The 57,260-nt window shown below is 56.3% G+C and carries 58 protein-coding genes and 1 pseudogene (1 of these 59 running past the window's edge); 33 read left to right on the top strand and 26 right to left on the bottom strand.

From position 1 onward, the window contains the following. On the top strand, positions 1-297 hold the final stretch of the coding sequence (locus OCK01_RS21190) for an urea carboxylase-associated family protein (RefSeq protein WP_263825684.1). Its footprint begins 564 nt before the window's first position; 297 of the gene's 861 nt are visible here — the last part of the coding sequence; its start codon lies beyond the left edge, outside the window; it ends in the stop codon at positions 295-297. Between the two features lie 7 nt (positions 298-304). Here the strand turns inward: OCK01_RS21190 and OCK01_RS21185 are convergent, their stop codons facing one another. Further along, positions 305-1,210: a LysR family transcriptional regulator gene (locus tag OCK01_RS21185; RefSeq protein ID WP_263825683.1), complete on the bottom strand. Its 906-nt coding sequence runs from the start codon at positions 1,208-1,210 to the stop codon at positions 305-307. A gap of 203 nt (positions 1,211-1,413) precedes the next feature. Here OCK01_RS21185 and OCK01_RS21180 point away from each other — a divergent pair, with 203 nt between their 5' ends. Genes OCK01_RS21180 through OCK01_RS21170 form a run of 3 tightly spaced genes read left to right on the top strand, consistent with a single transcriptional unit; the run spans position 1,414 to position 3,968 of the window. Continuing rightward, the gene (locus OCK01_RS21180) at positions 1,414-2,238 is read left to right on the top strand and encodes an aldo/keto reductase (RefSeq protein ID WP_263825682.1); all 825 of its coding nucleotides are present in this window, start codon (positions 1,414-1,416) and stop codon (positions 2,236-2,238) included. A gap of 56 nt (positions 2,239-2,294) precedes the next feature. Next, complete coding sequence (locus OCK01_RS21175) at positions 2,295-3,167, top strand: cyclase family protein (protein WP_263825681.1); 873 nt, start codon at positions 2,295-2,297, stop codon at positions 3,165-3,167. Positions 3,168-3,188: 21 nt separating this feature from the next. Beyond that, on the top strand, positions 3,189-3,968 hold the full coding sequence (locus tag OCK01_RS21170) for an SDR family NAD(P)-dependent oxidoreductase (protein WP_263825680.1): 780 nt from the start codon (positions 3,189-3,191) through the stop codon (positions 3,966-3,968). A 56-nt stretch (positions 3,969-4,024) separates the two neighbouring features. On the opposite strand, the pseudogene OCK01_RS21165 reads toward OCK01_RS21170, so the two are convergent. Then, positions 4,025-4,981: pseudogene (locus OCK01_RS21165) on the bottom strand (dicarboxylate transporter/tellurite-resistance protein TehA). A gap of 106 nt (positions 4,982-5,087) precedes the next feature. Continuing rightward, positions 5,088-6,059 (bottom strand): alpha/beta fold hydrolase, encoded by a 972-nt coding sequence (locus OCK01_RS21160; protein WP_263825679.1) that lies wholly within the window; start codon positions 6,057-6,059, stop codon positions 5,088-5,090. Between the two features lie 422 nt (positions 6,060-6,481). On the opposite strand from OCK01_RS21160, the gene OCK01_RS21155 reads away from it, so the two are divergent. Genes OCK01_RS21155 through OCK01_RS21130 form a run of 6 tightly spaced genes read left to right on the top strand, consistent with a single transcriptional unit; the run spans position 6,482 to position 9,466 of the window. Further along, a complete protein-coding gene (locus tag OCK01_RS21155; protein WP_112153343.1) occupies positions 6,482-6,817 on the top strand; it encodes an SH3-like domain-containing protein in 336 nt (111 codons plus the stop codon). Position 6,818: 1 nt separating this feature from the next. After that, positions 6,819-7,490, top strand: coding sequence for a nitrile hydratase subunit alpha (locus OCK01_RS21150; protein ID WP_263825678.1), 672 nt, complete (start codon positions 6,819-6,821; stop codon positions 7,488-7,490). Next, entirely contained in the window at positions 7,487-7,831 is a 345-nt protein-coding gene (locus tag OCK01_RS21145; protein ID WP_263825677.1) for a nitrile hydratase subunit beta, read from the top strand. Before OCK01_RS21150 ends, OCK01_RS21145 begins: the two co-directional genes overlap by 4 nt. Continuing rightward, complete coding sequence (locus OCK01_RS21140; RefSeq protein ID WP_263825676.1) at positions 7,824-8,534, top strand: aquaporin; 711 nt, start codon at positions 7,824-7,826, stop codon at positions 8,532-8,534. Before OCK01_RS21145 ends, OCK01_RS21140 begins: the two co-directional genes overlap by 8 nt. A gap of 42 nt (positions 8,535-8,576) precedes the next feature. Further along, complete coding sequence (locus OCK01_RS21135; RefSeq protein WP_076845987.1) at positions 8,577-8,762, top strand: CbtB domain-containing protein; 186 nt, start codon at positions 8,577-8,579, stop codon at positions 8,760-8,762. A gap of 11 nt (positions 8,763-8,773) precedes the next feature. Then, complete coding sequence (locus tag OCK01_RS21130) at positions 8,774-9,466, top strand: CbtA family protein (RefSeq protein WP_263825675.1); 693 nt, start codon at positions 8,774-8,776, stop codon at positions 9,464-9,466. On the opposite strand, the gene OCK01_RS26605 is transcribed toward OCK01_RS21130, so the two are convergent. Both OCK01_RS26605 and OCK01_RS26600 read right to left on the bottom strand, forming a co-directional pair. After that, complete coding sequence (locus tag OCK01_RS26605) at positions 9,446-10,420, bottom strand: LysR substrate-binding domain-containing protein (protein ID WP_412179055.1); 975 nt, start codon at positions 10,418-10,420, stop codon at positions 9,446-9,448. The two genes, OCK01_RS21130 and OCK01_RS26605, sit on opposite strands and share 21 nt — an antisense overlap. 349 nt (positions 10,421-10,769) lie before the next feature. Next, positions 10,770-10,982 carry a helix-turn-helix transcriptional regulator gene (locus OCK01_RS26600; protein ID WP_371836072.1) on the bottom strand — a complete coding sequence of 71 codons (213 nt, stop codon included), beginning with the start codon at positions 10,980-10,982 and terminating at the stop codon, positions 10,770-10,772. A 45-nt stretch (positions 10,983-11,027) separates the two neighbouring features. On the opposite strand from OCK01_RS26600, the gene OCK01_RS21125 reads away from it, so the two are divergent. The 11 genes from OCK01_RS21125 to OCK01_RS21075 all read left to right on the top strand — a co-directional run bounded on the left by OCK01_RS21125 (position 11,028) and on the right by OCK01_RS21075 (position 22,836). Beyond that, entirely contained in the window at positions 11,028-11,438 is a 411-nt protein-coding gene (locus OCK01_RS21125; RefSeq protein ID WP_263825674.1) for a cyclic nucleotide-binding domain-containing protein, read from the top strand. 122 nt (positions 11,439-11,560) lie between these two features. Next, positions 11,561-12,619 carry a LacI family DNA-binding transcriptional regulator gene (locus OCK01_RS21120; protein WP_263825673.1) on the top strand — a complete coding sequence of 353 codons (1,059 nt, stop codon included), beginning with the start codon at positions 11,561-11,563 and terminating at the stop codon, positions 12,617-12,619. Further along, positions 12,616-13,920: an ABC transporter substrate-binding protein gene (locus OCK01_RS21115; RefSeq protein ID WP_263825672.1), complete on the top strand. Its 1,305-nt coding sequence runs from the start codon at positions 12,616-12,618 to the stop codon at positions 13,918-13,920. Before OCK01_RS21120 ends, OCK01_RS21115 begins: the two co-directional genes overlap by 4 nt. A 93-nt stretch (positions 13,921-14,013) precedes the next feature. Continuing rightward, positions 14,014-14,859, top strand: coding sequence for a carbohydrate ABC transporter permease (locus OCK01_RS21110; protein WP_076845981.1), 846 nt, complete (start codon positions 14,014-14,016; stop codon positions 14,857-14,859). Then, positions 14,856-15,689: a carbohydrate ABC transporter permease gene (locus OCK01_RS21105; protein WP_263825671.1), complete on the top strand. Its 834-nt coding sequence runs from the start codon at positions 14,856-14,858 to the stop codon at positions 15,687-15,689. The genes OCK01_RS21110 and OCK01_RS21105 overlap by 4 nt, the downstream gene beginning before the upstream one ends. Before the next feature lie 13 nt (positions 15,690-15,702). Beyond that, positions 15,703-17,793 (top strand): ADP-ribosylglycohydrolase family protein, encoded by a 2,091-nt coding sequence (locus OCK01_RS21100; RefSeq protein WP_263825670.1) that lies wholly within the window; start codon positions 15,703-15,705, stop codon positions 17,791-17,793. Between the two features lie 10 nt (positions 17,794-17,803). Continuing rightward, positions 17,804-18,868, top strand: coding sequence for an ABC transporter ATP-binding protein (locus tag OCK01_RS21095; RefSeq protein WP_263825669.1), 1,065 nt, complete (start codon positions 17,804-17,806; stop codon positions 18,866-18,868). 666 nt (positions 18,869-19,534) lie between these two features. Next, the gene (locus tag OCK01_RS21090; RefSeq protein ID WP_263825668.1) at positions 19,535-20,521 is read left to right on the top strand and encodes an alpha/beta fold hydrolase; all 987 of its coding nucleotides are present in this window, start codon (positions 19,535-19,537) and stop codon (positions 20,519-20,521) included. A gap of 343 nt (positions 20,522-20,864) precedes the next feature. Further along, on the top strand, positions 20,865-21,497 hold the full coding sequence (locus tag OCK01_RS21085; protein ID WP_263825667.1) for a pyridoxamine 5'-phosphate oxidase family protein: 633 nt from the start codon (positions 20,865-20,867) through the stop codon (positions 21,495-21,497). Positions 21,498-21,752: 255 nt separating this feature from the next. After that, positions 21,753-22,316 carry an NADPH-dependent FMN reductase gene (locus OCK01_RS21080; protein WP_263825666.1) on the top strand — a complete coding sequence of 188 codons (564 nt, stop codon included), beginning with the start codon at positions 21,753-21,755 and terminating at the stop codon, positions 22,314-22,316. 136 nt (positions 22,317-22,452) lie between these two features. After that, a complete protein-coding gene (locus OCK01_RS21075) occupies positions 22,453-22,836 on the top strand; it encodes a DUF983 domain-containing protein (RefSeq protein WP_263825665.1) in 384 nt (127 codons plus the stop codon). A gap of 426 nt (positions 22,837-23,262) precedes the next feature. Here OCK01_RS21075 and OCK01_RS21070 read toward each other — a convergent pair. Continuing rightward, positions 23,263-24,431 (bottom strand): IS3 family transposase gene (locus OCK01_RS21070; protein WP_263825664.1). Its coding sequence is split into 2 segments (ribosomal slippage): positions 23,263-24,167 and positions 24,167-24,431, totalling 1,170 coding nucleotides; the frame shifts between segments, so codons are not numbered across the junction. 77 nt (positions 24,432-24,508) lie between these two features. On the opposite strand from OCK01_RS21070, the gene OCK01_RS21065 reads away from it, so the two are divergent. The 3 genes from OCK01_RS21065 to istB all read left to right on the top strand — a co-directional run bounded on the left by OCK01_RS21065 (position 24,509) and on the right by istB (position 27,398). Beyond that, positions 24,509-24,937: an SRPBCC family protein gene (locus tag OCK01_RS21065; RefSeq protein WP_263825818.1), complete on the top strand. Its 429-nt coding sequence runs from the start codon at positions 24,509-24,511 to the stop codon at positions 24,935-24,937. A 156-nt stretch (positions 24,938-25,093) separates the two neighbouring features. Further along, positions 25,094-26,614 (top strand): IS21 family transposase, encoded by a 1,521-nt coding sequence (istA, locus tag OCK01_RS21060; RefSeq protein WP_263825663.1) that lies wholly within the window; start codon positions 25,094-25,096, stop codon positions 26,612-26,614. Further along, on the top strand, positions 26,604-27,398 hold the full coding sequence (gene istB / locus OCK01_RS21055) for an IS21-like element helper ATPase IstB (RefSeq protein ID WP_263825662.1): 795 nt from the start codon (positions 26,604-26,606) through the stop codon (positions 27,396-27,398). Before istA ends, istB begins: the two co-directional genes overlap by 11 nt. Positions 27,399-28,384: 986 nt before the next feature. On the opposite strand, the gene OCK01_RS21050 is transcribed toward istB, so the two are convergent. Continuing rightward, positions 28,385-30,685 carry an FdhF/YdeP family oxidoreductase gene (locus tag OCK01_RS21050; RefSeq protein ID WP_263825661.1) on the bottom strand — a complete coding sequence of 767 codons (2,301 nt, stop codon included), beginning with the start codon at positions 30,683-30,685 and terminating at the stop codon, positions 28,385-28,387. A gap of 286 nt (positions 30,686-30,971) precedes the next feature. Here OCK01_RS21050 and OCK01_RS21045 point away from each other — a divergent pair, with 286 nt between their 5' ends. The 4 genes from OCK01_RS21045 to OCK01_RS21030 all read left to right on the top strand — a co-directional run bounded on the left by OCK01_RS21045 (position 30,972) and on the right by OCK01_RS21030 (position 34,774). Beyond that, on the top strand, positions 30,972-31,592 hold the full coding sequence (locus OCK01_RS21045) for an isochorismatase family protein (protein WP_263825660.1): 621 nt from the start codon (positions 30,972-30,974) through the stop codon (positions 31,590-31,592). A gap of 163 nt (positions 31,593-31,755) precedes the next feature. Beyond that, entirely contained in the window at positions 31,756-32,778 is a 1,023-nt protein-coding gene (locus OCK01_RS21040) for a CE1758 family FMN-dependent luciferase-like monooxygenase (RefSeq protein WP_263825659.1), read from the top strand. Positions 32,779-33,464: 686 nt separating this feature from the next. Then, positions 33,465-33,770 carry a hypothetical protein gene (locus tag OCK01_RS21035; protein WP_263825658.1) on the top strand — a complete coding sequence of 102 codons (306 nt, stop codon included), beginning with the start codon at positions 33,465-33,467 and terminating at the stop codon, positions 33,768-33,770. A 107-nt stretch (positions 33,771-33,877) separates the two neighbouring features. Then, positions 33,878-34,774 (top strand): LysR family transcriptional regulator, encoded by an 897-nt coding sequence (locus tag OCK01_RS21030; protein ID WP_263825657.1) that lies wholly within the window; start codon positions 33,878-33,880, stop codon positions 34,772-34,774. 62 nt (positions 34,775-34,836) lie between these two features. Here the strand turns inward: OCK01_RS21030 and OCK01_RS21025 are convergent, their stop codons facing one another. From OCK01_RS21025 to OCK01_RS21015, 3 genes are all read right to left on the bottom strand, one after another. Beyond that, entirely contained in the window at positions 34,837-35,610 is a 774-nt protein-coding gene (locus OCK01_RS21025) for an alpha/beta fold hydrolase (protein ID WP_263825656.1), read from the bottom strand. 92 nt (positions 35,611-35,702) lie between these two features. Further along, positions 35,703-37,784 (bottom strand): pyridoxamine 5'-phosphate oxidase family protein, encoded by a 2,082-nt coding sequence (locus OCK01_RS21020; RefSeq protein ID WP_263825655.1) that lies wholly within the window; start codon positions 37,782-37,784, stop codon positions 35,703-35,705. A gap of 20 nt (positions 37,785-37,804) precedes the next feature. Continuing rightward, positions 37,805-38,416: a glutathione S-transferase family protein gene (locus tag OCK01_RS21015; RefSeq protein WP_263825654.1), complete on the bottom strand. Its 612-nt coding sequence runs from the start codon at positions 38,414-38,416 to the stop codon at positions 37,805-37,807. 471 nt (positions 38,417-38,887) lie between these two features. Between OCK01_RS21015 and OCK01_RS21010 the strand changes: the two genes are divergently transcribed. Continuing rightward, entirely contained in the window at positions 38,888-39,679 is a 792-nt protein-coding gene (locus tag OCK01_RS21010) for an SDR family NAD(P)-dependent oxidoreductase (protein WP_263825653.1), read from the top strand. Between the two features lie 28 nt (positions 39,680-39,707). Beyond that, entirely contained in the window at positions 39,708-40,919 is a 1,212-nt protein-coding gene (locus tag OCK01_RS21005; protein ID WP_263825652.1) for an FAD-dependent monooxygenase, read from the top strand. Positions 40,920-41,319: 400 nt separating this feature from the next. Here the strand turns inward: OCK01_RS21005 and OCK01_RS21000 are convergent, their stop codons facing one another. After that, the gene (locus tag OCK01_RS21000) at positions 41,320-42,525 is read right to left on the bottom strand and encodes an IS256 family transposase (protein WP_263825651.1); all 1,206 of its coding nucleotides are present in this window, start codon (positions 42,523-42,525) and stop codon (positions 41,320-41,322) included. A gap of 41 nt (positions 42,526-42,566) precedes the next feature. On the opposite strand from OCK01_RS21000, the gene OCK01_RS20995 reads away from it, so the two are divergent. Beyond that, positions 42,567-43,265, top strand: coding sequence for a glutathione S-transferase family protein (locus OCK01_RS20995; RefSeq protein ID WP_263825817.1), 699 nt, complete (start codon positions 42,567-42,569; stop codon positions 43,263-43,265). Here OCK01_RS20995 and OCK01_RS20990 read toward each other — a convergent pair. From OCK01_RS20990 to OCK01_RS20920, 15 genes are all read right to left on the bottom strand, one after another. Continuing rightward, positions 43,256-43,696: a hypothetical protein gene (locus OCK01_RS20990; RefSeq protein ID WP_263825650.1), complete on the bottom strand. Its 441-nt coding sequence runs from the start codon at positions 43,694-43,696 to the stop codon at positions 43,256-43,258. The two genes, OCK01_RS20995 and OCK01_RS20990, sit on opposite strands and share 10 nt — an antisense overlap. A gap of 157 nt (positions 43,697-43,853) precedes the next feature. Further along, positions 43,854-44,738: a VOC family protein gene (locus OCK01_RS20985; RefSeq protein WP_263825649.1), complete on the bottom strand. Its 885-nt coding sequence runs from the start codon at positions 44,736-44,738 to the stop codon at positions 43,854-43,856. Between the two features lie 75 nt (positions 44,739-44,813). Next, the gene (locus OCK01_RS20980; protein WP_263825648.1) at positions 44,814-45,512 is read right to left on the bottom strand and encodes an ABC transporter ATP-binding protein; all 699 of its coding nucleotides are present in this window, start codon (positions 45,510-45,512) and stop codon (positions 44,814-44,816) included. Further along, the gene (locus OCK01_RS20975) at positions 45,505-46,284 is read right to left on the bottom strand and encodes an ABC transporter ATP-binding protein (RefSeq protein WP_263825647.1); all 780 of its coding nucleotides are present in this window, start codon (positions 46,282-46,284) and stop codon (positions 45,505-45,507) included. Before OCK01_RS20975 ends, OCK01_RS20980 begins: the two co-directional genes overlap by 8 nt. Then, entirely contained in the window at positions 46,281-47,303 is a 1,023-nt protein-coding gene (locus OCK01_RS20970) for a branched-chain amino acid ABC transporter permease (protein ID WP_263825646.1), read from the bottom strand. The genes OCK01_RS20975 and OCK01_RS20970 overlap by 4 nt, the downstream gene beginning before the upstream one ends. Continuing rightward, complete coding sequence (locus OCK01_RS20965; protein ID WP_263825645.1) at positions 47,300-48,178, bottom strand: branched-chain amino acid ABC transporter permease; 879 nt, start codon at positions 48,176-48,178, stop codon at positions 47,300-47,302. Before OCK01_RS20965 ends, OCK01_RS20970 begins: the two co-directional genes overlap by 4 nt. 48 nt (positions 48,179-48,226) lie before the next feature. Beyond that, positions 48,227-49,375, bottom strand: a complete 1,149-nt coding sequence (locus OCK01_RS20960; protein ID WP_263825644.1) for an ABC transporter substrate-binding protein — start codon at positions 49,373-49,375, stop codon at positions 48,227-48,229. A gap of 105 nt (positions 49,376-49,480) precedes the next feature. Then, positions 49,481-50,170, bottom strand: a complete 690-nt coding sequence (locus tag OCK01_RS20955) for a DUF1330 domain-containing protein (RefSeq protein WP_263825643.1) — start codon at positions 50,168-50,170, stop codon at positions 49,481-49,483. Positions 50,171-50,228: 58 nt separating this feature from the next. Beyond that, complete coding sequence (locus tag OCK01_RS20950) at positions 50,229-50,948, bottom strand: GntR family transcriptional regulator (RefSeq protein WP_210190063.1); 720 nt, start codon at positions 50,946-50,948, stop codon at positions 50,229-50,231. Positions 50,949-50,991: 43 nt separating this feature from the next. Further along, entirely contained in the window at positions 50,992-52,011 is a 1,020-nt protein-coding gene (locus OCK01_RS20945; RefSeq protein ID WP_263825642.1) for a quinone oxidoreductase family protein, read from the bottom strand. 25 nt (positions 52,012-52,036) lie between these two features. Next, positions 52,037-52,984: a fumarylacetoacetate hydrolase family protein gene (locus OCK01_RS20940; RefSeq protein ID WP_263825641.1), complete on the bottom strand. Its 948-nt coding sequence runs from the start codon at positions 52,982-52,984 to the stop codon at positions 52,037-52,039. A 2-nt stretch (positions 52,985-52,986) separates the two neighbouring features. Then, entirely contained in the window at positions 52,987-53,469 is a 483-nt protein-coding gene (locus tag OCK01_RS20935) for an SRPBCC family protein (protein WP_263825640.1), read from the bottom strand. 84 nt (positions 53,470-53,553) lie between these two features. Further along, complete coding sequence (locus OCK01_RS20930; RefSeq protein WP_263825639.1) at positions 53,554-54,312, bottom strand: SDR family NAD(P)-dependent oxidoreductase; 759 nt, start codon at positions 54,310-54,312, stop codon at positions 53,554-53,556. Further along, positions 54,309-54,554: a tautomerase family protein gene (locus tag OCK01_RS20925; RefSeq protein ID WP_263825638.1), complete on the bottom strand. Its 246-nt coding sequence runs from the start codon at positions 54,552-54,554 to the stop codon at positions 54,309-54,311. The genes OCK01_RS20930 and OCK01_RS20925 overlap by 4 nt, the downstream gene beginning before the upstream one ends. Positions 54,555-54,563: 9 nt before the next feature. Beyond that, a complete protein-coding gene (locus tag OCK01_RS20920; RefSeq protein WP_263825637.1) occupies positions 54,564-55,361 on the bottom strand; it encodes an SDR family NAD(P)-dependent oxidoreductase in 798 nt (265 codons plus the stop codon). 139 nt (positions 55,362-55,500) lie between these two features. Here OCK01_RS20920 and OCK01_RS20915 point away from each other — a divergent pair, with 139 nt between their 5' ends. Together OCK01_RS20915 and OCK01_RS20910 are read left to right on the top strand one after the other, a co-directional pair. Next, positions 55,501-56,595 (top strand): cupin domain-containing protein, encoded by a 1,095-nt coding sequence (locus OCK01_RS20915; RefSeq protein WP_263825636.1) that lies wholly within the window; start codon positions 55,501-55,503, stop codon positions 56,593-56,595. Further along, positions 56,561-57,260, top strand: a 700-nt coding sequence (locus OCK01_RS20910) for a maleylpyruvate isomerase family mycothiol-dependent enzyme (protein WP_263825635.1), incomplete at its 3' end; no start/stop codon positions are given. The genes OCK01_RS20915 and OCK01_RS20910, both read left to right, overlap by 35 nt.

Raw genomic sequence — 57,260 nt, 5'->3', positions numbered from 1 at the left:
GAGCCCTTCATTCATGATGTCCTCAACGTCTTCATGTGCACGGGGTTCACGCGGGATACGGGGCAATACTTCATGAAAGCCAGCCCTGTTCGACCTGGTGATTACCTTGAGTTCTTTGCAGAGATCGATCTTCTTGGCGCTCTCTCAGCGTGTCCGGGTGGCGACTGCGGTGCAGAACATTCGTCCGACAACGTCGCCTGTTTCCCTCTCGTGGTGGAGATCTATAAACCTGCGAGCTTACCAGCTGGCTGGGTGCCGCCGCGGGTAAACGGCTACGATCGGTCACATGGCGCCTGAGCAGCACTCATGGACCGGTCAGGAATTCTGCCAGTCGTGGGCAGACAAAGTCTAAGAAAATCCTCACGCGGTGTGGCAATCTAGGGCCGCCTAGATAGAGAGCGTGTATCTCTTCTTCATCACCATCGACCGCGTGGGAAAGAACCTCGACGAGCCGCCCGCCTCGGATGTCGTCCCGGACATGATAATCTCCAAGCCGGGCAAGGCCCACACCGGCAAGTGCCATTCGCCGCACTGTCTCGCCATTGTTGGCAAGCAATGGTCCAGCAACCGCGCTGTCGACAATTCTACCGCTCTCTTTTAGAGGCCACACAGGCGCCGCCCTTCGGAAGTTGAACCCCAGGCAGTTGTGTCGATTGAGGTCATCGACAGTTTTTGGCTCCCCGTGACGATCCAGGTAGGTTTGCGATGCGACTATTTTGCGTCTGGCAACACCTATGCGACGGGCAATTGCCGTGGAGTCTTGTAAAGATCCTACGCGGAATGCGACGTCCGTACGGTCACGGTAGAGATCTGTCATCTCATCGGACAAAGACAAATCGACGATGATGTTGGGGTGTGACTCCCAAAGCGCCGGAAGGACTGGCTCGACGCCCAGGACTCCGAAGGCGACTGACGCATTAACACGTATAGTTCCGCTCGCACTTGCTGCGCCGCGTGTAAGTTCGCGCTCAATTTCTTCGAAGCCCGCTAGAAGCTCCGCGCTTTTTTCGTAGTAGATCTGACCTTCTTCAGTCAGAACGAGCTGGCGCGTCGAGCGCTCAAGTAGCCGCACGCCGAGGCGGGTTTCGATCCGGCTGATGAGTTTGCTCACGGTGGAAGGCGTCATCAGCAGCGAGCGGGCGGCCTGCGAAAAACTTCCCGCCTCGACGACGCGCTGAAATACCAACATCTCGCCAGCCCTGTTATCCATCACGCGTCCCTTCGATGAAATCGTTTCACAGATAAAGTGGAGCGACGCCGTATTATCAAGGCCTGAGATTGCACTTATCTTCCCGATTATGAAACTTCGCTTACGCAATTGGCGCCACAGGCAGAGGCCGTTCGTGCGAGTTGCCGGCATTTTACCCCAAGCCATGTCGAAGTGCGACGTGATCAATCTAAGGAGACTTCGAAATGGAAACCATTCGTGCTCATGGAGCCGTGATCCCAAAGCTTGGATTCGGCGTATTCCGAATGTCCGACGCGGAGGTGGAACGGGTTGTTCCAGCGGCGCTGGACGCGGGCTTTCGTCACTTCGACACTGCCCAAATTTATCAAAATGAGGCCGCACTCGGACGGGCTCTGGAAGCGGCCGGCGCCAAGCGTGCGGAACTTTTCCTCACCACCAAGGTCTGGGTGGACAACTACAGCCGGGACAAGTTCGCTGCGTCGGTAAACGAGAGTCTCGAGAAGCTGAGAACTGATCGTGTCGACCTCCTTCTCCTGCACTGGCCGGGCGACAAAGTGTCAATTTCGGAGCAGATAGAGATGCTGAACGGTGTGCAGGCCGCGGGTAAAACTCGCTTCATCGGTGTCAGCAACCAGAATGTTTCGCAACTCAAAGAGTCGATCGCTGTGAGCAAGACCCCGATCGTAACAAACCAAGTCGAAGCACATCCGTACCTCGACCAGGCTCGGCTTATTAGCGCAGCGAGAGACGCAGGTGTGGCGCTCACAGCGTATTATGGCATGGCTGATGGAGCGGTCCCCCGTGATCCTATTCTTCAGGAAATTGGCGCCCGCTATGGCAAGTCTGCCGCGCAGGTCGGGTTGCGCTGGCTTCTTCAAATGGGCTTAGTCGCTTTGACGAAGACCGCCAAGCCGGAGCGCGTCAAGGAGAACATCGAAGTCTTCGACTTCGAGCTCTCGGCCGATGATCTGGCGACGATCAGCAAGCTCGCGCCCCCCGGTGGTCGCCTCGTCAGCCCTCCGGGCCTGGCGCCAGCTTGGGACGCATGAGCCAACTGCTCTTTCGATACCTCTAATTATTTTGAACCGCGAAAGGAGAAATGGACATGGTAGACTGGGCACCCTCCGCTTACGGACCAGATGACGAAATTGGCGCGGCTAACCTTTTGACGCCGGACGTAACCTTGGCAGCGGTCCAGCTGGTCAAGTCCGGGCGCAGTTATCCGCTGGCCGTGCCGATTGATAAGAACCTGCCGGCGTTTCGTCACAGGAGCTTCAATCTCTACAACGTCCAGCCGGACGAAGCAGGCGGTACCAGCAAAGCGGCTAACAAGTTCACCTTCAATGATGAACTCGTCAACGGCTGGACCGGCGTCGGGACGCAGCTCAACGGGATTGGCCACATCGGCATCGATTACGTCTACTACAATGGACACAAAGCCGCTGACTTCGTAACTGTCGAAGGCGTCACAAAGCTTGGCATCGAAAAGGTCCCGCCGATGGTCACACGCGGCGTCGTGCTCGACATGGTCGCTCATTATGGTCAGCCGATCGTCCCTGAAGCAACCGAGTTCACCGCGATGGACATCCAGGCGGTACTGAAAAAGCAAGGCATCAGCCTTCGCACCGGTGACGTCGTCCTATTCAATACCGGCTGGCTCGAACTTATCGGCGAGGACGACAAGAAGTTCCTGGAAGTCGAGCCCGGAATTGGAATGGAAGCGGCTGAATGGCTGGCGGACCAAGGCATCGTGGCCTTCGGTGGGGACACCTGGGCCTCGGAGATTTACCCTGCGAAGGACGGCCAGGAATTTCCAGTCAACCAGTTTATGCTCGCAAAGAAGGGCATCTATAATCTTGAGTTGATCGATAGCCGTCCTCTCGTGCGGGACCAGGTTTTCGAATTTTTGTTCGTACTTGGGCAGCCGCTCTACAAGGGTTCGACCCAAGTCAACATCAATCCCGTCGCCATTTGCTAGGCCGAACCGGAGAATGTCATAATGGATTTACAACTATCAAACAAGAAAGCACTCGTAACAGGTGCGACGGCCGGGATCGGCCTTGAAATCGCCCGTCGGCTTGCCGCAGAGGGTGCGGATGTCATCATATGCGGGCGCTCGCAAAAGAAGCTCGACGACGCGGTTTCCGAACTTGGGCAAGGTGTCAAAGCTGTCCTTGCTGATCCGGCGACAGCAGAAGGCGCGGCTGCCCTGACAGCCGTCGTCCCGGAGGTAGACATCCTCGTCAATAATCTCGGCATATACGAGTCCAAAGCCTTTGCCGACATCTCTGACAGTGATTGGCTGCGCTTCTTCGAGGTCAACGTTTTGAGCGGTGCGCGTCTCTCCCGTCACTACTTCCCTGGCATGTTGTCGCGTGACTGGGGCCGGGTAATCTTTATCGCCAGCGAGTCGGGGCTCATGGTCCCACCGGACATGATCCATTACGGTATGACCAAGACGGCACAGCTGGCGATCTCGAGGGGCATGGCGGGATTGACGAAGGGCACGCGTGTGACCGTGAACACGGTGCTCCCGGGCACGACCCGTTCGGAAGGAATTACGGACTTCCTTAAGAGCGTGGCCAGTGATCCAAACGCAAGCCCTGAAGCGGTCGAAGCTGAATTCTTCGCTCGCGACCGCCCGACGTCGCTCATCCAACGGATGATTGAGCCGCAGGAAATTGCAAGCATGGTTGCCTATGTCGCCAGCCCTTTGGCCGCAGCGACCAATGGCGCTGCGTTACGTGCTGATGGCGGCATCACCCCGACCATTATCTAGTGTTTGAAGCTGTAAGGAGTTAAGGACGATCGGGTGAAGTCTCTTCACCCGATCGATTAATTTTTGGGAGTTTTCCCAGTCAGCAAGGTACCGGTGCTGGCTAAGAATATCGTCTCCACCAGAATGATCATCATGATCATATTCGTAAGGCCAAACACTAGCATCGCGAGAACCTCCATTGAGGGGTCTTCAGTCAAACCGGCGGTCTTGACCATGCCGGTCGCAAACGCCGTTGTTCCGAACGAGAACGACCAGTAGGAGATCGAAACCCCGTGCTTTGCGATCCAGGGGATCAGACGGAGAAGAATGGCGGCCTGAAGAAGGGCGTAGCCGAGCATGCCGTATAAAAGCGCATCTGGGACAGCACCTGTCGAGAGATAAGCGACGCTCCCGACAGCCGGAGGTGCCAGCTGCACGCCAAACGTTGGCCGCAGCTGATGAGAAAGCTCCGGTGCGTGCAGGAACCGGTGCAGAACGACAGAGTCGATTGCAAGTCAGGAAAAAAATCCCGCACCGAAGGCAAGCTTGGCGAACGCATCGAAGCCAAACGACCCCAAGGCGATCGCCGTGACGAATGATCCGGCAACAAGCGGGAGATAGAGCGCTGGAATGGATTGTTCGGGATCGCGTCCGCCCTGCCAAAGCTTCCCTGTTTTCCATAGGGCGAAGCCGAATGTCGCGAGTAGTCCGGGAATGAATACGGCAGTGGCCAGCACGGGCGAATACGGCAAGCCTCCCAAAGCAACAAGCATCGTAGCAACACCTGCCAGTCCGACGAAAAGTCCTTGTATCGGGTGATCTAGCTCGGCCCGCGCTTTTTCGTGTGCGAACAGCCATTTTACGGCATAATTGATGCCGAGGAACAGCCAGATCACCCCCGCCAGGCCATTCAGCACGTCACCCGGAATGGGCGTTAGGTCCCATACTTGCGAAGCGGCACGCCAGCTCCCGGCAAAGCCGGAAAGTCCGATCACGATGCTGAAGAACGACGCCGTATGCGCGTATGGGCCCACTCGGCGGAGGCGGGCCAGTGTACGAAATGCGCGACCATTGTAATGGCTCCTTTTCAAGGTGAGGCTTCCTGCGCCGTTCTGTTCAGGGCGCAGGAAGCCACCTGCTTCACTTGGCGACCTTGCGATCGAGGAAGCTCCGGATCAGCGGCACCATTTCATCCAGCTTGTCTTCAAGGGCGAAGTGGCCGGTATCCAGGATGTGGAGCTCGGCTTCGGGAAGATCCCGCAAGTAGGGATGAGCGCCTACTTCCGGGAAGATCTTATCGTTTTTGCCCCATACAATCAGCGTTGGCGGCTTGCGATCACGGAAGAACTGCTGGAACTGCGGATAAAGCGGGACGTTGGAACCGTAGTCGTGGAATAGGTCGAGCTGGATGTCCTTGTTTCCGGGACGATCGAGCAGTGCCTGATCGTGAACCCAATTGTCAGGGCTGATGCGGGTCAGATCCTTGACACCATCGGTGTACTGGAACTTGGTGGTCTCAAGCGCAACGAGACCGGAAAGGGCTTCGCGCTTTTCCTTCGTATCCTCGGCCCAGTAAGCCTTAATCGGATCCCAGAATTCCCGAAGGCCCTCTTCATAGGCATTGCCGTTCTGGACGATCAGGCCGGTGACCCGATCCGGATGCTTGAGCGCCAACCGATAGCCGACCGGTGCACCATAATCCATCACGTACATCGAGTATTTTGCAGCGCCGAGCTTGGTCAGGAGCGTGTCGACAATATCGGCATAGTGGCCGAAGGAATATTCGAACTTGGTGTGATCGGGCGCATCGCTTTGGCCGAAGCCCGGATAGTCAGGTGCGATGACATGGTAGCGGTCTGCAAGAAGCGGGATCAGGTTTCGGAACATGTGGGACGATGTCGGGAACCCGTGAAGCAGCACGACGACTGGACCGTCGGACGGACCGGCTTCGCGATAGAAGACATTGATGCCGTCGATCTTCATGGTGCGGTAGTGGACCGTTGCAGGCGCCTGCTGGGTGATCGCTGGGGTTTCCGCGAACGCCTTAGTTGCGGAAGGCGACGTAAAGATTGAGGCCGAGGCAAGAAGCAGGACGGCAAGAGTGCGAGACATTGAGGTTCTCCTTAGAGGTGAGTTACTGCGGCTTGTTTCAATGCAGCCACTTTCGCTCTTTCATCGCTGGCGGAGAATGTTCGTAATGAGCAATGGATTGTTACGGTTGGTGACGTAAGTACTCCGCCGCTTCTGTGTCTCCGGTACGCGCGCAACGGGCTCAAAGTAGTACAGCTGCGCGACGCTAAAAAGATTAGGCTAGGTTTCAGGTCTGCGAGGACGATCTCCGCGTTGTTCCATCTCGTCTGAGCCGAATTCTCAGGGCTCTACAATTTGCTGTACCGCCGTTCGTTCTGCACCGCGCGTCCTTCTGTTTCCTTAAAGTTGCGAACGTTCGACATGTTGAAAGTTGCTTTCGAAACAGCGCTGCTTCGCCGCCGCTGTTGACGGATATAGTACGCAGAAATCATTGGGAGGCCTGATTGGAACACCACGCACAACAGCTGAAAGAAGTTGTCCCGGCCTTTGGGGAGATCCCGCTGTTTCAGGCGGGTGATCGAGTTGCGATCTCAGATCGCTCCCCCGTCGGTCATTATAGGATGCCCACCTACCTACGCGGAAAGCAGGGCGTCGTCGAAAGCGTCATCGGCACGATGGCAGTCGACAATGAAGAAGAAGCTTACGGGCGAAACGCTGGCTCGAGAGGCCACTACTACCGGATTGCCATTCCTCTCACGGAAATTTGGGCTGACTACGTAGGGTCACCCAATGATGGTTTGAGGATTGAGATCTTCGAAAACTGGCTGGAGAGGATTTGAGATGTCTGACCACGATCATGAACAAACACACGATCACAGCCATGATAACGACCATGACCATGACCACGCGCCCATCACATCAGACGAGATGCCGGGGTACTATGACATTATGGAAACTGCCGTCCGAGAGCTTCTTGTCGAACGAAAGTTTTTCGGAGCGGAAGAAATCCGGCGGCAGATTGAGGTGCTCGATTCCCGCACCCCGGCTTTGGGGGCTATGGTCGTCGCGAAGGCGTGGACCGACCCGGGGTTCAAGCAACGCCTCCTGGAAAATGGTCGGGCAGCCTGCGAGGAACTAGGCATCACGTTCTACGACGATACCCAATTGATCGTTCTTGAGAACACGCCAACAGTTCATAACCTTATCGTTTGCACCCTGTGCTCGTGCTACCCTCGACCTGTTCTTGGCCTTCCACCGGACTGGTACAAACTCAAGCCCTATCGCGCTCGGGCCGTCTACGAACCGAGAGCGGTCCTACGTGAATTTGGGACCACTATCCCTGAAGATGTCGAAATCGTTGTCAGTGATTCTACAGCGGTGGTGCGATATCTCGTGCTGCCGATGCGTCCGATGGGTACCGACCATCTTGACGAAGCTCAGCTCGCAGACCTGGTGACGCGCGATGCTATGATCGGCGTTATTCCTGTCACGTATAACAAGGAGGCTGCATGATGGGCTCAGAACAGCTTGTTAAGAGGCTGCCTAATGATATTGGGGGCGATCCGGCTGGGAAGATCGAAATGGTCGACCACCAGCTTCTGCCGTGGGAAAAGCGATGCCACGCACTCGCTGACGTCTTGGATTTTCACAAAATCATCAATACCGAGGAAAAGCGCCGCGGTGTGGAATCTTTGGGCGCTGAGATGATCGGAAAGCTATCCTACTACGAACGGTGGATTGTCGCGTTCAGCAATATCCTGTTTCAGAAGGGTATCCTGACCCCCGGTGATCTGGCGAACAAGATGAAGGAAGTTGAGGCACGGTACGTTTCGGCGCACGCAACCGATGGATGACTCTCGATTCTTCGCTAAGGCGCCCTGCTTCTTTGAGTCAAATCCTGCTCTCCCTCTGTTACGGAGAGCTTTCGTTGAGGCCTTTGGCACCTTTTTACTGGTTTTGATCTTAGTGGGTTCCGGACTGGCGGTTTCCCGCCAAAGTCCAGTAATCCCGCTCGTCGCTAATTTAACGATAGCGATCTCTGTCGCAGGGGCGCTGGTCGGATTAATCGTTGCGTTCGGCAAAGTCTCTGGTGGCCACTTCAATCCGTTGATCACGATTGCTCAGTGGCTTTCACGGGAAAGGAGCGCGACGTGCACGGCGGCATATGTGGTCGCTCAGTGTTGCGGAGGCGCACTCGGTGCGCTAGTAGCGGGCTCGACAATCCTCGTCCCCCCAGATGCTGGTCCGGCGGCTACGACAACGGCCTTCATGCTGAGTGAAGTAATTGCTTCGGCGGGATTGCTCTCCATAGTGCTTGGATGCGCAAAAAGCGCCAAGTGGGAAACTGGCCCCTTCGGGGTTGGCCTCTGGCTTGTGGCGGCAATTGTTGCGACCCCATCCGGATCGTATGCCAATCCAGCTGTGACAATCGCGGTGGTCCTCGCTAAGGGACCCACTTCTTTGGCTACCTCCACAGCCTTACTCTACGTCGTTGCGCAATTAATCGGTTTGCTCATAGCGATAGTCGTCAACCGGATTGCATTCGCCCCCGATTGAACAGGACATTTCCACAACACAGCACTCGAAAGGACAATTGTAATGACGAACATGACTGCTTCCGGTCGTATCACTCAGGCGGCATTGTTTTCCTCCCGTACCTGGGCGCTTGTCGGCGCCGCTATGCTGGGCCTCGTGCTCGTGGGAGGTGTCGGTTTCGCAGGAACGCCGTTCCTTCACGACGCGGCGCACGATGCACGTCATACGCTGAGTTTCCCCTGCCATTGAGGATGACGCGCATGGCATTGTTACGTTCTTTGATTACGAGCGCACTGCTAGCCGGAGCGATTGTCGGTGCAGTTGCTTCGCTGATGCACCTTACTGCAACGGTGCCCATCGTCTTAATGGCCGAGGAATTCGAAAACGGGACGTCATCAGACCACCATCACGAAGTCGCGGGCGCCCAATCACACCCCCATGAAACAGCTGCCGGAGGATACTTGTTCTCGGAGCGGAACCTCCTGACTATCGGTACGATGGTTCTGGCCTATGTTGGTTTCGCGTTGCTTCTTGGTGTCTGTGCCGAATTGGTAGGTGGTTTGAATAACTGGCGAGACGGCATCAAGTGGGGTGCGGCTGGGTTTGCTACCTTTACGCTGTTTCCTGCAATCGGGCTTCCTCCAGAACTGCCCGGAATGCCGGCAGCCGATCTTGTCATGCGACAGCTCTGGTGGATCGGTACTGCGACATGTGTTGCTGCATCGATCGCCGCGGTAGCTCGCCTCCGGGGGGTCTCCAGGATTGCTGTTCCCATCGTTTTGATTGCGCTGCCTTTTGCAATTGGGGCACCCCACGCTGTGGATGCTGAAACGAGCGTACCGGTTGCACTGCATACGCGCTTCGTGTTGGTCACGACGATTGTGAGCTTGATCTCCTGGCAGCTGCTAGGCGGATTGCTCGGCTGGCTGCGGTCACGAAGTGCTGCGTTCTGAGGAAGAGAGCTGCTCGGTTCCAGTGTCGCGCGCGCCACTTGCGATATCGACCCAAGGATAACGTACAGCGTCGGAAAATGACAAAGAGAGATGGTCGACGAACGCCCTTACTGCCGCGCTCATTCCCGTCCTGTTAGGGAAGAGAGCCGAGACTGTCGTATCAGCTGCGTTCCAACCGGGCATTAGTGCCACCAAGCTACCGTTTTCTAGCTCTTTGCGACAAGCATAAGCTGGAAGCGCGGCGATACCCAAGGCCTGAACTGCCATATGGCGTATGGTGTCAATGCATGCTCCGAGAAACCGAGGACTGAGATCCAGTTGTTGGATTTTCCCTGACTCGGAATTGGTCATACACCACCTGGGTTGAGAGCTCTGCTTGCCGAAATACAATGTCTCGTGATGTTCGATTTCTGACGGCGACTCCGGCCCTCCTTTGCAGGCAAGATAGCTCGGGGCCGCTAGAAGTATCCATGGCACTTTAGCTAGCGGTCGCTGTATCAAACGAGAGTCTGGCAACGGTCCAGCATGAGTTCGGATCGCCACGTCGTAGTTCTCTGAAATTATATCCACGAGATGATCCACCGGATACTGCACCAGGCTGACCGTTGGATATCTCGTTAGAAATGAATGGACCATTTCTGGCATTGCACATTGCGCTAGCGATGTGGATGTCGTGTACCGCACGACGCCTAGAGGTTCCGCCACTCTGCACTTCATAGCGGCCTCTGCCTCGTTCGCACGCTCAACGGTCGCAGCAGCGTGACGGTAAAATTCCAGCCCTGCCTCGGTCAGAGAAAAATGTCGAGATGATCGGCGAAGGAGAACCAGAGACAGCCTCTCTTCCAACTGCTTTATTCTGGTGCTTAGCGTCGAAGTAGGAAGACCGAGAGCCCGACCTGCTCCCGTAAAACTCCCGTGCTCCACGATTGTCGCGAAATATCGAAAGTCATTCATGTCTAGCATTCGGTCCCGGTACCTCCTCCAAAAGACAATGTTCAAGGGTGGCTGCTGAACCTCAGCCGATGCACCGTCGAGTTGCTTATGGAAGGATGCCCCCGTCAGCTGCTTTCGTGTCGCCTGCCCTTTGATCGATTCAAAGCTCTAACCTGATTGAAGATCCGAGGCGGGTCTTGGATAAAATCTGCGTGTTTTATCGAATTTTGCTATGCCTTTATGAAGCTACGTAATGGGCCGAGCAGTATAACGCTGACCTTAAGCGTCCCATTTCCACGGGTCACCGCGCATAGATGGCGGCTTTGGACACCTGGACGCTTGCTAAGGTGACGGGGTCGCGTCGTTTACATTACCGCATACTAGTCAGCCAAAGCATCGGCGACACGCCACATTTCGACTTGAACACGCGCGAAAGATGACCTTGATCTGCAAATCTGCACTCTAGAGCGACCTGAGCCAGCGGCATGCCCCTTTTCAGCATTTCCTGTGCTTTGCTTATACGGAAATCCAGGAGCCACTGATACGGCGTCGCGCCAGTCGCGCTTGAAAGCTCGGATGAAATAACTGACGGATAACCGAGGAAGAGAAAGAGGAGCTTGCCGCGAACATGAACAGGCTGACATTCCGCAAGGGCGAAACTATCTCTCAGCGGGATACGGCATTGACATCCTTGATGATCGGCCGCAGCGGGGTTGTGGCAATCGATGAACGCGATGACAACGAGACATTGGAATTGTCGCGCCTTGCTCCGGGAGACTTCTTCGGAGAACGTGGCGTGCTTCTGGGCGCGCTGGAGTTTGCGGATTATCGGGCGCTGACGGCTGCCGTCATCTACGAAGTCCCCAAAGATAAGATTGCTCAGATCATGCGCGAACGACCTGCAATTGCCGAAGAACTAGCTCTTCTTCTGGACAATCGGACGAGAGCTGAAGAGGCGCTGCATCGTGATGACCACCCGCACGCCAGTGCGCATCAATTAGCGCTTTCTAAGCGGATCAGACAACTTTCCATGGTCTAGGATGATTGTACTCCTCATGCTCGGTGCGGCCGGACGGGGTATAGGGCGCGAAAATTGTAACGCTTATTGACTTATTGCTACGTATCAATAACCTATTATTACGTAGCAACTAGGGCAGCTCCGTGAGCGGACGACGAATTACGCAGAAGGAAGTTGCAGAAAGAGCCGGCGTTGCGCAGGCCACGGTGTCGCTCGTCCTGAATGGCGGACGCGACAAGGTGACCCCCGGAACAGCCGAGCGCATCGAGGCGGCAATTTCCGAGCTCGGCTACCAGCCGAACCGCTTCGCGCAGGCGCTGCGCACCAAGCGCACCTATGTCATTGCCTGTGTCGTTCCCGATCTTGCCAACCCCTTCTACCCCTCTCTGGTCGTCGCGGTGCAGAAGGTGGCGCGCGCCGCCGGCTACGAGGTCGTGACGATCGATACAGAGGGTGAGCTTGCCAACGAGCGCCAGGTCATCCTCGCCGCGCAGCAGGGCCGCTTCGACGGCGTCGTCGGCGTTTTCTTCAAGACCAGCGCGCGCGATCTGGCGCCGCTCGGCAAAAGCGGCGTCCCCGTCGTGCGCATCGAGGTCAGCCGCAAGATCGGTGGACCGCTGCCCATCGACAATCTGTTCATCGACAATGTGGCGGCAGCCCGGACCTTGACACTCCACCTTCTCGAACTCGGCCACCGGTCGATCGCGATGATCGCCGCACCGGGCGGGCCGCAGCAGGTCCGTCTGCAGGGCTATCTGGAGGCCATGGCAACGATTGGCGCGGCGCCGATCGTTCTCGAGGCCGCGCATTTCACGCTGGTGGCGGGCCGTGAAGTCGCAGAACGGCTAATCGAAAGCGGCCGCTCGGTGAGCGCCATCATCGCTGCCAACGACCTGATGGCAATCGGCGTTATGCAGGGTCTCTCGGCGAAGGGACTGTCGGTGCCCGGTGACGTTTCGGTCGCCGGTTTCGACAACATACTCGCCGCGGCGCTGGTCACGCCGGCGCTGACGACGGTGGCGCAATTCCAGGACCGGCTCGGCGCCCGCGCCGCAGAAAAGCTTATAGAGCGTCTGGCAAGCGATGCCTCGGCCCCGGGCCAGGCGGAGGAAATGGCATACGAACTTATCGTCAGAGCTTCGGTCGCTCCGTTTTCGGCGCGGCCGGACCAAACGCATCCAGTAAGGGAGGAAATATCATGACCAGGCTGAAGCTCTTAGCCGCCACCGCATTGATCGCCGGTACCGCACAGATGGCCGCCGCACAGGAGAAGGTCTCCTGGTGGTACGAGCAGGCGACGCCCGACCAGCAGAAGCTGATCCAGCAGAATATCGTCGAGCCCTTCGCCAAGGCGAACCCGGATTACAGCCTCGTCATCGATTACCGCGGCAACGAGCTCGACAAGCAGCTGCGCGTCGCGATGCTCTCCGGCAACGGCCCCGACGTCGTCTATACCGCCGGTCCGAGCTATGTCGCGCCGATGGCCCAGTCCGGCCAGCTGATGCCGCTCGACGACTATGCCGCCAAGTATAAGTGGGACGACCGCATCCTGCCGGTATTCCTGAAGATGGGCGAGTATAACGGCAAGATCTACGCTCTCCCCAAGACCTACGAAACCGTCGGCCTGTTCTACAACAAGACGCTGTTTGCCCAGAAGAACTGGCAGCCGCCGAAGACGCTGGACGAGTTGGAAACCGTCGCAGACGCCATGCTCAAGGACGGAATCACGCCGTTTGCGGCCGGCAATGCCGACTGGCGCGGCGCAAACGAGTGGTTCGTAACGCTGGCGCTCAACTCCGTCGCCGGCCCCGAGAACCTCAACAAGGCGCTCCGCGGCGAGATGCCCTGGACGGCTGAACCCTTCGTCAAGTCGATCGATCGCCTGAACTCCTGGTGGCAGAAGGGCTACTTCGGGAAGAACTACTTCTCGGTGACGAGCAGCGAACAGGCCGCCGATGCCATGGCATCTGGCAAGGCCGGCATGATGCCGACAGGCACCTGGCAGTTCCAGAACGTCGATACCTACGGCAAGAAAGCAGGCAGCGAGGCGGGATTCGTCGGCTTCCCGAGCGCTTCGGGCGACCCCGTCTTCCCGCTCGGCATCGGCTCGACTTTTTCGATTGCCACCAAGGCCAAGAACCCGGATGGCGCCGCAGCCGCGATCAATTACGTCTTCTCGCCTGAGGTCTACGGCACGATGAACTCGGCCTGGCAGGGCGAGTGGAACATCCCGTTGAAGGACATCTCCAACGTCAAGATGGCAAGCGAGGTCACGCCGCTCTTCACCGAGACGATGAAGGAACTCTCCTCGTCGGTGAACGACGGCAAGTATGGCTACACCACCTGGACCTTCCTGCCGCCGGCGACCGACAGCTATGTCATCAACGGCATCGAGGAAGTGTGGTTGAAGAAGACGACCACCGCAGACTTCCTCACCAAGATGGACGCATCCTTCCAGAAGGAAATGAAGGCCGGAAAGGCGCCTGCCGTCCCGGCCCGCTGATCGCAACGACAGTGAGGGGGCGGTTCGCGCGCCCTCACCTCCCCGCTCGCGCCATCTGGCGCCAGGCGGCCCGATTGCCTCGAAAGGTAGATAATGCACCGACTTTACGTCTTGCCGACATTGATCATCAATGTCGTCATCATCGCCATCCCGGCGCTGCTGACGGTGGCTCTCGCCTTCTTTGAGTGGGACGGGATCAGTACGCCAGTTTTCGTCGGGCTCGACAATTTCCGTGCCCTTTGGGACGACAGCGTCTTCTGGACGGCGCTGACCAACAACATCGTCTGGACGCTGATCTTCCTGACGGTGCCGATCGCCATGGGTCTGCTTGCGGCAACCATGATGCTTGTCGTGCGCCGCGGCTCGAACTTCTTCCAGGTCATCTATTTTCTGCCCGTCATCATCGCGACGGCGATCACCGGCCGCGTCTGGCAGGGTATGATCTACTCGCCGGTCACCGGCGTCACCGGCCTGCTTCAACGCCTCGGCCTCGACATCGCCAACCCGCTGACCGAAACGTCGAGCGCGCTCTACGGCATCGCCGTCGTCGACCTCTGGCACTGGTGGGGCTTCCTCTGCGTCATCTTCTTTGCAGCGCTGCGCCAGGTTCCGGCCGAGCAGATCGAGGCATCACGCATCGAGGGCGCCACCTTCTTCCAGACGATCCGCTACGTGCTGTTGCCCGGCATCATGCCGACGATCACGCTGATGATGATCATGACCGTCATCTGGTCGTTCCTGGTCTTCGACTTCGTCTACATCCTGACGCAGGGCGGCCCGGCCTATTCCTCCGAGGTGCTCTCCACCTTCGCCTATCGCTCGGCCTTCTACGACCTCGCCGTCGGCAAGGCGGCAGCGATCTCCGTGGTCATCAGCCTTTTCGGCCTCGCCGCCACGATCTTCTATATCCGCGCCCAAGCGACGGAGTTCGAACAATGAACATTTCCGAAAGCCGCCTCACCTTCGCGATCGTCTACATCACGCTCTCGGTGCTGCTGATCATCACCCTTTTTCCGATTGCGCTGACGGTTCTCAACGCGCTGAAGCCGTCCGCGGAGATCGTCCAGAACCCGCTGGCAGTGCCTTCGGTGATCCGCTGGGACAATTTCACCCGCGCCTGGACGGACGCCAATTTCGGCACGACGCTCGTCAACTCCGCCGTCCTGACCGGGTTGACGATCATTCTCGTCTGCTCGACTGGCTCGCTGACGGCCTATGTTCTGGCGCGCCAGAAGATCAAGCGCTGGAAGGTCCTGACCTTCTATCTGCTGGCCAGCACCACGGCGCCGATCCAGCTCTTCCTCTTTCCGCTCTATTTCGGCTTTGCCCGTTTCGGGCTGATCAACAACCCGATCGCTGTCGCCTTCATCTATACGGCCGTCTATTCGCCCTTCGCGATCATGCTGCTGCGCACCTATTTCCTCGCAGTCCCCAAGGAACTCGAGGAAGCGGCGCTGATCGACGGCGCGACCCACTGGCAGGTCTTCCGCCGCGTCTTCCTGCCGATCGTTTCGCCCGGCATCCTGACAGTGGCGCTGATCATCGGCCTCTATTCGTGGAACGAGTTCCTGATCGCAACGACCTTCCTGCAGGAGCAGGACAGGCTGACGGCCGTCGTCTCCTTCTTCCTGCTCTCCGGCCAATACTCGTCCGACTGGGGTGAGATCATGGCCGCGGCCCTCATCATCATTCTTCCCATCGTAATCCTCTTCGTCCTGCTGCAGCGCCACTTCATCGAGGGAATGGCCGGCGGTTCGGTGAAGGGCTGACAAGGAGTTTTGCATGTCCATTCCCGCAGACTACACGAACCGAGTCTATGCAGGCGTTCTCGGCAAACTGATCGGCGTCTATCTCGGCCGCCCCTTCGAGAACTGGCGCTACAAGGATATTCTCGAAAAGCTCGGACCGATCAACTACTACGTCCACGACCGCCTCGGCGATCCGCTGGTCGTCACCGATGACGACGTGGCCGGAACCTTCTCCTTTCCGCGGGCGCTCGACGACTACGGTATCTCGCCGGATCTTTCCGCCGAAGACATCGGCAAGGCCTGGATGAACTATATCATCGAGGAACGTTCGATCCTCTGGTGGGGCGGCGCCGGCAATTCCACTGAGCATACCGCCTGGCTCAACCTGAAGCGTGGCATTCCGGCGCCGGCTTCCGGCTCGATCGAGGTCAATGGCGCTACCGTCGCCGAGCAGATCGGCGCGCAGATCTTCATCGACGGCTGGGCGCTCGTCTCTCCCGGCAATCCGGCACAGGCCGCAAAGCTGGCACGGGCCGCGGGTTCCGTCAGCCATGATGGCGAAGCGGTCAATGCCGCCGTTCTCTGGGCAGCGATGGAAGCGGAAGCCTTCGTCAGCAAGGACGTCAACCACCTGCTCAATACAGGCCTTGCTCATATCCCGAAGGACAGTCTGATCGCCAAGCTGGTTGCCGACATCCGCAACTGGACCTCAGGCAACGAGGACTGGGAAGCGACCCGCCAGAAGATCGAGGACAATTACGGCTACGACAAATATCCGGGCAATTGCCATGTCGTGCCGAACCACGCGCTGATGATCATGGCGTTGCTGCATGCGCCGCACGATTTCCAGCGCGGCCAGATGATCGTCAACACCTCGGGTTGGGACACCGATTGCAACGCCGGCAATCTCGGCTGCCTGCACGGCATCATGCTCGGCCTCGACGGCCTGGATGCCGGCCCGGACTGGCGCGGCCCGGTCGCCGACCGTCTCTACATGTCGACTGCCGACGGCGGCCGCTCGATCTCGGATGCAGTAGACGTCTCGCTGTGGCTCGCCAATCTCGGCCGCAAGCTCGCAGGCGAGACGGCAAAGCCGGCGCCGAAGAACGGCGCGAAGTTCCACTTCGCGCTGCCGGGCTCCGTCCAGGGCTTCCGCCCGCAGGCCGGCCAGACTGCGCTCGACGGCCTCAAGGTCACCGGCACCGGTTCGGCTCTGGCGATCGACTATCTGGCGCTGGCGCCAGGCCGCGAGGCTGCGGCAACCACGCCGGTCTTCACGCCGCACGAAGTCACCAAGATGCGCACCTACGATCTGGTCGCCAGCCCGCGTATCCACGCCGGTCAGAAGCTGCGCGCCACGCTTTCGGCAGAAGCCGGAAACAGCGGCACGGTTGAAGCCAAGCTCCGCATCCGCCACTATGACGGCAGCGACAACCTCGTCGATATCGACATGCCCGCAGGCAAGCCTCTCGGCCCCGGCGGTTCTGCGACGCTCGAATGGACGGTTCCCTCGACCGGCCACCAGCCGATCGCCGAAATCGGCGTCGTGCTGAGTGCCCCGCAGGGTCGTGCCAACGGCCGCGTGCTCGTCGATACCGTCACCTGGGACGGTTGCCCGGATGTCACCTTCCGTCGTCCCGAAGACGGCGGCGATTTCTGGCGCCGCGCCTGGGTCAGCAACGTGCACTTCTTCTCGAAGAACTTCCCGCAGGATTTCCGCATCAGCCAGAACCGCGGCGAAGGCATGATCCTGCAGGGCACGCGCGACTGGACGGATTACGTGATCGAAGCCGACATGATGCTGCATCTTGGCGAGCACGGCGGCCTAGTGATCCGCGCCGAAGGTCAGCGCCGCTACTATGCGGCCCAGGTGACGCGCCAGGGGCAACTGCAGATCGTCTGCCGCAAGGACGAAAAGCAGACCGTGCTCGCCTCCGCGCCGCTTCACGTCGAGTTCGAGACCCACTTCACGATGAGATTTTCGGCCAAGGGCGGCAAGCTCTCGGTGAAGGTCGGCGACACCGTAGTCGAGGCCAATGACCAGACCTTTGCCGGCGGTTCCGCCGGGCTGATCATCCACGAGGGTGCCCTGTCGGCCACGCGCATCCACATCGGCGCGGCATAAGGAGGACTTCATGGCAAGTGTAACGATCGACAAGGTCGCCAAGCGTTTCGGCAGCGCCGAGGTCATCCACGGCATCGACGCGGCGATCGGCGACGGCGAATTCGTCGTCCTCGTCGGGCCGTCGGGCTGCGGCAAGTCCACCCTGCTGCGGATGATCGCCGGGCTGGAGGACATTTCCGGTGGCACGATCTCGATCGGCGGAAAGGTGGTCAACACGCTGCCGCCGAAGAGCCGCGACATCTCGATGGTCTTCCAGAACTATGCGCTCTACCCGCATATGACCGTTGAGGAAAACATGGCCTTCTCGCTGACGCTTGCTGGCGCCAGCAAGGCCGAGAAGCAGAAGAAGGTCCGCGAGGCCGCTGAGATCCTTGGTCTGGAAAGCCTGCTGCAACGCAAGCCGAAGGCGCTTTCCGGCGGCCAGCGCCAGCGCGTCGCCATGGGCCGCTCGATCGTCCGCAATCCGCAGGTCTTCCTGTTCGATGAGCCGCTCTCCAATCTCGATGCCAAGCTGCGCGTCCAGATGCGCGGCGAGATCAAGAGCCTGCACCGGCGTTTGAGAACAACGATGGTCTATGTGACGCATGACCAGGTCGAAGCGATGACCATGGCAGACCGTATCGTCGTCATGCAGGCCGGGCGCATCGAGCAGATCGGTACACCACTGGAGCTTTACGACCGGCCGGCCAACGCCTTCGTCGCCCAGTTCATCGGCTCGCCCGCGATGAACCTGTTCCCGGCGACCGTATCCGCCGGCCAGCTGGTGCTGGAGGACGGACAGGCCTCCGGTCTCACCGCACCGGGAGGGGCGAGAGAAGGCCAGAAGCTGCTAATCGGCAAGCGCCCTGAAGAAATCGCCCTCGGCCCGGAAGGGTCACTCGAAGCTATCGTCGAGAATATCGAGCCGACCGGTTCGGAAACCTTTCTCGAACTGAAGCTCGGCAGCCAACTGGTCTCGGCGGTTCTGCGCGAGCGGCCATGGTTCGAGGTCGGCTCTTTCCAAAGGATATCTCTTGGTCAGGGCGCGGTACATTTATTCGATGCGGGAGACCGGCGGCAACGTCTTTTTCCCTAAGCTTTGCAATTGAACGTAAGTCAAACGCATCGTTCGGGTTTCTGGAGTGGCCAACTGTCGAGTCGACAACAAACAAGACTGTGTGCTCAGACAAACGCGGTTAGTCATCTGCGGCGAAAAGAGATGAGTGCTCCTCGGCGAAGGAGCGGTCACTAGTCGTTCGACCGTGCTCGGCCTCTACGGTGCAAGCTCTTTTGGAACCCTGCCTTTCGTTTCACGGCAAAGAGCATCGTTCGCGGAACTACATCGCCCACATTTATAACGTCTGCTTCAAGTAAATGGACTAGAGTAGCTATCTTCGGTTAAGGCAGGCGTCGAACGGGAGTCTCCACGATGCGCGGCGCGGGCACCGCTTTGCCAAACACTCGCGCATCTCCTCCTTGCGGGAGACAATGAGAGTCTGCCTCGTCATAGCGACCATTCCATTCCCGATCGGGGCATACAGGATTCAGCGAAGGATCCACGGGCCGAATATTCATTTTTAGCATTTGCCGTTGCCGCGAGTAAAAAGTCTAAGAATGCTTTTATACCCGAAGCAAGAAGGCCATTCCGCGCTAAGCCACTATTTCATTGGAAGAAACAATCCATTGTGAAATGAGGCGGTTCTCGCTCCCAGGAAGATGGATGATTATCACCGCGACAACATACCCGGTGAGGATCCGAACCATGAACAACAAGCCAATTAATGTAGCTGAAACGCCGCAAAAACTCGCATCATTGACGAGCGCAATTGCGTTGGCAGTAATTCTCACGGCCCCGGTCGCTAACGCTGCCGATGTCAGCGCCCCCACGCCCCAAATGACCTATCGTACAATCGAGATTGACGGGTCGAAGATCGCCTATCGGGAAATCGGTCCGCACGATAAACCAGCAATCCTTCTGCTACACGGCGTTCCAAGCTCATCGCGGATGTACGACGATCTGATGAGAAGGCTCGGAAACGAGTATCATCTCGTGGCCCCTGACTATCCAGGGTTTGGCAACAGCGAGGCGCCTTCCCCGCAGGATTATACGTATACGTTCGATCACTTGGCTGAGACCATCATCAAGCTGACTGATGCGCTCAAGCTCGATCGATATGTGCTCTTCATGCAGGATTATGGTGCTCCGGTCGGGATGCGCGTCGCTACGACGAGACCCCAATCTGTGATCGGTACAATTTTTCAGAATGGCAACGTCTACGAAGAGGGGCTCGGCCCCATGTGGGAGAAGAGAAAGGCATTTTGGAACAACCGCGGCGAACTCCAGGCTGAAGTTGTTAAACAGCACCAGTCTCTCGCTGTGACCCGAGCCCGTCACCTTGGAACAGATCCTGATATCGAGGCCTATAATCCGGATCTGTGGATGGACGAGTACGCGTATCTCAACAGACCCGGGCAGGACCAGATCCAGTCGGACCTGATTTTCGACTACCAGAACAACATCGCGGCTTACCCGATTTGGCAAAGCTGGTTGCGCGAGCACAGACCATTAACTCTTGTCATGTGGGGAAAGTATGATCCAGCATTTACGGTCGCTGGCGCCGATGCCTTCAAGAAGGATTTACCGGAGGCAGACATTCATATTTTGGATGCGGGTCATTTTGCGATGGATACGAAGTTGGATGAAGTGGCGAGTTTCACGCGAGCATATATGGCTAGACTTCCCCGATGACGCTAGCCGAGATCGGATCAAAAAGCGGCGCGCATTTGAGATTTCGGCCCCCAAGGATCTGTAGTGAGACAACGCCTGATGAGATCGCTACCTTCCAGCGATGATACGTCGGCCGCGTCCTTTGCTTCTGGAAAACCGCTATCTCTGAGGTCTCGCGGCTACTCTGATCTGGATAAATTGCTGCAACTACAACAAAAGCTGGCGCGTCTCCGGATCACTGCTTCTCACATGACCTCCAATTGCCGGAACAGAGTATTGCACAAAACAGCGGTGGTCGGCGCGGCTGCTTGGTTTTAGGCTCGATCCCGATTACGCGCTTTTCGCGCGAACAAAGGCGCAGGTTATGACGGAAAGAGATATTCAATACGCAAGCGATGTCGCCTTTACGGCCTCCGTTAAAGACATTCAAGTCAGGAAAGGGTCACGACGCGGTTACGAGCGAATGGAAACCGGCGGCTCTTGGCAGACCGAGATAACGGACGATCTTGCAGCTTTCATAGAAAGCAGAACGACCGTCTATCTAGCGACCGCTAATCAAGACGGTCAGCCCTACGTGCAGCATAGGGGTGGCCCGCCTGGCTTTCTCAAGGTTTTAAACAATACCACAATTGGTTTCGCCGACTTCTCAGGTAACCGTCAGTACATCACCCAGGGAAATCTTGTCGATAATCCGAAGGCTTTTCTTTTTTTGATGGACTACACCTACCGTCAACGTGTCAAAATTTGGGGTGAAGCGAAAGTAATTGAAAACGACGCGGATCTCGAGGCTCGTCTCAAGCCTGCGGATTACAATGCCCGCGTAGAGCAGGCAATAGTTTTCACAGTGACGGCATGGGATGCGAACTGCCCACAACATATTCCCCGAATGATAGATGAAAGCGTCGTCAAACAGCTGTTAGCGGAAAAGGAACAAAAGATATCAGAACTCGAGGAGAAAATCGCGCTGCTCGAGGCACATACTGGTCCATCAGAGTAACTATCGAAGGTCTGCCGAAGGCTGCTGGCCTGATGCATCGACGCGTTATCAATTAGGTTGGCATCAAAGGGTCTGGCGGTGAAGTTTGCTTGTCGAGAGTTGAAAACGGCTCTCGTTCTAGGTTGCCACCGCGCGTTCTATACAGAACCAGGTGATCCGGGCGTCATGGCGCCACTAAGTAGTACCAGCGTAAACATATCGACTTTCTTTGCTCCGGGTAGGGAGCCTGACTCTCAACAATATAAGGAACGAGCCATGAGTGAATTGAAAATCGCCGTCATTATTGGAAGTACCCGGATGGGTCGGTTTGCGGACCACCCCACGAAATGGATTCAACAAATTGCGCACCAACGCGCCGATCTGAACGTCGAGATCCTCGATCTGTTGGACTTTCCCATGCACTTTTTCGGTGAAGAGCGCGCGACCACTGCGGAGAGTGACACTGCGGAGCGGTGGAAGAACGCTTTGCGCGAATTTGACGGCTTTATTTTCACCGTAGCAGAATATAACCATGCGCCAACGGCTGTGCTTAAGAATGCAATTGACCTTGGCGAGTTCATTCACAAGCCGGTTGCTTTCGTCGGTTATGGCGGCGTCGGCGGAGCTCGCGCCGTCGAGCAACTCCGGTTGATCTTCGTTGAGATGAGTGCTGTATCCGTCAAGACAGGTGTTCACATATCCTTCCCCGAATACCTATCAGTTGTCAAAGACGGCAAAACTCTAGGCGATTATCCTCATTTGGACGAGGCGGCGAAAAACCTCCTCGATCAGCTTACCTGGTGGGGACGCGCCCTTAAGGCTGCAAGGTTGTCTGCGTAGACGCACCCCGCCTAGATTCAGACCCACGCGTCAAAAAAGCAAGTCTCGACTTGCTTAATCAGGGCTGGGAGCGAAGCGCTGCGCTTCCAGCGATCTAGCCGCATCTCACTATGATGGAAATTTGGAGGAAACCGTAATGACCGCTGATTGGCCGCCACTATCGCCTTATCGAACTGGGATAAAGGGGCTATGCCCCCGTTGTGGCCGGGGTCACTTGTTTAAGGGGTTTCTCACCTTGAAATCCAATTGTGAGGTCTGCGGGCTGGACTACACGTTTGCCGATCCGGCGGATGGCCCGGCATTTTTTGTCATCTGCTTTACAAGCGTGCCAGCTGTCGGCATCGCGTGTTGGTTAGAAGTCGCCTACCAGCCGCCTTTATGGGTCCATCTCTTCACGTCTTTTCCACTCGTTGTCCTAGCGTCAATCTTACCACTCAGGCCCTTGAAAGGTTGGCTGGTGAATAGCCAATATTTCTTCAAAGCTGAGGAAGGAAAAATTGACCGGGGCACCCAAGGATAATCCGACTCGAAACGAGGCGACGGTCGACCGCTAGTAGTTATTTATTTAGATGCAGCGCGGCTTGAGGGGACGCTCCGCCGAGCATGTGGGATCGTTGGATCCGATGATACATAACTCAGATCGTCGCGCTCCATTCCTTACCGCCACATAGTGGGGAAGGTCGGGCTAGACCTGCGAGACGATCCGGCTCCCTCGGCTTACGCAGCCTGACACTAGCCCTCATTACATTCATCAAGCGAAACGATGTCTTCGCCAGCTCGAGGCTTCAAAGCCTCGTTCGCGAGCCGCATTATGTTGGCGACCAAAGCGAGAGGCTGCAAAAATGTTCGAAGACATCACTATTGCGCGTTGGCTTGAAGAAGCCATCACATCCAACAGGCGCTCGCCGAGCGTGGCCTGACCCCATAAGGTGGTCCGGTTTCAGTCTTAATGTATGATCGGCTTTTCGGCCATGGCCTGGGCAGATGGCGGTGCCGATCCGGGCGGCGGCGCAGGCCAGATGATAGCCTGCGGTGCCGGCGGTTTATATCCGAGCGATGAGTGCGGCCGCTCGGTGTTGTAGTAGCGTCGCCAAGCCTCGATGATAACCTTCGCCTCGGCGAGGCTATAGAATATTTCACCGTTGAGCAGTTCGTCGCGAAGCTTCGAGTTGAAGCTCTCGCAGTAGCCGTTCTCCCATGGGCTTCCTGGTTCGATGAATGCGGTCTTCGCACCGACAGCGGCAATCCACTCCCGCACGGCCTTGGCTATGAACTCCGGGCCGTTGTCGGAACGAACATGGCCCGGCACGCCGCGCAGGATGAACAGGTCCGACAAGACATCAATGACGTCGGTGGAGCTGAGCTTGCGATCGATGCGGATTGCCAGGCATTCCCGGGTGAACTCGTCGATGATGTTGAGCATGCGGAATTTCCTGCCATTGTGGGTGCGGCCCTCGACGAAGTCATAGGACCAGACATGGTTGGGGTGCTCCGGTCGAAGCCGGATGCACGATCCGTCATTCAGCCAGAGACGCCCTCTTTTCGGTTGCTTCTGGGGAACCTTAAGCCCCTCCCGCCGCCAGATGCGCTCGACGCGCTTGGCATTCACCGTCCAGCCTTCGCACCGCAGCATCGCGGTGATCCTGCGATAGCCATAACGGCCATAGCGGGAAGCGAGCCGGATGATGTCGGCGGTCAATGCCTCTTCATCTGGCCTGCCTCCAGGCCTCTTGCGCTGGGTCGAACGGTGCTGGCCCAGAACCTTGCAGGCGAAGCGCTCCGAGACGAAGAACTTCGCCATGACATGGTCGATGCATCGGCGGCGGCGGGAAGGGCTCAGAAGTTTCCCGAGGCAGCCTCTTTCAAAATCAGTTTCTCGAGCGTCAGGTCCGACACCGCCTTGCGAAGCCGCTCGTTCTCTTTCTCAAGGTCCTTCAGCCGCTTTACCTGGTCACCCTTCAGGCCACCGAACTCCTTGCGCCAGCGGTAATAAGTGAACTGCGTCACGCCGATCGAACGAACCGCTTCCCCAACAGATCGCCCCTGCGACAACAGAACATCGACCTGGCGCAGCTTCGCAACGATCTCTTCGGGCTTATGCTTCTTCTGGGGCATTCCAACGTCCTCTCCAATGGCTCAATAGCCTACTTCAGGGAGGACCACTTTTCAGGGGGCAGACCAATACACTTGAAATAAATCCTGAAGGCGTAGAGCCGGTGCTGACGGCCGACCAAGTTTGGAAGGGTCTTGAGATGAAGGCGAACAACGCACTTCCATTTGTGCCTGGGATGTCTCGTTGTGACGTCATCAGTCGATCGGATAATGGCCTGTTGCGTCAGATCACTCTGCCCACTGGTGATTATGAAGAGAGAATAACCTTTTTTCCACCAGTCCAAGTTCAATTCGAAAGAGTCGGTAGCGATGGTTTCATACAAAACACGATCAGCGAAAGTGAAAAGGGATTGTGGCTCACCTTCACCTTCAGCGTCCCTTTCGCGGGAGCATCGGAAGGTTCTGACGAAGAGCTCGTTCTGATTAACGAGATGCGTCGCAGCTACATTACCGCAGTGGTATCAACGTTGAAGAAAGTCCGTGAGCTTGTGAGTGCCGGCAAGCTTTAGATTCCATTCCCAACCTAAAGTCGTTGTTCTTTATGTCTTAGGATGTTGGTTTCCACGCAGAACTGAGCCGGTTAGGCGCATAATTTCCATTGAGAATTGAGCCATGTGAACCTTCCCCCCAACGCGGTGAGCGACGGGGGCAACGGAGTGATCCACATGGGACTTTTAAACATCATCCGCCGGATGGCGCTGCGCGAGAAGCTATCGATCCGGGAGATCAGCCGACGAACCGGTCTGTCGCGCAACACGATCGCGAAGTATTTGAGCGCGGGCACGATCGAGCCGACGTTCACGGTACCGGAACGACCGAGCAAGCTTGATCCATTCGCTGACAAACTGGCGGCCTGGCTGAAGACCGAGGCTGGGAGGTCACGCAAGCAGCGCCGAACGTTGAAGCAACTTCATGCAGATCTGGTGGCTCTCGGCTTTACCGGCTCTTATGGTCGCGTCGCTGCCTTCGCCCGTCAGTGGCGGCTCGAGCAGCAGACGGCCGGCCGAGGCATATTCGTTCCTCTGTCTTTCCGGCCCGGCGAAGCATTCCAGTTCGATTGGAGCGAAGACTATGCCGTGATCGGCGGCGAGCGCATAAAGCTTCAGGTCGCGCATATCAAGCTGGCGCACAGCCGGGCCTTTCTGGTCAGAGCCTACCTGCTACAAACCCATGAGATGCTGTTCGACGCACACTGGCACGGCTTCCGGGTCTTCGGCGGCGTGCCCGCGCGTGGAATTTATGACAACATGCGCACCGCAGTTGATCGTGTTGGCCGCGGCAAGGAGCGGCAGGTCAACGTCCGCTTCCTGGCGATGACGAACCACTACGTCTTTGCGCCCGAGTTCTGTAATCCCGCCGCAGGCTGGGAGAAGGGACAGGTCGAGAAGAATGTCCAGGATGCCCGACCACGGCTATGGCAACAGATGCCGGACTTCCCGGACCTGCCGGCATTGAATGCCTGGTTGGAACAGCATTGCCAAGACCTGTGGCGGGAGACACCGCATGGCACCTTGCCCGGCACAATTGCGGATGTCTGGGCTGATGAGCGGGCAGCATTGATGGCACTGCCAGCCGCGTTTGACGGCTTCGTCGAGCAAAGCAAACGGGTCTCGCCAACATGCCTGATCACCTTCGAACGGAACCGCTATAGCGTGCCCGCATCGTTTGCCAACCGGCCTGTCAGCTTAAGAATCTATCCCGAACGACTGGTCGTTGTTGCCGAGGGCAACGTTCTTTGCGAACATGTGCGGATCATTGAGCGCAGCCACGACAAGCCGCCACGGACGATTTACGACTGGCGGCATTACCTTGCGGTCATCCAACGCAAGCCCGGAGCTCTTCGTAACGGTGCGCCCTTCCTGGAGTTGCCACTCGCCTTTCGGCAATTACAGGATCAGATGCTTCGCCGCCCCGGCGGTGATCGTGAGATGGCGGACATCCTCGCCCTCGTTCTTCACCATGACGAACAGGTCGTACTCAGGGCTGTGAAGCTTGCCCTGGATGGGGGCGTCGCGACCAAGACGCATGTGCTGAACCTGCTGCACCGGCTGATCGACGGCAAGACGATCGACGGTCCCGATGTCGACACACCACAGGCGCTAACCTTGGTGCGTGAACCCAAGGCTAATGTCGAGCGCTATGATGGCCTGCGCCTCCGGATAGCAGGAGGCCGCAATGCGTCATGATCCTGCCAGCGCCGCCGTCGTCATCATGCTGCGTAGCCTGAAGATGTACGGCATGGCCCAAGCGGTCCTGGACCTGATCGAGCAGGGAGCGCCAGCCTTCGATGCTGCCGTGCCGATCCTTTCCCAGTTGCTGAAAGCCGAGATGGCAGAGCGCGAGGTCCGCTCCATCGCCTATCACATGAAGGCAGCTCGCTTCCCGGCCTACAAAGACATCTCCGGATATGACTTTGCCGCCAGCGAGATCAACGAGGCCACCGTGCGCCAACTACACCGATGCGAGTTCCTGGATGGGGCACAGAACGTTGTCCTGGTCGGCGGCCCTGGCACAGGCAAAACACATATCGCGACCGCTCTCGGCGTCCAGGCAATCGAGCATCATCGCAGAAAGGTCCGCTTCTTCTCGACCATCGAACTGGTCAATGCACTTGAGCAGGAGAAGGCCAAGGGCAAGGCCGGTCAGATCGCCGAAGCCTTGGTCCGTCTCGACCTGTTGATCCTTGATGAGCTCGGATACCTTCCGTTCAGTGCCTCAGGCGGAGCGCTGCTGTTCCACCTGCTGAGCAAGCTTTACGAGCGCACCAGTGTCGTCATCACCACCAACCTCAGCTTCAGCGAATGGGCCACAGTATTCGGCGACGCCAAGATGACGACCGCTTTGCTCGATCGGCTGACACACCGTTGCCACATCCTGGAAACAGGAAATGACAGCTTCCGCTTCAAGGCCAGCTCGGCCGCAGCGGCACAGAAGAGAGGAGAAAAAGCCAGCCCATTGACCAAAGCCTGATCAAAAAACCATACTCAGAGGTGGCTCACTTCTCGGTGAAAAAACCGGCTCAGTTCCGCGTGAAAACCAACATTAGGCAGCACAATGAAGATGACGGAAGGATGGAGATCAACGTGCCATCCCATTCCCACATGCCTTGTTCAAGACTGCTCTTACTTGAACATGTTTTATAGATCCGTGAACGGCTCCTTCCCCGCCGCTCCACTGCGGTCCTCGCCGCAGTCGCCTGCCCCAGTCGCAGGCTTTGCTGCCTTCGGTACCGCCACCGAGGGCAGCTTTTTTGCGGATATCAAAGGAGCTTTGATATTAGTGGGGGCGGGTCTCAGGGAATGAATTTCACGACGCCGTCATCGGCCTATCTCAGGCGACACAAGCTCAGCATTGCTCAGCCGAGAGGGCCGAAAGATCCTGCAGATAAGGTCCCGGACGGCGTTTCAAGTCAACACATTACGCGAAAGCTGCCTACAGCTGCGGGACCATTCGGATGACGTTCAATTCGGAATTCTTTACGACGGCCGCTTCGTCGTCTCGTGAGAACGGCCGGATAGTGCGACCGAAGTACTTTGGTGGCAACAGTATGCCCGCCTTATGTGTGCGAGCGAGCCTTCAGTCACGGATGGCCCTGAAAACGATATAAAATTTTCTTCGGCTCTCTACAAAGGACCAAGCCTTCGCCCGCGCCGCGTGAGCCGCAACGGAGTGGCCTGGCACTTAAAATCGCATGAGCCAATGGTAGATGGCCGCGAAAGAAGGGGCGGGCCAGAGATAGTCTCTTCACGTGATCGCAGGACGTGGATCTCACGTGGACGAGCGAATTTTCGAGTAGTAGAGCCGCAGGGATGCTCACTGCAGACAGCGTGTAATAGAAACCAACTCAGCTAACTTGGTGTCGAAAAGCATCGTCGTCTATCGCAAACTTAACCTTGCCTATCGTAGACTAGGGGCGTTTTCATGCTTGGGCCGGGTTGCGGAGCGGCCCGCCATCATCATGGCTGGCTCCACTTGGAGATCGTCACGGGCGCTCCTTTATAAGCCGGAGTGCCTGATTTGGGGTCGAAATCGGAGAGCGCCATCACCTTGTTAAGTTCTGGATAGTAGCCTGCGACCGAGCCCTGTGGAATGTTGAATTCAACCGCTATGAAACCAGTCAGGACACGCGTTTTTGAAGGTTTGCCGATGGCCATTCCAGCGACCTGAACTTGCTCCCCTTCGGCGATACCGCGTATGTCCATATCGGCTTTGTTCATAAGGATCACGTCCCGTCTGCCAAAAATGCCCCGATAACGGTCATCTTTGTTATAAATAGTCGTGTTGTACTGACCATGCGCACGTATGGTCGTCAGCACAAGGCACTCGCCGTCGATCAATCGCGCATCGTCTTCAAGCCCTGCAGCAACGAGAAAATTGGCTTTCCGATTTGATGTATGCCACTCACGCCTCGATGCAGGGATATCCAGACGGAACCCGCCTGGCTTTCGTACTCTGACATTGAAGTCGAAGAACTCAGGAAAGACGATCTCGATTTTGTCTCGGATACGGTCATAGTCTTCCACCAGTTCATCCCATGGTATCTCGTAACGCGAACCGATTGTGGCCTTTGCAAGTCCGGCAATGATCGCGGGCTCCGACTTAAGTTCGTCGCTTGGCGGTTTAAGAAAGCCCTTCGAGGCGTGAACCATCGACATCGAGTCCTCGACTGTGACGGATTGTGGCCCGGTACCTTGCAGGTCTTGGTCGGTTCTGCCTAGGACAGGCAGCAAGATCGATGTTTTCGCAGTGAGCAAGTGAGACCGATTGGGTTTTGTAGCGATGTGCACGGCCAATTCTAGTTGCCGCATGCCTTCGAACACAGCATCGGGGTCTGGCATAGCGACAGCAAGATTTCCTCCGAGGCAAATGAGTGCTTTTGATTCGCCTGATATGATCGCTTCCAAACTTTCGACTGCGTTATGACCTTTCTCCGCAGGTGGTCGAAAACCAAAAGCTTTCTCGATACCGTCCAGAAGTGCAGCGCTCGGCATTTCAGTGATGCCGACGGTTCGATCGCCCTGTACGTTTGAGTGTCCGCGCAACGGGCACAGTCCAGCCCCCGGCTTTCCAATGTTTCCCCGGAGCATGAGAAGGTTCGCCAATTGCTGAACAATCTCGGTTCCGGCGAAGTGCTGCGTCACACCCATGCCATAACAGATGATGACCCGGTCGGCGCTTACATAGGTATTCAATGCGTTCTCGAACTCGCTAGGTCCTAAGCCAGACCGCCTGTAGATCTGATCCCAGGTTGTTCTCTCTACGTCGGCTTTAACCTCGCCAAGTCCGGAAGTATGATCTTCGATAAAATCCCGGTCGAGAAGGCCGGCGCCGCCATCTTCAATATCCAGACGATCCCGCTCAAAAAGCAGTTTCATCAGTCCTTTCAATAGAGCCATGTCCCCTCCCGTTTTGATTTGGTAGTAGGAGGATGCAATAGGCGTTGAGGATAGAGTAATCATCTCGATAGGATTTTGCGGAGCCGCAAATCGTTCCAGTGCGCGTTCGCGCAGCGGATTGAATACCATGATCGGGACACCTCTTTTAGAGGCGTCGTGCAACGTGGTCATCATTCTCGGGTGATTGGTTCCTGGGTTGTGACCGATGCTGATGATCAGGTCACATTTGTCGAAATCAACCAACTCCACAGTACCCTTGCCAACCCCGATCGACTGCGGAAGCCCGACCGAAGTCGCCTCGTGGCACATGTTCGAGCAATCGGGAAAATTGTTCGTGCCAAAGGCGCGAACAAACAACTGGTAGAGAAACGCGGCTTCGTTTGAGGCGCGGCCAGACGTGTAAAACTCGGCCTGATTTGGATCTGACAGCTCGCTCAACCGTTGCCCAACCGTATCAAATGCCTGCTGCCAAGATATCGCTTTGAAGCGATCGCTTGCTGCATCATATAGCATCGGTGAGGTCAGACGACCGGAATCTTCTATGCGATGGTCGTCCCAAGCCCACATTTCGGATACGGTGTGGCGCGAAAAGAACTCGGGATCCGCCCGTTTTCGGGTCGCCTCCCATGTAATCGCCTTCGCGCCGTTTTCGCAAAACTCAAATGCAGAGGTATGGTCGGGATCCGGCCACGCGCAGCCTGGACAATCGAACCCTTCCGGCTGATTTGCTTTGAGTAATGCGTTAACGCCAGTCAAAGAGAGTTGCTGTTCCTTAAGGGCCCTGGCAACTGCGTTTAGGGCACCCCATCCTCCTGCTGGCGCACGGTAGTCAGCAATACCCTCCAACTTGTCTTCCGTCATGCTAGCCTCCGATCGGTTATACGACGGAAATGGGAGCCGCATTTTTCTCCGATGTCTTGATCGTCACGGTTGCGATTTGTACGGGAGCAAAAGTAGCCTGTGTAAGTCGAGCCTCTCAACAACTAGCTGCTTTGGACACCAACGATACCAGTCTCATCCAAACGCTGTTCCGATTTCAGCAACTATGAGTTCCGGCCATTGCCGCTAGTGGATGTGCCCTTCGAATGACACCTTTAGAGCAGTCGAGTGATCAACCACCGACATCACCAATCAAAAGGATATGACAATGTCATACGATCGGATTACCGCCCAGAACTCCGCAGTTCTTTTCGTCGACCACCAGACAGGTCTAGCCAACGGCGTGCAGACCCAAAGCCCGCCGGAGTTCAACAACAACGTAAAAGCATTCGCCACTCTTGCTAAGGTCTACAAACTGCCCGCGATCATCACGACCAGTGCTTCTGATGGACCAAACGGCCCTATCATGCCAATCGTGACAAACCTTCTTCCAGAAGCAACCATCGTCCACCGCCCTGGCGAGATCAATGCTTGGGATAACAAGGACTTCGTTGCTGCGGTTAAGAACACCGGGAGAAAGAAGCTGCTGATCGCTGGCATCTCGACCGAGGTTTGCCTCGCTTTTGCAGCGCTATCAGCCAAGGAAGATGGCTATGACGTCTATGCCGTTATCGATGCTTCTGGCACGTGGAACAAGATCGTTGAGGACGCCGCCATTGCACGTATGGTGCAAGTGGGCATCAAGCCTATTACCTGGGTCGCAGTAGGCGCGGAACTTCTCGGCGACTGGCGTTCGGAGCATGGCCAGGAGCATGCGCAACTTATGGGCGATCATCTCCCATTCTCTGCCAACAACATCTCCGGCTATCTAGCGGCGAAGGGCCAGTGAGGGCGACGGCCGAGGGCGCTGTCTGGGGGCGGTTTCATTGCCCGCAGACAGTGCCTTCTGCCGTATCAACATATACACATCCGGATATGAGAACAGGATTTTCGGCCTACCAGCTCAGCTGGTAGCTTTAGAGCCATATTCGGAGATTACGAAGGTATTTGAAATGGAAGTTGGAATTTTCAGCGTTGGCGAAGTCACAGCCGATCCCTCGACGGGTAAGGCGCAGACGGAGCACGAAAAACTCCAGGCTATGGTGAAGATCGCTGTCCATGCCGACGAGGCTGGACTAGACGTATTCGCGATCGGCGAACATCACAATCCACCCTTCGTACCGAGTTCCCCTACCACCATCCTGGGCTACATTGCGGGTCAGACAAAGCAGATCACACTGTCAACGTCGACAACGCTAATTACGACCAATGACCCTGTAAAAATAGCCGAGGATTTCGCAACGCTGCAGCAGCTTTCGGCGGGCCGTGTCGACTTGATGCTGGGACGCGGGAACACGCCCGCCGTATATTCCTGGTTTGGGAAAAACGTTGAAGACGGTGTAGCCCTGACCGTTGAAAATTACGGGCTCCTGCACAGGCTCTGGCGTGAGGATCGTGTGGATTGGGAGGGTAAGTTCCGCACCCCTTTGCGCGGGTTCATGTCCACGCCTCGGCCGTTTGAAGCGAGGCCGCCGCTTGTGTGGCATGGTTCCGTATCGAACCCCGATGTCGCCGAAATCGCGGCGTATTATGGCGATGGATTTTTTACTAACAATCTCTTCGGCCCGGTCGAGCATTTCGGTCGACTTGTGAAACTGTATCGCGAGCGCTTCGCCCACTACGGGCACGGGAAGGCCGAAGAAGCAATCGTCGGCGCTGGAGGGCAGATCTTTATGCACCCCAACTCTCAGGAGGCTTTGGCGCAATACCGGCCTTTCTTTGCCAACTCCAGGATTTATCGGGGTGCAGGGCTCGAGCAGGTCATGAACAACACCTCACTCGCCGTCGGAAGTCCCCAGCAAGTGATCGACAAAGTCCTGACGTTCAGAGAACATTTCGGTCGTTACCGCCGGCAGCTCTTCACACTCGAAATGGGCGGCGTTCCGCTCAAAACTGTCCTTGAACAAATTGATTTGCTGGCCGAGCGAGTTGCGCCAGTCCTTCGCAGAGAGATGTCCGCGACACAGCCCGGCTGAGGCTGCATCTAGCTCACTGCGATTAGATAATTTCTCGACATGGCAGGCTTTAACGCCTCTTCATACAGACCCTGAGGACGCGCTGGTTCCCCTGCACCACCGGGCTAGAAGCTATTTCGCCGTCTCGGCTTTACGAGACCATCCCCTGCGGCGCTTCGAGCTGGCGTCCAAAATGCGGTGGTAGCTTACAATACCCTAAACATTTCCACGTTTAATCATTTGCTGGCGAGGACACGGCGCTTGTAGGTCTCGGCAAACCGGGCTCTACGATACCAGAGCGCCGAAGCACTTAGTCCGCGGCTTACTTTCGGCTGTGTGTTGTTGTCACACAGCTTTCGAATTCTGAAAACTGCGGCGCCGCAAGCGTCGCGCGAAACATCTTTAACCGCAAGCAAAGGGGTTTCTTGGCTGAGGTCGCCAAGAACGATCATTCAATGGCTGAAGCCAGTGTGTCGCCGAATCTTGTGAGTACGCACCTTTAGCAAAAACCGAACCTGCTGAACTGTTGCAGCGGGCGGAAGAAAGCATTTGCGATTTGCGAGCTTAATTTACGCTCCAGATGCACTATTCTTATGGATGACGCTCGGCGAAGAACTCGCTGTCACCCGTAAGAAGTCAGCTTTGACACTGGATCTCAACGACGAGCGGAGAACATCACCATGAAGAACTAAAATCGGAGACCTCCCGTGACGAAGAATCCATTAACACCGATTATGCGTATACATATCCGACTGGCGACTGGAGCCAGGGAGGCATCTGTCGATGAAAGTCTGCTCGCGGAGGCGAGCGAGCTTGGATTAACTGGCGCCGAGATTGACGCCGCGATGCGCGGAGCAAGTTTCAATGCTGTGACAGATGTCGCGGTCAAATATGCCCTTGCTGTCCGCGAGGGTAACGACGCCGCGGCCGACGCTGCAAAAAAGAAGCTGATTGCTTTCACCACAATGGATGTCAGCCGGCAGATCAACGAAATGCTGTCCGCACCAATGTAGCAGCCGGCATTACAGCTATGTCAACACCATGTTTCGTGCCGATCCCGCGATGCTATTGCAAACCTGGGATGGAACGAAGTGGCGAAATTATTCAAGGAGGGGAACGCATGGATCGCTGGCAAGCCATGAAAGTATTCGTAAAGGTCGCGGAAGCGGAGAGCTTCGCGGACGCAGGACGCCAACTCCACATGAGCCCTCCTGCCGTTACCCGCGTTGTCTCCTCGTTGGAGGATATCATTGGAACGCGTCTTCTGACGCGCACCACCCGATCCGTGAAGTTGACGGAGTCGGGTAACAGGTATTTCACCGACTGCCAGAGGCTATTAGCGGATCTTGCAGACGCCGAAGCGGCCGCTGCGGGCGCATTCGCGAAACCCACCGGGACACTCTCTATTACTGCCTCTTCCATGTTCGGTACAATGTTTGTGTTACCCGTGGTCACGGAATACCTGGACGAATATCCGGACGTGATTGGACGGTGCTTGTTCTTGGATCGTGTTGTAAACATCGTCGATGAGGGTATCGATGTGTCGATACGTATCGGCCACCTGCCGGACTCAGGCTTTGCTGCGATTCGAGTTGGCTCCGTGAAGCGGGTGATCTGCGGATCCCCTGACTATTTCGATCAGAATGGCGTCCCTCTTACGCCTTCGGATCTATCTCGTCACCGGATTGTCGCTTCAACGAGCGCATGGTCATCATTGGAGTGGCGTTTTGGTTTGGAGCAAAAGACGGTCGTGCATGTGAGTCCGCGTCTTTTTACAAGCTCGAACGAGGCAGCGATTGCCACAGCGGTCAAGGGATGGGGCCTCACCCGCGTGCTATCATACCAGATTGCCCCGGAACTCGAACGCGGTCAACTTCAGACAGTTCTGGCTGATTATGAGGAAGAGCCACTGCCTATTCACGTCGTCCATCCCGACGGTCGTCACGCGTCTGCAAAGGTGCGAAGTTTTGTGGATTTCGCCGTGGCAAAGCTCAGGGCGAACCGGCATTTCAGCTGATGCTTTTTCGACCGCGCGTTGCCGCGCGGTCACTGTTTCAAAAAAGTCCAAACACCACAGATCTACTCGGCCGCTTCCTCGATGACCTTCACGACTTCGGCCGGGTGAGAAACCATCACGACATGGGATGCCCCGCTCACGACAACAGTTTCTTTAGAGGATGCTCGCTCGGCCATCCATCCCAATGCTTTCGCTGGGATGTTCTTATCCTTCTCACCATAAATGAAGTAGGAGGGAATCTCCTTCCATGCGGCACCTGGCGCCGCCTCAGTAAGGGCCGACAGCGTTACAGGGCGCTGTGTATCGGCCATGAGAGCGGCGACGGCGGCTGGCACATCGGCGGCGAATTGGCCATGGAATTTTGCTTTAGCAATATACATATCCTTGCCACCGTCAGCCAAGATGACGGGTTCGTCGAGTGTCGGCTCCAGCGTACTACCGGGAAACTTGGCACTCAGATCCGCAGCTGACTCGCCGATATCGGGTGCGAAGGCTCCAACAAACACCAACGATTTGACGTTCTTCATGCCTACGGCGGACGCACTGATGACAGATCCGCCATAGGAGTGGCCCACGAGAACCACTGGCTTCTTGATGCTTGAAACGATCCTTGCGACGTAATCGCCATCGGTTTTTACGCCTCTAAGGGGATTTGCAACGGCCACTACTTCGAAGCCGTCCTCGTGCAGTCGCGAAATCACCCCATTCCAGCTCGAAGCGTCAGCGAAGGCTCCATGAACTAGAACGACGGTCGGCTTAGGCGATTGTGCACTGGCCGGCGCTGCAACAACGCCCGCGATAAGTGCCGCGGACAGTACCCTCTTGATTGTCAGCATATCGATCTCCTTCTTAGAGAGTTGGCATTTTTTCAATTTGGGTCGCTAGTCGGTTGCCACGTGAGAAAGCCGACGTGCAGGGTGGGCAGCGGTCAGAGTGCGAGTTCCATCACACCGGCGTCTCCAAGATCCGTCTGTGCGGGGTATGCACTGCAAATAAGGACCTCCTCATCGCCCACTGCAGCCTGAGGCGGCGTTTTATAGGCCACTTTTCCCTTCACCATCCGGGTAGCGCAGGTCCCGCAGGTTCCTCCTCGGCAGCTGTAATCCGGGGACAATCCTTCAGCCTCGGCAAGGTCCAACAACGTGCCACTTCCGGGATGCCACAGTGCCTGCTTTCCAGATTCCGTGAAGACGACGGGGACGTCATTTGTCGAGGGAAGAGCGCCTACAGCGGTCACTGAGCCGATATCTGGGCGACGCTTGACCGAAGCGGGGCCAAAGCTTTCGGCGAATATCCGTTTGTCTGCTACGCTAAGGGACCGCAGCCCGTCGTAAGTGTCTTGCATGAAAGCGGGTGGACCGCAAAGATAAAAGTCGAAGTCCCCGAATGGCAGGACCTTTTTCAAAAGAGCGATGTTTATGCGGCCGATTTCATCGTAATCAACGTCTTTGATGGCTTCTTCTTGAGAGGACAGCACGCGCGTCAACGAAACAGCGCCATCACCCTGCGAGACCAGATCGGCGAGTTCATTTGAAAAGCCCTGTTCCGCCTTGCTTCGCGCGGAGTAGATCATCCACGTCTTGCGCATCTTCTGTTTGCGCCGACCTTCATAAACGATGTGTCGTAGCATCGCCAACATGGGAGTGATTCCCACTCCGGCTGCCAATAGAACGGCGGGACGCTCTTCTAGGGGATCAATTGTGAATCCGCCGGCAGGCGCGCGCACCTCAATGAGTGAACCGACATCCAATTCGTGCAAATGTTGGGAAACCCGCCCCTCTCTTTTTACGCTTATTCGGTAGCCAGCGTCTGACGGCGCGGCCGAGAGCGTGTAGGTTTTGATGACGGGATCCTCATCACCCTCAAGTAGGACACGGATTGGAAGATGTTGTCCTGCCTTATGGGGGATCAGTCCCGCTCCATCACTTGCCGAGAGGTAAATTGACCTGACGACTGAACTTTCATCGACAACCCGATCAACTTTGAACGGCCGCCATGTCTTAGCGAGTTCCGCGGCTTTCAATCGTTCACTCGCTTGGCTCCAGTCACCTGTCATCGTTGAGAACGGGCTCTCGCCTCCATCTCTCGTACTCCAGCGGATCGGCAGTGCTCCGCGGCGTCTTACGATACGCTCTGGGCGAAACGTCCAAAGCCTCTCTGCGCCCTGAAATGCGGCGATTTCAGGTGAGTTCAGAAGAACCTCCGCCCGTCCGCTCAACTGGAGGACGTCACCTGTATGAGCGTCGAGAAACGTTAGGCCGGCGCGGCCATTCAGGGCAATATTTCCAAGAGTGTTGAAGAAAAAATTCCCGTTGAAGTCAGGGATCGTGAAGAGCCCGTCAGCACCTATCCGGACGAAACCCGGCTTTCCTCCACGATGAGACACGTCGACCTGGCGGTCTCCGCCAACGTCCGCGTAAGAGGCAACGAAAAATGTATCGGCCAGGCCTATTAGAGCTCGAGCCTCATCGTCGAGACCATCTAGAGCCTCCACAACCGGTTCGAAAGCAGCCGTCGGATCACGCTCAAAGTGATGGTCACGATACTGGATATACCTCGGGCAATTTCCGTAGCTATGGATCACTTGCAGATCAAAACCGGCTTTGGTGTGCCGACGGATATTTCCGTTGAGCCGGTTTCGCCTGCGTGTGTGAAGCTCGATGCCAAGGACGCCTATTGGCGCACCTTCGTAGGCACCCCCAAATGCGGGATCGGACTGATCAAATTGGGTACCAATGCTGAGCGTGTGCTCATCGCTCGCCCTGAGAAATCCTGGATGCCCGGTCAAAAACGTTGCCCACGGATGGCCGTCACGGTCAACGGCACCAACGACCAGGAAGGGAAGTTGAGGATAAAACTTTTGATGCTGTTCTATCAGACGACTTCTGATGAAGCGGCGCCCTACGTCGTGCATCTTTTCCATGACCCCGACGGACGACTGGATTTCAATCTCGCCCTTGTGCCATGGCGCTTCCGCCAGTTCGTAAACAATCTTTGCATCAGCCGCCATGGCAGTCTCCCAAGGGTGCGTTACGCTGCCAGACCAACCGGCGTCTTCCCGAATTCGACGAAGCCCGGAAGAGACTCGACACGTTCGAGCCAGGCGCGAACATTGGGATAAGCGGAAAGGTCTACGTTGCCCTCAGGAGCACGTGCCGTGTAGCTATAGATCGCCACATCAGCAATTGTGGGACGGTCAGATACAAGCCACTGACGGGTAGCAAGTTCCTGATCCAAGACCGCGTAGAGCGCGTGAGCCCGTGCAATGACTTCGTCTGCATTGTACTTCGCACCGAAGACGGTAATCAAGCGGGCGGCGGCGGGACCAAATGCAATCTGTCCTGCGGCAACGGAAAGCCAGCGTTGGATCTGAGCAGCGCCGGTCGGGTCCTCAGGCAGCCAGTCGGACTTTCCAAGTTTCTTTGCAAGGTAAGTGAGGATGGCGTTAGAGTCCGAAATTACGGTCTCGCCGTCTACAAGGACTGGAACCTGACCGAAAGCGTTCATTTTGAGGAACTCTGGCCTTTTGTGCTCTCCCTTCGCCAGATCGACGTCGATCAACTCAAATGGCTGATCAACAAGCGAAAGAAAGAGGCGAGCTCGATGTGCATGGCCGGACAAGGGATGAAAATACAACTTCATGACGATTTCTCCAGTTCGAGCAACTCCTTATGAGCCACTTCTGAGCTCCAATTTGCGCAGGTCGGCCCGATCAATGAAGACGGTTTTCACGGAAGTCAGTATTCCACATTTGACAAGCAATTGACGTGGTTATGCCTGTCCGGCACCTCGGCACATCAGTTTGCAGTGGAAATCCAGAACGAGCAGCCTTCGCATCGGTGGCTTTGGTTCCACCGGCGTGGGGCAACCGACGGCGCAAGGACCTGGCAAGTGGAAATTTGCGAAGGCAGGTCACGCTCACATCGCCTGAGGTCGCCTGTTCGTGGTCGTCCCTCAGTTGCTGAACCCGGCATAGGTCACCACAAAACAAACGATTTCCAACCGACCGCAGATTCATATTGTGCATAAAAAATATTTCTTTGCATAAAATGTCTTCGTGTGTATCTTCTCGTCAACGAGGATGGAGGCAGATGAATGACTGCGAGCGGAGCGATGGAAATAGATTTCAAGCGGTTGGGGCCACCTGCGGAAGCGAAGCTTGTGATTGTAGGGGGGCATGGCGGCATTGGGCAGGTGCTTGCACTGCGTTGTCTTGAGGCAGGAGCTAAAGTCATTGCGCTTGATACGCCGGCAGCCATTGAAGAGCACCCACTTCCGAAAGGCGTTATCTCGATACCTGTGAATGTTCTGGAGCCCACTCAGATTGAAGAAGCGGTTTCGTCCGTCCTTGAGCAATGGAATGAAATCGACGGCCTCGTCTACTTAGCTGGCGTCGGCGAAAGACCGACGCCTGTTTCAAAATTTGGTTTGGATCAATGGGACTTGGCGCAGGACATCAACCTACGAGGCGCTTTTCTGGTGTCAAAGGCATTTCTACCTCTTCTGGCCCCGGACAGCGGTTCGATCGTTTTTATATCGTCCGGCTTGGCGATTAACGTCGAGGCCGGGTTCGGTGCATATAGCGCGTCGAAGGCTGGCTTGATCGCTTACGCGAAGGTCCTGGCAAAGGAGGTCGCCCCGAACCTCCGGGTCAACGTTGTTGCACCTGGACTGGTACAAACGGCGTTCCTCGCTGGAGGTACCGGACGGGGAGCCGCCGGACCAGCAACACTGGAGCAATGGTTTGGTGAGGACGGCGCAAAGGAGATGCGGGCAGCCATTCCTCTCGGTCGGGTTGCAGTACCCGACGACATCGTAGCTCCCATCCTCTTCCTCCTCGGTTCGGCGTCTCGCTTTATGACGGGTCAAACCCTGCATGTGAACGGTGGAAGATATCTGCCTTAGTCAGCGACAACATTGACTGGAGAACATTATGCAAAAAGAAAAAGTCATCATCATCGGAGCAGGACTTGGTGGAGTCGCATTGGCAATTGCACTCATCCAGAAGGGCTTCGCGGTTGAGGTCTATGAACAGGCGCCGGCGCTTGGAGAAATAGGCGCTGGCATCCAGGTCAGCCCAAATGCGTGCCGCGTTTTGACCTCACTGGGCGCGCTCGAAGAAGTGAAAAGCTTGTCCGCACGTCCGTCAGAGTATCGTTTCCGCCTGTTCGAAAATGGCGAGACCCTGCAGACAATCCCGCTTGGCGATACATTTTTAGAACGCAATGGGTTCCCTTACCTAACGATTCACAGGGCAGACTTGCATCGCGCGCTGACCAACAGATTGAGCGCGATTTCGCCTGAGGCAATGCACCTCAACTGCAAGGCAATCAGCATCGACGAAACTGAGGGCGGCGTTACCGTAGAGTTCGACGGCGGGCACAGAGCGAAGGGCGACCTGATTGTTGGTGCTGACGGCATCAAATCAATTGTTCGCAAGCAGGTACTTGGCCCTACATCGGCAACGTACACGGGCGACCAGGCTTGGCGTGTCATGGTCGAGGCAAAGCTACTACCGGAAGAACTGCGACCTAAAACGGTAGATATTTGGGTCGGGCCTGGTCGTCATGCTGTCGTCTATCCGTTAAGGGGCGGCGAAATCGTCAATTTTGTCGGTCTGGTGGAAGATGAGACTTGGGAAGATGAATCCTGGGCGGCCAAACGACCATGGACGGATCTTAAGGCTGATTTCTCCGGCTGGAGTCCGGAAATTCAGGCAATCCTCGATGTTGCTAATCGCGACGAGTGCTATCGCTGGGCTCTTAATATCCGCCAGCCGATGCGCGGTTGGAGCACACGGCGCGCCGTGCTGCTAGGAGACTCAGCGCATGCGACGCTGCCTTATATGGCGCAAGGAGCAGCCATGGCACTGGAGGACGCTATCATTCTCGCAAGAGCGCTGGAGATGCCCGGGTCCATCTCAGACAGGTTTGACGTTTACGAGGATGCGCGCTTCGAAAGGACGTCCAAGGTTGTTCTGGAATCGACGGCGAATAGAACTCTTTTCCACCTGCCGACTGCTGACCAACTTCGCGAGGGGTTTCGCACACGTAATGTGGGTGCAGAAAGGAACTCGTGGCTATATTCCTACGACGCGACGACGATACCGCTAAGGACCGTTCCAACTGCGCAGCTTGCGGAATGATCTAATACGTCACCTTTGATGCAACGCGTCTGGCGCGAGACATATTTTGATTTTGGGAGTGGTACAGTCCCCAAGCCGATCGATGGTTGTTTCATTAAAGCAAACTCGGCGCTTGGGACTCGGCCGTCCGGACTGGCAGTTGATCCGCATCGAGTAGAAAGCCAGTCGTTGCGAACGGTGGATCCACGGGACATCAAGTAGCACGCCGCTAGAACTTCGTTCTACCGCATAGCAGAGTGAGCATCGCGTATCGATCAAAAGAAGATTGGTTTTGGATATTCGACTATACAGCGAAGAACAGCCCACCAAACCATGGAGCCAAAATGATTGAGCTTTACGGATCAGGCAGCCCAAACGTCACGGGGACTGTCGGATTTTTTGTGCCTGAGGCCCGTTTCCGTCAGTTGCTGACGAACCTTTCGCCGAATGCGACGGCGAATTGCGTCTTGGCCTCGAACCACTCTCGCGGCGGCCGTTTCCATTGCTCGGCCGCGTGATTGAGCACCAGATATAGCAGCTTCATTGCCGCTTCGTCACTGGGGAAGTGTCCGCGGGTGCGTACGGCCCGCCTCAGCTTGGAGTTCAGCGCTTCAATCGCATTCGTGGTGTAGATGATCCGGCGCACGCTCTCGGGAAAGGCGAAGAAGGGCACGACATGTTCCCAATTGCGCCGCCAGCTCAGGGCGATGGCCGGATAGCGCTGGCCCCAGTAGCCGGCCTCGAACGCCTCCAGTGCCTTCATGCCTGCCTCTGCGTCCTGGGCCCGGTAGATGGCCTTCAGCGCCGGCATCACGGTCTTGCGGTCCTTCCAGGACACGAACTCGAGCGAATGGCGGATCAGGTGAACGATGCAGGTTTGGACGATCGCCTGCGGAAAGACGGCGTTGATCGCCTCGGGAAATCCCTTCAGGCCGTCGACGACGGCGATCAGGACGTCGGCGACGCCGCGGTTCTTCAGCTCGTTCATGACGCGCAGCCAGAACTTGGCCCCTTCGGTCTGCTCGATCCAGATGCCGAGTATCTCCTTGGTGCCGTCGGGCAGGATGCCGAGCGCGATGTAGACGGCCTTGTTCCTGACGAAGCCCTCGTCCCTGATCTTGACCCGGATGGCGTCGAAGAAGACGAGCGGATAGACGGCGTCGAGCGGCCTGTTCTGCCATTCGCCGACCTCCTCCAGCACGGCATCGGTCACCGCCGAGATCAGGTCCGGCGACACGTCGATGCCGTAGAGCTCCTCCAGATGGCCACGGATCTCGCGCACCGTCATGCCGCGCGCATACATGGAGATGATCTTCTCGTCAAAATCGGGAAAGCGCCGCTGGTATTTGGCGACCAGCTTCGGATCGAAGGTGCCGGCCCGGTCGCGCGGGATCGACAGCGTCATCTTGGACGTGCCGGTCAGGACCGACTTCTTCGACACCCCGTTGCGCCGATTGGCAGGGCCGCCGGCCTCGCGCTCATCGTCCAGATGCTCGTCCAGCTCGGCGTTCAAGATGCGCTCCGAAAGCGCCTTCTTCAGATCGTCGACGAGGCCGTCCTTGGCGAAAACCTCGTTCGGATCACGCCCCGCGAGAAGCTGATCCAAAAGTTCCTTCTCAATGGCCATGTGATGATTCTCCTTTCCATCATCATGGCCTCAGACACAAAATTCCTGACAGTCCCAACGTCACGCGGATATTCATTGCTTTGGAAGAGCTCAGTCTTCCCTACCACGCACACGGGATCGATATCTTTGCGGGACAACACTTTGAAGATTGGTTCGGGCAATTAAATCCCAATCGCAAAGTTCCCGTCATCGTTGATCGCAGCGATCAGGCAGATGAGCGAACTATCTTCGAATCCGCCGCCATTTTGATTTATCTCTCCGAGAAAGCCGGAAAGCTTTTGCCGACCTCCGGGCAAGAGCGATACGAAACGCTTCAGTGGCTTGCGGTCCAGGTTACGACTGTTGGCCCTATGATGGGCCAGTATGTTCACTTCTCCCGTTATGCACCCGAGGCCTCGTCGAGCTATTCCCTCGATCGTTACCGCACACAGGTGCAGCGGGTCCTCGGTGTGCTGGATAATCGGCTAGAGGCGCGCGCCAATCTCGCTGGTGACGACATAACGATTGCCGACATTGCTCTTTTTCCATGGTGTAGGAACCTCTCCACGCTCTTCGGTGAAGACTACGCCAGCACTCTGACAAATATCAATCGGTGGAGAAATGAGCTTTCACGCCGTCCATCTGTCATAAGAGCCCTGGCAGCTCAGGACGTCCTTCGTCAGAGATTGACCACACCTGAACATGCTCAAAGCGCTGTGCTCGACCATCTCTTCGGGCGTGGCGAAGTGGTTCACAACTGACTAGAAGTCCTCGCCAACTTTGCGATGGCGTCCTTGCAGCCGCGCGCACTGCCATGAATATTGCTCTCGATAATGGTGGATGTTGCGTCCGATTTAATCTCTACGACACATTTGTGGCGGTGCTGCTTCATCAAAACGCCTTCGGTCTCGTGTATAATGGGACGCCCATCCACTCGCCTGATGATCCGTTTGTTGCTGACCCCAAGGTACTCCTCGGTTTGGGTCATTAACCAGTAGGACGTCGCCATGCCCTTTGAAATGACGGTGTAGTACGGAGCACCGAAAGCTGCTTCGGCCGTCGCGCGCGACTGCCCATTTAGGGAAACCACTGCACTCGTAATCTTGGCATCATCATCGGTGGCCACTGCGCAGCCGGCCAAGATCACTGAAACCGTTATCCAGCAGCACCCTTGGACGAACTTAGACGTCACTTCATTTCATCCTGTGTGAGAGGGGCGCAAAGCCCGGGTGGCATTTTACCGCCTTTCAAGCAACGAATGGCCGCTGTCGCTATGAGTGGAGGCCGCTGTCGATTGCAGCGACCCCATAATATCTTTTCTTGGCCTGTTCGACCGAGCGCTTTGATAATTAGTCCCTGAACCTCTCAGGCGTCGGAATGCCCCACTGGTTTGACGCCGCTATTCCAGGCTCCCATCTCTTGGGACGCTGCGGCTTGTCTTTGTGCCAAGGCCGCGGGTCGAAATAACCAAGCTCCTCGCTGACCATCTGGTCGAGCTCCGCATAGAGCTCCATGATCTGCCCATCAGGTGTCAGATGATAGATGAATATGTTGTGGCCAACACCATGTCTTCCCGGTCCCCAAATCAATGGGTAGCCGAGTTCGCTCAAGATATCGCACGATTCCTTGATGTGATCCCACCCGCGCGTCTCGAACGCGACATGATGCATTTTCCGGCGCTCGCCTCGCAGGAGATTGATCGTGTGGTGGTCGGGTCCGCAACGGAGAAACGCAAAAAAGTCGCCCATCCAGTCTGACACCTTGAAATCCAAGACATCGACGAAAAACTTTGTGGCGAGCTGAGGATCGAGAACATTGAAGGCAATGTGGCCCAGCCGATTTGGAACCACACCCTTTTGACCGTGGGCTTCGAACTTCCCCGGCTCGGCAGCATGCGCGATCTCGATCTGGATTTCCTCCGGGCCATCAACCAGCACCAAATCGTCCGTTCCAGGCGCCGAATAGGATTTGCGTGTGGCGCGCAAGCCTTTTTCGGTTAGATCTTTGAGTACGTCGCCTAGGTCGGTCTCCCGTGAGACATTTAGGCAGACGGCACGACATGCCGCCTCACCTTGACGCAGAATGACGGAATGGCGATCCTGCGGGCAAGCGAGGAAGACAGCGCCGTCGCCTTTATCTACAACTCTTATGCCCATGACATTTTCGTAATATTCAACGGAACGGTTGATGTCGGGTGTGTCGAAAACAACGTGCCCGATGCTTGTTACTTTCATATCAATCTCCTTCTACCGCCAGAGTGAGTTGTGCCCTCACTGACGTCTGCGGTTGTGCAAATTCATGTAGCTGGATCAGTGGACGCTCAGGCCGATGAGTTGCCCAATCTTGGCGTCATCTCCGAGAAGGGCCTGACTGGCGCCCTGATTGACTATTTTTCCACGTTCAACGACAACGTAGCGGTCGCAAAGCTCAAGCCCAATGTCTGCTCTCTGCTCGACTAGCACGATGGCTAGCGACGAGGATGTGGCCAGTTCCTTCATGGCCAGAACAAGCTGTTCTACTACAACCGGGGCCAGCCCCTCTGACGGCTCATCCATCAACAAAAGCTTGGGGTTCCCCGCAAGAGCGCGTGCGATCGCAAGCATTTGCTGCTCGCCTCCGGAAAGTTGACCACCAAGATTCGTTGAGCGCCTTGCAAGCGACGGAAAAAGCTCCATTAGTCGCTTTTCGTCCCAGAAACCCGGTCGACAGGCTACTGTGATGTTTTCGCGAACGCTGAGGCTGGGAAATACTTCTCGGGTCTGCGGAACATACCCGATCCCGAGCTGCGCCCGACGCTGGGTAGATAGGTTGGATATGTCTGTACCATCGAATATCAACGCTCCGCCGTGGCGCCGGCAACGCCCGGTGATGAGCTCAAGCAATGTTGTTTTACCGACGCCATTGCGTCCCAATATGGCGATTGTTTCTTTTGGCCGCACCGAAATCGAAAGATCATCTACGACGGTGGTTTCGTCCCAGCCACCCTTTAGGTTCCTGATCTCAAGCATGAGCAAGTTCTCCAAAGCGTTGTTGGCCTGATCGACCGAGGTAGACCGTTCTGACGCGCTCCGAAGCCATGACCGCCTCGGGTGAGCCGTTCTCGATCACCTCGCCTTCGGCGAGCACCGTAACGGAGCGTGCGAAGCGTTTAACGATCTGCATGTCATGTTCAATCATGAGCACAGCGATCTTCTCGTCGAGCTTCTCAATCGCATTTAGCAAGATCGGAACCTCTGCGCCAGGAATGCCGGCGGCTGGTTCGTCCAGGAGCAGTACTCTTGGCTCGAGAACCAACGCGATTGCAATTTCCACAAGACGCTGGCGGCCGTAGGCGATTTCGTTGATAGGGCGGGAGGCATCCGGCGACAGGCCGAGCATATCGAGCACGCGCCATACATCCTCGGTTGCGTCTGTGTGGCGCGCAATTGACGTCATGAGATGTCGACTGATACCGCGGTGCTCGCTGATTGCCAGAAACACGTTTTGAAAGACGCTCAGTTCCCGAAAGAGGGAGTTGACCTGAAACGTTCGTCCCAGGCCGCTCTTCACTCTCGCGGCCGGGCCTAAGGTTGTGACATCCTTACCGCAAAGAATAATCGTCCCCGAACTTGGCGCGATGGTACCCGACAGCAGGCCAACGAGTGTTGTCTTGCCCGCGCCGTTCGGACCAATCAGTGCATGCCGTGCTCCGACAGGCAGGGACAGTGTTACATCCTTTGTGACCCGTAGGCCCCCATAATTCTTGCAAAGGCCCTTTGCCTCTAGTGCGAACTTGATCAATTGGGTTGCCTCCCTGTTTCTATCTGTCGCGGTCTTAGAAGCGAGCGCACCACAGCAGGCGGAAGGGTCCGTTGACCAAGCCCAATCAGGCCGTTCTTGCCAAAGAGCACAACGAATATTAGGAACAGCCCAATGACAGCCATCCAGTTATATGGATCCCAGTTGGCTGCAAAATCCTTGAGCACCATGTAGACGCCAGCGCCAACAAGGCCGCCGTATATGCTAGCGACGCCTCCAAGAACCAGCATGATGATACCGTTAATGGAAAGCTCGATTGCGAGGACGTCGAGCCCCACGAACCCGGTAACCTGCGCCGAAAGACTTCCTGCAACGCCTGCCATGAAAGCACTAATAGCATAGACCTTGATAAGGTGGCGCGACACAGGCGCGCCGACCAGCCGCATCCGTAGCGCATTTTCTCTGATCCCCTGTAATGCTAGACCAAAAGGCGACGCAACAAGAGATCTGAAGATCACAAACATCACGAACAGCCAGGCCAGACAGTAAAGATAACTTGTTTGACCGAAGACCGACCAGCGAAAGAGACCAAGGACGGGTTCGAACTCAATGCCGCTAAGGCCATTCTCTCCGCCGGTAAGCCAGCTGAACTTATTTGCCGCTTCGAATAGCACTGCCCCGATCGCCAGCGTCATCATCATAAGGGGTAGGCCGGAAAGACGCAAAACGACCGGTCCAACAACTGCGGCAAGCAAAGCCGCCGCCATCGCGCCTCCCAGCGTCGCTGTGATGGGTTCATGCCACCCGGCTAACGAGATGAGGCCAGTGCTATAGGCTCCGATACCAAAAAAGGCAGCATGTCCGAGAGTTACGATCCCCGCGAAACCAAGGATTAAGCCGAGTGACATTGCGTATAAGCACATTATGAGAACCTGAGCACCGAAAGAAAGGTGATCTGGAAAGATGAAGAAGGCGGCAAGTGGGATCGTCCAAAAGACGATTTCCATTAGACCGACACCGTCCGTTGCGGCGGGATTGTAAAATGAAGCTTCGCGTCTCATGCGCTCTTACCCCTGAAGCCACCTTCCATACGGAAAAGCAGATATGAAATGAGAAACCCGTAAATCACGAAGGCACCATAGTTTGGAAAGAAGTACCGACCAGCCGTGTCCGCAATTCCGACGGCTATTGACACGACAGCTGCACTTTTCATGTTACCAAAGCCTGATAGCGCAACGACGATCATGATGATCGTGAGATATTTGAAGGGATAGAGCGGCTCTATGGGCAGCATTCCGTAGCCTACGGCTCCACCGAAAGCGGCAAGACCACTCCCCAGCACGAATGCTTTCGAATAGAGGCTCGCAACGTCGATACCAATCGCTTGTGCCATACCCCTATTGTCGACCGCCGCCCGCAAGCGCGCTCCGAAGCTGGTTTTTTCAAACAGAAACCAAAGGCCACCGACGATAATTGCTCCGACGGCAATAACAAAAAGTCTATAAACCTGGACGCTTCGCCCCAAAAGATCGATGTTTTCTTCAAGAGCTGGTGCCAGTCGAGAAGGCTGCACATTTGGTCCGAAGAAGAAGTTCAGTCCTGCGACAGTTACGAACATCAAACCTATCGTCAAGAGAACCTGATCAAGCTCGCTCGCCTTGTAAATCCGCGCATACACGGTCTTTTCCAAACCAAAGCTAAGGATGGAAATCGCAATGGTCGCGGCCAGGACCGCAGCACCAAATGGAATCGACTGTGACGTGACGAGGTAAGTGCAGAGGTAGCCACCTAACGCGGCGAAGGCGCCATGTGCGAGATTGACCACTCTCATCAAGCCCATTGTCACGACAAGCCCGATCGAGATCAGAAAAATCACCATTCCGTAGGAGATCCCGTAGATTGCGATGAATGTGAAGGATCTAGCGACGTATTCCATGTCCGGCTCCCGTTTGTTGTGAACGTCTGGGCAACATTGGCACCTTCTTCACTTGGGATGAGCTTCTGCCCATGGATTGCCGACCATCTCATAGGTCTTGATGAGTACGTTCTGGAGTTGCCCGTCCACATCCTGGACTTGGCGAATGTAAATGTTGTGATTCATCTCGCGCGTTTCGGGGTCGATACGCTTTGGGCCGCTTGGGCTTTTCCATTCATATCCCTTTACGGCTGACATAGCCTTGTCAGGGTCGAAGCTGTCACCTTGAGCTGCAACCATCTTGTAGATTAGTTCGACTGCGTCATACGGTGACGCGTTGTTCACGCCTACGCGATGCTGCGGCCCAAACTTCTCACTCATGATCTTCTTAAACGCTAAGTTTTCAGGGTTCGTCAGCGAGCCGGTGTAGAAAATCGCGGAATACACTCCAACGATGTTCGAACCGAATAGCGGCAAATCAGGATCGTCAGTCTCGGCGATGCCGATCACCATCGAATTTTTGTTAACACCTCGCGCTGCCAGGGCATTGAAGAACGCAACGGATGGCGCTCCATTTGGCAGAAATGTAATTACTGCGTCCGGGCTAGAACCAGCAATGCGTTCCGCAAAGGCTGCAAAATCAACCGTGCTTAATGGCATCCGATCGTGCCCGACTATCTCCCCACCTCGCTCCTTAAACCGGCGAGTGAAAGCCTCCTCGACCTCATGTCCAGGCGCATAATCAGCGACAGCGATATATGCTCGCTTTTTCCCGCTATCGATCGCAAAGTCAGCTTGCGCATAGGCAGGCTGCCAGATGTTCTGGCCGGCGCGGACAAAGTAATCAGACATGCGAAGAAGCTGCGGCGCCGACGAGACACTGAGCACCGATGGCGTTTTCGTCTCGCTGATTACCGGCGCAACAGCCGCCGCTTCTGGGGAGAGAAAGAAACCGGTGAGAATAGAGACCTTGTCTTTTACAATCAGCTGTTCAGCAAGACTTTTCGCGAGTGCGGGATTTGAACCGCCAATGTCTTTGTAGATGAATTTGATATCATGCTCTCCGGCTTTAGTCCCGTGCTGGGCGACGTAAACGTCGATCGATTCCCGCAATTGCTTGCCAGCGAGCGCGTAGGGGCCTGAGAACTGGCCGATGACGCCAACCTTGACCTCATCAGCAGTGGCGTAGTTTGCGCTTAAAGTAAGCGCCATGGCCATCGCGGCGCGCCTAAACATTTGCATTCGTCCTTCCTCCCGTGAAAAACGCTCCTCTGTCGTTAAGGCAATTTATGCACAAAACTGCCTTTCGTGCAAATAAAAAGTTTATTTGCCTGAACTTTCCAGTGCGTATTCTGGCGGAATGACATCAATAATTATCGCCCGGTTGGTGACACCGGTCCGGCGTATCTCCATTGCCTCGGCATATTCCGGAGAATTGAACCAAGCAGAGGCCAAGGTTCGCGAGCTGAAGCCGATGATGCTGATCATGTTGGGGCCCTTCCCGATATCGGGTCCCTCAATCACCGGATTTTTAAAGCTTACGGTTTGATATCGCCCGCCAAATCTGGCGACGCTAGCTGCCGCAACTTTGCGATATTCGGGGACAAAATCGAGGCTCCGCTCCTGCAAGCGCTCGAAGATTACCCACGCAGGGACTGACGGTTCACCAATGGCAGCCATCGTTCCTGACTGCTGGTGCAATGCATAAGAAGGTGGGGTAACGTCGATTATCATGGTGCGGTTCGTAACGCCGCCTTCTCGCATTTTGCGCGCTGCCTTGTATTCAGGAGAATCAAACCACACCTCCGCAGCCTGCCGCGAAGCGAACTCCTTGATGGCAATCATTTTCGGCGCCGCTATCGGACCCGGCCCTTCAACCACCGGATTTTCGAAGCTTACAGTTATATATTTACCGCTATGTTCAGCGACGCTTGATGCCGCTGCTATTCTGTACTTCTCGACGAAATCGAGATTACGTTCTTCGATCCTCTCGAAAATAACCCAGGCCTTCATGCGCTTTCCCTCCTCACCAAGTCTTCCCTTCGCGCATCGGCCGGAGCGAATTCCCCGGTTACCGTTTTGCGGTTGGCAACTTGATCTCCATGACATTCTGCGCCGTAAGCTGAATGTGCTCCTTGAGCAAAGCCGCTGCTAACTCGGATTGCCGCCCGATCGCGGCCTCCATCAGGCGCTTGTGCTCAGCTGCAGTGTTCCGTGGTTTGGTTCTGTTCATCAGCGAAAACCGACGATATCGCTCCGCCTGATCGAATAGGCTTGAGCAGGCTGCTACGATGCGCGCAGACGAGGCTGCCGCGACCAAGGCCATATGAAAATCCTTGTGGCGCTGGGTCCATTCGTCATTCATCTCATTCTGATTCTGCGCGACCTTGGCATCGACCCGCTCCAGACGGTGGAACGCTGCCACGACATTTCCTTCCCACTCGTCGCTGCCATGGGTCACGGACTGGGCAAGAGCCGCTGGCTCAATCACAAGCCGATAGTTCGTGATATCATTGAGATCCGCAACCGACATCGGCGCAGCACGAAACCCGCGGTGATCGTCCGATGTTACCAGCCCTTCCGCTACAAGCCGATTTAAGGCTTCACGTAGAGGACTGCTGGAGAGAGAGTGCTCTCGCTGTAAGACCTCGATACGCAGCTTCTCACCAGGTGCGATTTCCCCTCTCAAGATCTTGTGTCGGAGGGTTCTGAAGGCAATTTCTGAAAGTGGAACAGCCCGATCCGCTGTCTCGATATCCGATACTGCGACTTTAAGGTTTTTCTTATCCACAATGCCCACCCGGTGTTTTTGTGCACAAATTGAGCTATCGGTATTACCTGTCAGGATGTGTTACGGTCAACACTATCTTTCCTTGTACCTCGCCGGCTTCCAGCAGCCTGTGGGCGTCTGCGCTTTCCTCAAGCGGCATGCAAGTGTGGATATCTGCTATGATGCGTCCTGCAGCGGCAGCTGCCAAACTGCGCTCCGTGTCAACAGGCTTTTGTCCCGTTGATCCCATGACTGTCAGTTGCTTCATATACAGGCGGCTGACATCCAATGGCACGATACCCCCGCCGTGCGACCCGGCCGTCACCAATCGCCCGCCGCGAGTAAGTGACGCCAAGGCCTTCGGGAACAACGAAGGGTCTGAAATGTTTTCATAAACAACGTCAACCCCCTTGCCATCAGTCAAGCGCATAACCTCTGCCTCAAGATCGTCCCGTCGGTAGTTGACGCCAAAGTCAGCTCCCATAGACAGGGCGCGAGCTACCCGATCGTCGCTCCCAGCACCTGCAATGACGGTCGCACCCAGGGTCTTGGCGACCTGGACACCTATGCTTCCGAGGCCTCCCGACGCACCCATTATCAGCACTGTTTGGTCGGACGAAAGCCGAGCCTTGTCATCGAGCAGATGGAATGCCATCGGCGCGTGGCGGGAAATGACTGTGGCTTGAGGATAATCGAGGCCCGAGGGGATGATGAATGTTGCGTCCGCCGGAACCGTAACAAACTCCGCATATCCGCCCCAAGCGTGCACGCCAAGTAACTGTGATGGCTGCGCGCCAGTCGGTGGACGCAAGAATGGGGAGGTTACGACCCTGTCCCCCACCTGTCGTGAGGACACGCCGTCGCCGACCGCCACAATGACGCCCGATGGGTCCGCGCCCAACACGTGCGGCAACTTTACAGGTCTGGCGTAACGGCCAGCTCTGACTGCAAGGTCAAGCGTTCGGTTAACTGATACAGCATGGACGGCGATCGTTACCCAACCGGGGATCGGGTCGGGCTCCGGAACAGTTTCGACTTGCAGCACCTCCGGACCACCGAAGCCACGAATTACGATCGCGCGCATTACATCTCCCCTTATCATAATGGAGTTAAATCATGATCGTTCGCAACTCACCGAGCCGTTCTATTCGCGCGCAAATAATGTCGCCCGGTTTCAGAAACTCTCCCCGACTCGTGCCAACACCGGCAGGTGTCCCGGTCAAAATGATGTCGCCTGGCCAAAGCGTTATCTGCCTCGATAAGTCCCGGATCTGTTCGGCGAGTGAGAATATCATCTCGCTGGTCTTTGATTTCTGCTTTGTCTCGCCGTTAACTGAAAGCTCGATTGCAAGATCCTGGGGATCCGAGATTTCGTTCGCCGGCACGATGAATGGTCCCAATGGACACGAACCGTCGAAATTCTTGTGTGACATCCAGTCCATTTTAAAAGGCGATCCATCTGCAACGTCCTGTCTGCGGCTAAGATCGCGAGCAGACAAGTCGTTCGCGATCACATACCCCGCGACATAGCTTAAAGCGTGATCAAGATCGGTGTCCTTGCATCTGCGGCCGATAATTGCCGCCAACTCAACTTCCCAATCAACCTTGGAGGAATTGCGCGGCAGTTCAACGGAAGCGTCCGGGCCAGCTATAGCTCTTGGGCTTTTCAGAAAATGCCATGACCGGTCTGACTTCGGACGAACCTGGGAACCGTTCACCTTGGCCATCTCTGCGGCGTGATCGGCATAGTTTGCCCCTGCGCAATAAATCGAACCCGGTGCGGGAAGAGGGGCAAGAAGCTGGGGACGCGCCACAGGCTTAGAAGAATTCGATGGCTTGGACCTAACGGCTTGGGCCAATCGCCCCATCGCAGCATCCCAGTCATTCAGTATTGACATCACCGAGAGGTCACGCTGGTCACCGGTGAGCGCTTCCGCATCATATACCTCCGTGCCTACCAGTAAGCCTGCTCGTTGCTGATCACCTGCCTGATACGTCACTATTCGAACACCTGCAGGCTTTGCATCAGCCGCAATTTCCGACCCCATTTGAACCATGATTACGCTGCCCCTTTCCGTGTGATTATCTCGCCTTTCTCGACCCTGCGACGGGTCTCGTCGATCGTTGCTTGAATAGCGACAACGTAACTCTGCTTGACCTCTTCGCCACGTGCTTTCTCTTCTGGAGATCCCGCCGCCACACCCGGGAAGGTCAGTGCGAACGTGAATGTCAGGAGCAGGCCGGATTTCGATTCACTCATGACGTTTGTGATCCAACCTCCGTCGGCAGGTTCGATGCGCTCAAAGTACACTTCGACATCGGGCGTGAAGACAATACGCTCGCGCATTACGGTACCCCGGAGCTTGATCTCCCGGATGAAGCCATCTTCAAATCGTTCGATAATCCGGCAGTCTTCCATCGCCGGCACAAATGGCACCGCATATTCTGCCTTCGATACGAGACCCTGCCACATAGCTTCTCGAGAAATTTCAACAGTCGTACCCGCCGGGTTAACTTCGAACGTCGCTGAGATCGCAAACATAATCACCTCCACTTTGTGCTCAAATAGCTATTTTGTGCATAATATTGCCGAATGCTTGATTGTCAAGGCGAGGGTTTGGGCGGATCAATCTTTCTCACGCGGCAGGCCCGCGACCGACCATCCCCCATCGACCGGTAGAACCACCCCGGTGATGTAGGCGGCCTCATCACTGGCTAAAAATGCTATCGCGCTGGCGACATCTTCAGCTGAACCGGCTCGACGCAGGGCCGACCGGCCGACTAGGTTTGCAGTCAACCATGGGTCGACCTTCATTCGGTCAGTTGTGCGTGGTGTCTCGATCAGACCAGGTGCAACCGCTACAACTCGGACGCCTTTAGGGCCGTAGTCAGTAGCCAATTGGCGCGTCATACCGCTGACAGCAGCCTTCGAGATCGAATAAGCCGCCATGGCGGACGCACCGGTTTCGCCAAACATTGAGCCAACGTTGACGATTACGCCGCCGCTAGCCATGCGCGATATAGCATGCCGGCAAAGGCGGAACTGCGCTACGACGTTGAGGTCTAGAAAATTCGAAAGCTCTTCTTCCGAGGTGTGCTCTGCGAGCTTGCCCCCTCCTCGCGCAGCACAATTGATAAGGACGTCTATTCTCTCGTTAGATCCGATAACCTCATTTATTTCTTCGGTAATAGCAGGATCACCGATGTCGGCAACAAGGGTAATTATTTTCTCCGCGACTGGCTTTTCGACCATTCCTAACTTCATTGGCTCCCGATCGATTGCCAGCACGGCGGCACCCTCTCTCGCCAATCTCAACGATGTGGAACGACCAATGCCTGAGGCCGCCCCGGTCACTATTGCGAGCTTGCCTTCCAAACCTTTCACGTCGCGCGCTCCGCTTCCTCGGCGGCCCTTTTTGCGCGCCGTGCCTGAACCTCCTCAATGGTAAGCGGATGTCCGCCAGAGGACCACAAACCGCTTCGTATTTCTGTAATCGACATATGGACCGCGGGTCGGATTCCTTCGCCTCCCTGGCGGACAAAGGCTTCGGTGATGTCGGCGATCAGCGCTCTCTGCTGCTCGCTCGTGAATGCCCCTGCAAGATGTTGAATGTTGATGAACGGCATGCTTTCCTCCTACTCAATGATTGTGAACGAGACGCCGTGAACACCGCCATCGACAAGAAGGTCCGTGGCGTTGATGTAGTTGGCATGACTGGAGGCCAAGAAGACGGCCGCAGCCGCGATATCCTCGGGCTCAGCAGGCCTGGCGCACGGCACCTTGGCAATCATGCTCGCACCCACTGCACGTTGTTCGTTAGTCCCGTTCCAAAACCGTTGTGTTGCTGGCGTCCTTGTTACCCCCGGACTTAAGCTTACCGCTCGTATGCCGTGGACTGCGCCCTCTGCCGCCAACATGCGTGTCAAACCCAATACACCGGCTTTGGCCGCTCCATGGGCGGCGCTTCGCATCGGCAGGAACTCGATATGGCCGGAAACGGATGCTGTATTGATGATCACGCCACCACCACGTGAAACAAGGTGCTGCCAAACGGTACGGCACGCGACATAAACGATCGTAAGCTCATCCCGAATTGTTCTGTGCCACTCATCAAGCGTAGAGTCAGCAAAGGGACCACGGGCATGCAAAGCGCCTGCGTTGTTGTAGAGAATGTCGATGCCTCCGAATTCTTCTATGGCGGCCCGCATCCACCGTTCCGCATCGTCCGGATCAGCTAGATCAAGCGGCTGGAGAGAAATCATGCGCCCACCTGCAGCGTTGACTAACTCGACAGTCTCGCTCGCGGCTTCGACGTTGACATCGCATCCGACGACCCATGCACCCTCTCTCGCAAAGGCAAGAGCCGCCGCTCTACCCTGCCCTCCCCCAGTCCCAGAGATCATCACGACCTTCTCATTCAACTTCATATCCATGCAACACTCCTCCTCCTGGTCGCGCACCACTTTATGCATAAAAAAACATATTGTGCAATCTTTCGCTTGCTGGCATAGTCGCTGCCAAGAATGCGAACGGCCGAGTGGCTGATCGTTGCCAGGCAAACGGAGTTTTCGAATGGACGCCCCTGCAAACATGAAGCCCATCACACCTCAAGAAGAGGAAGCTCTTGAGCAACTTTACGCGGACTTCGGAGACGAACACCTTATGCCGCTGTGGACGCAGCTTGACGATCTGATGCCGAGATATCCGTCACCGAAAGCCATCGCCCATGTCTGGAAGTGGGCGAAGCTTTATCCCTTGGCAAAGCGCTCGGGTGATCTGGTTCCAGTTGGCCGTGGCGGAGAGCGACGCGCCATTGGGCTTGCAAACCCGGGCCTCGGCGGACGGCCGTATATCAGCCCAACACTGTGGGCCGCTATCCAGTACCTGGGTCCAAAGGAAACGGCCCCAGAACATCGGCATTCACAAAATGCGTTTCGCTTCGTTGTCGAAGGAGAAGGTGTTTGGACCGTCGTCAACGGTGACCCGGTCCGCATGAGCCGTGGCGACCTTTTGCTGACGCCGGGTTGGAATTTTCATGGACACCACAATGAGACTGACAAGCCCATGGCATGGATAGATGGGCTGGACATTCCGTTTTCTCAGCAAAATGATGTCGGCTTTTTTGAATTTGGTTCTGAACGGGTCACGGACTACGCAACCCCGAGGTTTTCCAGATCCGAGCGTCTGTGGGCACATCCTGGTCTCCGTCCCTTGTCGGGACTGCATGAAACCGTAAGCTCGCCAATCGGCGCGTACCGGTGGGAACACACGGATCGGGCTCTCACAGAGCAACTCCTGCTTGAGGATGAGGGGCAACCAGCGACTGTTGAGCAGGGGCACGCGGCAATCCGTTATGTCAATCCGACGAGTGGTGGCGATGTGATGCCGACCATCAGAGCAGAGTTCCATCGCTTGCGCGCCGGCGCCACCACGCCTGCCCGCCGAGAAGTTGGTTCAAGTGTCTTCCAGGTTTTTGAGGGCTCGGGCTCTGTCATACTAGACGGCAAGCAACAAAAACTTGATGTGGGCGACCTGTTCGTCGTTCCGTCATGGATATCATGGTCGCTGCAAGCGGAAACACAATTCGATCTATTTCGCTTCTCGGACGCCCCGATTATGGAGCGCCTTGGTTTTGCGCGCACCCACATTGACGGTGGCGATCGTTGAAACTTTTCAGGGGAGCTGTCTTGTGACGCAAAACGAGCACACCGAAGAGCAGACCGCATTGCGGGAGAGGCAGGGGAAGGGCGCGCGATATGATTCACCTGCCGCCCCTGCACAGGAACTGATGCTTGCCCGTCGTGGCAGTGCCTATTTCGCCAGGCTCCTTAACGGGATCGAAGACGAAGACCTCGACGCAGCATCGCTCATTCCACATTGGACCCGGCGACATGTAATAGCCTACATCGCTTATCAGGCCCGCCAGTTAGCGCTCATGATCGAGGCGGTTTATGACGGTTCCCCTGTTCCTGTAATCGATAGTCGAATGATGGGCAGGCTCGTAGAAGACGGCGCTACGCTTCCTGCGCGTGCGCTTCGCAACCTCTTTCATCATGCTGAGGTTCATTTGAACGTTGTCTGGCGCGACCTGTCGGCAGACAACTGGGCTGCGGCGATCGCACTGGATGGTACAGAGATCGAGATTAGGCAAACTCCCTGGATACGTGCCTGCGCCGTCTGGATCCACGCCGTTGATCTTGCGAGCCAAGGCACATTTATCGATTTCCCGCCTGTGCTGCTCGACATGCTACTGAAGGAGGTCGGTAAGACAGCCGCTCTTTCGAAGTACTCTCTTGAGCGGAAAAGCAACGACTGCTGGATCATACGTTTGG

Origin of the sequence: Rhizobium sp. TRM95796, assembly GCF_025779995.1 — a bacterium.
In the GTDB taxonomy this organism is placed as follows: Bacteria; Pseudomonadota; Alphaproteobacteria; order Rhizobiales; family Rhizobiaceae; genus Rhizobium_E.
The sequence above is the reverse complement of the archived record's forward strand: the minus strand, read 5'-3'. Positions and strand labels throughout refer to the sequence as shown.

Coding starts and splice junctions, on each gene's coding strand:
- OCK01_RS21185 (WP_263825683.1), bottom strand. CDS start 1,210: ATGGATAACAGGGCTGGCGAGATGTTGGTATTTCAGCGCGTCGTCGAG.
- OCK01_RS21180 (WP_263825682.1), top strand. CDS start 1,414: ATGGAAACCATTCGTGCTCATGGAGCCGTGATCCCAAAGCTTGGATTC.
- OCK01_RS21175 (WP_263825681.1), top strand. CDS start 2,295: ATGGTAGACTGGGCACCCTCCGCTTACGGACCAGATGACGAAATTGGC.
- OCK01_RS21170 (WP_263825680.1), top strand. CDS start 3,189: ATGGATTTACAACTATCAAACAAGAAAGCACTCGTAACAGGTGCGACG.
- OCK01_RS21160 (WP_263825679.1), bottom strand. CDS start 6,059: ATGTCTCGCACTCTTGCCGTCCTGCTTCTTGCCTCGGCCTCAATCTTT.
- OCK01_RS21150 (WP_263825678.1), top strand. CDS start 6,819: ATGTCTGACCACGATCATGAACAAACACACGATCACAGCCATGATAAC.
- OCK01_RS21145 (WP_263825677.1), top strand. CDS start 7,487: ATGATGGGCTCAGAACAGCTTGTTAAGAGGCTGCCTAATGATATTGGG.
- OCK01_RS21140 (WP_263825676.1), top strand. CDS start 7,824: ATGGATGACTCTCGATTCTTCGCTAAGGCGCCCTGCTTCTTTGAGTCA.
- OCK01_RS21135 (WP_076845987.1), top strand. CDS start 8,577: ATGACGAACATGACTGCTTCCGGTCGTATCACTCAGGCGGCATTGTTT.
- OCK01_RS21130 (WP_263825675.1), top strand. CDS start 8,774: ATGGCATTGTTACGTTCTTTGATTACGAGCGCACTGCTAGCCGGAGCG.
- OCK01_RS26605 (WP_412179055.1), bottom strand. CDS start 10,420: ATGAATGACTTTCGATATTTCGCGACAATCGTGGAGCACGGGAGTTTT.
- OCK01_RS21125 (WP_263825674.1), top strand. CDS start 11,028: ATGAACAGGCTGACATTCCGCAAGGGCGAAACTATCTCTCAGCGGGAT.
- OCK01_RS21115 (WP_263825672.1), top strand. CDS start 12,616: ATGACCAGGCTGAAGCTCTTAGCCGCCACCGCATTGATCGCCGGTACC.
- OCK01_RS21110 (WP_076845981.1), top strand. CDS start 14,014: ATGCACCGACTTTACGTCTTGCCGACATTGATCATCAATGTCGTCATC.
- OCK01_RS21105 (WP_263825671.1), top strand. CDS start 14,856: ATGAACATTTCCGAAAGCCGCCTCACCTTCGCGATCGTCTACATCACG.
- OCK01_RS21100 (WP_263825670.1), top strand. CDS start 15,703: ATGTCCATTCCCGCAGACTACACGAACCGAGTCTATGCAGGCGTTCTC.
- OCK01_RS21095 (WP_263825669.1), top strand. CDS start 17,804: ATGGCAAGTGTAACGATCGACAAGGTCGCCAAGCGTTTCGGCAGCGCC.
- OCK01_RS21090 (WP_263825668.1), top strand. CDS start 19,535: ATGAACAACAAGCCAATTAATGTAGCTGAAACGCCGCAAAAACTCGCA.
- OCK01_RS21085 (WP_263825667.1), top strand. CDS start 20,865: ATGACGGAAAGAGATATTCAATACGCAAGCGATGTCGCCTTTACGGCC.
- OCK01_RS21080 (WP_263825666.1), top strand. CDS start 21,753: ATGAGTGAATTGAAAATCGCCGTCATTATTGGAAGTACCCGGATGGGT.
- OCK01_RS21075 (WP_263825665.1), top strand. CDS start 22,453: ATGACCGCTGATTGGCCGCCACTATCGCCTTATCGAACTGGGATAAAG.
- istA (WP_263825663.1), top strand. CDS start 25,094: ATGGGACTTTTAAACATCATCCGCCGGATGGCGCTGCGCGAGAAGCTA.
- istB (WP_263825662.1), top strand. CDS start 26,604: ATGCGTCATGATCCTGCCAGCGCCGCCGTCGTCATCATGCTGCGTAGC.
- OCK01_RS21050 (WP_263825661.1), bottom strand. CDS start 30,685: ATGACGGAAGACAAGTTGGAGGGTATTGCTGACTACCGTGCGCCAGCA.
- OCK01_RS21045 (WP_263825660.1), top strand. CDS start 30,972: ATGTCATACGATCGGATTACCGCCCAGAACTCCGCAGTTCTTTTCGTC.
- OCK01_RS21040 (WP_263825659.1), top strand. CDS start 31,756: ATGGAAGTTGGAATTTTCAGCGTTGGCGAAGTCACAGCCGATCCCTCG.
- OCK01_RS21030 (WP_263825657.1), top strand. CDS start 33,878: ATGGATCGCTGGCAAGCCATGAAAGTATTCGTAAAGGTCGCGGAAGCG.
- OCK01_RS21025 (WP_263825656.1), bottom strand. CDS start 35,610: ATGCTGACAATCAAGAGGGTACTGTCCGCGGCACTTATCGCGGGCGTT.
- OCK01_RS21020 (WP_263825655.1), bottom strand. CDS start 37,784: ATGGCGGCTGATGCAAAGATTGTTTACGAACTGGCGGAAGCGCCATGG.
- OCK01_RS21015 (WP_263825654.1), bottom strand. CDS start 38,416: ATGAAGTTGTATTTTCATCCCTTGTCCGGCCATGCACATCGAGCTCGC.
- OCK01_RS21010 (WP_263825653.1), top strand. CDS start 38,888: ATGGAAATAGATTTCAAGCGGTTGGGGCCACCTGCGGAAGCGAAGCTT.
- OCK01_RS21005 (WP_263825652.1), top strand. CDS start 39,708: ATGCAAAAAGAAAAAGTCATCATCATCGGAGCAGGACTTGGTGGAGTC.
- OCK01_RS21000 (WP_263825651.1), bottom strand. CDS start 42,525: ATGGCCATTGAGAAGGAACTTTTGGATCAGCTTCTCGCGGGGCGTGAT.
- OCK01_RS20985 (WP_263825649.1), bottom strand. CDS start 44,738: ATGAAAGTAACAAGCATCGGGCACGTTGTTTTCGACACACCCGACATC.
- OCK01_RS20980 (WP_263825648.1), bottom strand. CDS start 45,512: ATGCTTGAGATCAGGAACCTAAAGGGTGGCTGGGACGAAACCACCGTC.
- OCK01_RS20970 (WP_263825646.1), bottom strand. CDS start 47,303: ATGAGACGCGAAGCTTCATTTTACAATCCCGCCGCAACGGACGGTGTC.
- OCK01_RS20965 (WP_263825645.1), bottom strand. CDS start 48,178: ATGGAATACGTCGCTAGATCCTTCACATTCATCGCAATCTACGGGATC.
- OCK01_RS20960 (WP_263825644.1), bottom strand. CDS start 49,375: ATGGCCATGGCGCTTACTTTAAGCGCAAACTACGCCACTGCTGATGAG.
- OCK01_RS20955 (WP_263825643.1), bottom strand. CDS start 50,170: ATGAAGGCCTGGGTTATTTTCGAGAGGATCGAAGAACGTAATCTCGAT.
- OCK01_RS20945 (WP_263825642.1), bottom strand. CDS start 52,011: ATGCGCGCGATCGTAATTCGTGGCTTCGGTGGTCCGGAGGTGCTGCAA.
- OCK01_RS20940 (WP_263825641.1), bottom strand. CDS start 52,984: ATGGTTCAAATGGGGTCGGAAATTGCGGCTGATGCAAAGCCTGCAGGT.
- OCK01_RS20935 (WP_263825640.1), bottom strand. CDS start 53,469: ATGTTTGCGATCTCAGCGACGTTCGAAGTTAACCCGGCGGGTACGACT.
- OCK01_RS20925 (WP_263825638.1), bottom strand. CDS start 54,554: ATGCCGTTCATCAACATTCAACATCTTGCAGGGGCATTCACGAGCGAG.
- OCK01_RS20920 (WP_263825637.1), bottom strand. CDS start 55,361: ATGGATATGAAGTTGAATGAGAAGGTCGTGATGATCTCTGGGACTGGG.
- OCK01_RS20915 (WP_263825636.1), top strand. CDS start 55,501: ATGGACGCCCCTGCAAACATGAAGCCCATCACACCTCAAGAAGAGGAA.